Here is a 57,671-nt window from a genome sequence, read left to right as displayed (position 1 = left end):
GCCCGACTTTGGCAGTAAAACTGTTGTTGCTGATTTTTCATCCACCATTCTGTCACGCCCGATCGATGTGAGTCGTTACGGTGTGATCTATGCGGGTGCGCAGAAAAATGTGGGCCCGGCCGGATTAACGCTGGTTGTCGTTCGCGAAGATCTGCTGGGTCAGGCGCACGCCTCTGTGCCCTCAATCCTCGATTACAAAGTGCTGGCCGATAACGATTCGATGTTTAACACCCCGCCGACTTTTGCATGGTATCTCTCAGGTCTGGTGTTTAAATGGCTGAAAGAGAAGGGCGGTGTGGCTGAAATTGATCGTATCAATCAGGCAAAATCTGACCTGCTTTATGGCGTAATCGATCACAGTGGCTTCTATCGTAATGATGTGGCGACAGAAAACCGCTCACGCATGAACATCCCTTTCCAGTTGGCTGATGCTTCACTCGATGCGCTGTTCCTGGAAGAGTCGTTTAAGGCGGGATTACACGCGCTTAAAGGCCATCGTGTAGTAGGTGGTATGCGCGCCTCTATTTATAATGCGATGCCGCTGGAAGGTGTGAAGGCCCTGACCGATTTCATGGTCGATTTTGAACGCCGTCACGGCTGATTATTAAGATATCAGCATTGATGCTGATGCCAGACCTCGTCACACGGCGAGGTCTCTGTATTTTTTGAGGATTTCGTTTCACATGCAGGACTCCCTGACTCTCCAACCGATTGCGCGCGTCAACGGCACGGTAAATCTGCCCGGCTCAAAGAGCGTTTCCAATCGTGCATTGCTGCTGGCTGCTCTGGCTAAAGGTACAACCCGTCTCACCAACCTGCTCGACAGCGACGACGTTAAGCACATGCTGAATGCGCTGACCGCGCTTGGCGTAAACTATACGCTTTCCAGCGATCGCACCCTGTGTGAAGTGACGGGAAATGCCGGGCCACTGCACGCATCTCAACCGCTGTCACTGTTTCTGGGCAATGCCGGAACCGCAATGCGTCCGCTGGCCGCGGCGCTTTGTCTGGGCCAGCACGATATCGAACTGACCGGTGAACCCCGCATGAAAGAGCGTCCGATCGGGCATCTGGTTGACGCACTTCGTCAGGGCGGAGCAACCATTGAGTACCTGGAAAACGAAAACTATCCGCCGCTGCGTTTACGCGGTGGTTTTACCGGGGGGGAAGTCAGTGTGGATGGCAGCGTTTCCAGCCAGTTCCTGACAGCGCTGCTGATGACCGCGCCGCTTGCACAGCAGGATACCTGCATCACCATCAAAGGTGATTTGGTGTCGAAACCTTACATCGATATTACCCTCAATCTGATGCAGTGCTTTGGCGTCGAGGTTGAGAATCAGAACTATCAGCGCTTCCTGATCAAGGGACAGCAACAGTATCAGTCGCCGGGTGATTACCTGGTTGAAGGCGATGCCTCTTCCGCTTCCTATTTCCTGGCCGCTGCCGCCATTAAAGGCGGAACGGTTCGTGTCACCGGGATTGGACGCCAGAGTGTGCAGGGTGACATCCGGTTTGCTGACGTGCTGGAAAAGATGGGCGCGACGATTGAGTGGGGCGATGATTACATTGCCTGTACGGCCGGAAAACTGCAGGCCATCGATATGGACATGAACCATATTCCGGATGCTGCAATGACCATCGCGACTACGGCGCTATTTGCAGAGGGCACTACCCGGTTACGCAATATTTATAACTGGCGGGTAAAAGAGACCGATCGACTGAGCGCAATGGCCACAGAGCTGCGTAAAGTCGGGGCAGAAGTCGAAGAGGGTCATGACTACATCCGTATTACGCCGCCAGCGACGCTGATTCATGCGGATATTGGTACCTACAATGACCACCGCATGGCGATGTGTTTCTCTCTGGTTGCACTTTCTGATACCCCGGTGACCATTCTCGATCCTGGCTGTACTGCTAAAACCTTCCCGGACTATTTCGTTCAGCTGGCTAAAATAAGCCAGAGCGCCTGATATCTCCCTTTCCGGTGCGGTTCGCACCGGAACTCCCCTGATTTTATCTGGCTGTAACAGGCCAGAGATCCTCTGAATTGACTAAGATTACGAACCTGATCAGTGCGAAAGGGTAACCAAGCCGTGCTATGCAGCGTATAATGCTAGTCATTAATGGTGACCGAAAGGTCAGGAAGCACGCAGCAACAGGAGGGAATAATGACAGTAACTGCCCCGGTCATAACTATTGATGGGCCAAGTGGAGCGGGAAAGGGAACCCTGTGCAAAGCGATGGCGGAATCGCTGCAGTGGCATCTGCTGGACTCCGGTGCTATTTATCGCGTGCTGGCGTTAGCCGCATTGCATCATCAGGTGGATATTGAATCTGAAGAAGCGCTGGTGCCGATTGCCGCTCACCTGGATGTGCGCTTTTTGTCACAAAATGGTGAAATGCAGGTCATACTTGAAGGTGAAGATGTCACCGGAGAAATCCGTACTCAGGAGGTCAGCAACACCGCTTCTCGTGTTGCCGCTTTTCCCCGGGTACGCGAAGCGTTATTGCGCCGCCAGCGCGGTTTCCGCGAGATGCCGGGCCTGATTGCTGATGGCCGTGATATGGGCACCGTGGTTTTTCCGGATGCGCCAGTGAAAATTTTCCTTGATGCCAGCCCGGAAGAGCGTGCTCAGCGCCGTATGCTACAGTTGCAGGATAATGGCTTTAATGTTAACTTTGACCGCCTTTTAGCCGAGATAAAAGAACGCGACGACCGCGATCGTAATCGCGCAATTGCGCCTTTAGTATCCGCTGGCGATGCATTGGTTCTGGACTCTACCGAGATGTCTATCGATCAAGTCATTGAAAAAGCGCTACAATATGCCCGCGAGAAGCTGGGTATTACGGCTTAACTGAATCTACCACCCTGTACCATGGATCCGGTGCCGGGCATGTGAAACAACCCCATCCGACATGAAGTCAGATGGACGTTAAATTGAAGAATCCTGAAGATTATCAATATGACTGAATCTTTTGCTCAACTATTTGAAGAATCCTTAAAAACAATCGAAACCCGCCCGGGTTCTATCGTTCGTGGCATCGTCGTTTCTATCGACAAAGATGTCGTTCTGGTTGATGCGGGTCTGAAATCTGAATCTGCAATTCCTGCAGAGCAGTTCAAGAACGCAGCCGGCGAACTGGAAATCCAGGTAGGCGACGAAGTTGATGTTGCTCTGGATGCAGTGGAAGACGGCTTCGGTGAAACCCTGCTGTCCCGTGAGAAAGCTAAGCGCCATGAAGCATGGATCACGCTGGAGAAAGCTTACGAAGACGCTGAAACTGTTACCGGTGTTATCAACGGCAAAGTTAAAGGCGGCTTCACAGTTGAGCTCAACGGTATCCGTGCGTTCCTGCCAGGTTCACTGGTAGATGTGCGTCCGGTGCGCGATACGCTGCACCTGGAAGGCAAAGAGCTTGAATTCAAAGTGATCAAGCTGGATCAGAAACGCAACAACGTCGTGGTTTCACGTCGTGCGGTTATCGAATCCGAAAACAGCGCAGAGCGCGATCAGCTGCTGGAAAACCTGCAGGAAGGCATGGAAGTCAAAGGTATCGTTAAGAACCTGACTGACTACGGTGCATTCGTTGATCTGGGCGGCGTTGATGGCCTGCTGCACATCACTGACATGGCATGGAAACGCGTTAAGCATCCAAGCGAAATCGTCAACGTGGGCGACGAAATCACCGTTAAGGTGCTGAAGTTCGACCGCGAGCGTACCCGTGTTTCTCTGGGTCTGAAGCAGCTGGGCGAAGATCCATGGGTTGCTATCGCTAAACGCTATCCGGAAGGCACCCGCCTGACCGGTCGTGTTACCAACCTGACTGATTACGGCTGCTTCGTGGAAATCGAAGAAGGCGTTGAAGGTCTGGTACACGTGTCTGAAATGGACTGGACCAACAAAAACATCCATCCGTCTAAAGTTGTTAACGTAGGCGACGTGGTTGAAGTTATGGTTCTGGACATTGACGAAGAGCGCCGTCGTATCTCCCTGGGTCTGAAGCAGTGTAAATCTAACCCATGGCAGCTGTTCGCTGAGACGCACAACAAAGGCGATCGTGTTGAAGGTAAAATCAAGTCAATCACTGACTTCGGTATCTTCATCGGCCTGGATGGCGGCATCGACGGTCTGGTTCACCTGTCTGACATCTCCTGGAACGCGACTGGCGAAGAAGCCGTTCGTGAGTACAAAAAAGGCGACGAAATCGCTGCCGTTGTACTGCAGGTTGATGCAGAGCGCGAGCGTATCTCTCTGGGCGTTAAACAGCTGGCAGAAGATCCGTTCAACAACTACATCACTTTGAACAAGAAAGGTGCCATCGTCACCGGTAAAGTGACTGCAGTTGATGCTAAAGGTGCTACAGTTGAATTAGCAGACGGCGTTGAGGGTTACCTGCGCGCTTCTGAAGCTTCACTGGACCGCATTGAAGATGCAACTCTGGTTCTGAACGTTGGCGACGACGTTGAAGCTAAGTTCACCGGCGTTGATCGTAAAAACCGTGTCGTAAGCCTGTCTGTCCGTGCGAAAGACCAGGCTGATGAGAAAGAAGCTATTAATACTGTTAACACCAAACAGGAAGAAGGCAATTTCTCTAGCGCTATGGCTGAAGCGTTCAAAGCGGCTAAAGGCGAGTAATCGGCCTGAAGCACCGGGTGGGCAACCACCCGGTTTCGGTAAAAGCTGTCATACATTCCCACAGGGATAAACCGGAGGTTACATGACCAAGTCAGAACTGATCGAAAGACTGGCGGGACAGCATACTCATATACCGGCGAAAGTCGTTGAGGATGCAGTAAAAGAGATGCTTGAGCACATGGCCACTACGCTGGCACAGGGCGAACGCATTGAAATCCGGGGATTCGGCAGCTTTTCTTTGCACTATCGCGCTCCGCGTACTGGACGTAACCCGAAAACGGGTGACAAAGTGGATCTGGAAGGTAAATACGTTCCCCACTTTAAGCCAGGCAAAGAGCTGCGCGATCGCGCAAATATCTACGGCTAAGCCGATACCGAACCAGATAAACGACATCTCCGGATGTCGTTTTTTTTTGCCTGCGATTCAGGCTCAGACCTGACATCCGGATTGCTGTCATCAACACTGCAACGCCGCACTTTCTTTGCGAGACCGCTCCAGCCTGCCTGATCATCCGCTGTTACTTTCATCTCCTTTGCCCAGAATAATCGAACTGAATCAATGGATACGATTATGCTGACATGGACCGTTCTGGCGCGACTGGCGATCGTTGCGACGTTACCGCTACTGCTAATGGCCCGGCTGCCTTCCGGTGAGGTGATGGGGGGCTTCCTCCTCACAGGACTGGCTCTGCTGCATTGCCCTTACCAACCCGTCCGTCTGGCCGGTATTACTCTGCTGTTTCTGGCATGGGCCTGTAACGACGCCCGTCTCATGGTACGGGATATTGAAAAGTTCTCGGCGCGTCCTGCCACCTACACCCTTCAGATTAGTGAACTGCGGAAAGAGCGTAAACAAATCCGGGTTCGTCTGCTGAAAGAGGAGGGCAGGATGATTTTTCCGCCTCGCTTTGCCTGGCTCTGGTTTGATGCTGATCCGGAGGTCTACTGTCCAGGACAACGCTGGACGATGAAACTGCGCCTGCGACCGGTACATGCCCGCCTTAATGAGGGTGATTTCGATGCGCAGCGTTTTGCACTGGCTAATAATACGCCGCTTCAGGGACGAATCCTTAAACAGGTAGCGGTAAGCGATCGCTGTGATAGCCGCTGGCGATTTATTTTATGGCACCGTGACAGGACCCGTGCAATGCCTGCGCGTGCAACGCTGGAGGCACTGGCTTTTGGCATTCGGGATGAGATGAGCCAGCAGACGCGTCAGCTACTGCGGGATACCGGTACCGCGCATCTGATGGCGATATCGGGCATGCATATCGCCCTGGCCGCCAGCACCGGCTGGATGATTGCGCGTGGGGTGCAATTTATCTTGCCAGCCCGTTATATCAGCTATGTTTTTCCTCTCATCGTGAGCTGGCTGTTTGCTGCAATCTATACCTGGCTTTCCGGTGCACAGCCTCCCGCAGAGCGTTCACTGCTTGCCCTGACGCTATGGGCGATAACACGGTTTGCGGGTGTTCAGCTGAATAGCTGGCAGGTCTGGACGTTCTGTATTGCGTTGCTGCTGGTAACCGACCCGCTGACCGTGCTCTCTGACAGCTTCTGGCTCTCGGTACTGGCTGTCGGCATGCTGCTGGTCTGGTATCACTGGTTCCCGCTGCCTGCGGCGTTCCGTCGGCAACGGCGCTGGATTCCGGTACAGTTGCTGCATTTACAGGTGGGCATGATGATTTTAATGGTGCCGTTGCAGGTGGCGATTTTTAACGGCATCAGCCTGACTGCGCTGGTGGCAAATGTTGTCGCGATTCCGGTCGTCTCGTTTATTACCATGCCGCTGGTGACGCTCGCCCTGCTGCTGCCGGTAGCGCATTTATCCGGCTTCTTTTGGGGAGCGGCCGATCTCTCTTTACGTGCACTGTTTCATTGCCTGACGTTGCTGCCACCAGGCTGGTGGCCGCTGAGTGGTACAACCTGGTTTACGGTCATGGTATGGGGCGGTCTGATTCTCTGGCGTGCGCAACTCTTTTTCTCTCTGCCGTTAAGCAGCGGCGCCTTAGCGCTGGCAATGATACTGAGTCGCCAGCCAAATCAGGAGCAAGGCTGGCGAATCGATATGCTGGATATCGGGCACGGTCTGAGTCTGGTGATCAGCCAGGGCGATGAGGCAGTGATGTATGATACCGGCCCGCGCTGGCAGAACGATAATGCGGGGAGTCGGGTGATCATTCCGTGGCTGGAGCGCAGGCAGTTACGGTTAAAACAGGTCATCCTGAGTCATAAACATCTGGATCATACTGGCGGGCTGGAGGCGATTACTCAACGCTGGCCAGCGGTTGAAGTCAGAAGTGCGCTGGCTGATGAGGCACACTTACCCTGCGTACGGGGCACGCAGTGGCGCTGGCGGCAGCTCCACTTTCGGGTGGTCTGGCCGCTGACGGCACCCCTGCCGGGCGGGAATAATGACTCCTGTGTGGTGATCGTCGATGATGGTCAGGTTCGTCTGATGTTAACCGGTGACATTGAAGCGAAAGCGGAACGCCAGCTGGTGGCGCTGGAGAAGCAGGGGCTGAAGGTCGATATCCTGCAGGTCCCGCACCACGGAAGCCGAACGTCGTCGACCTCATTGCTGCTGCGTAAAGCCGCAGGCCACACCGCTATCGCCTCGCTGGCACGCTACAATGCATGGCGTATGCCCGCGAAAAATGTGCTGGAAAACTATCGAACGGCTGGTTTTCACTGGCTGGATACGGGTCAGTCAGGACAAATCAGTATCAGGATAGAGCAGGGCAGAGCGCAGGTTTCCACCTTGCGGGATCAATTAATGCCCCGTTGGTATCATCAGTGGTTTGGCGTCAAACGCGAATCCAGGTAGAATGGCCGGCTATTTCCAACAGCGTGAATAAATAATGCATCAAGATAAAGATCTCTCTACGTGGCAGACGTTTCGCCGACTCTGGCCGATGATCGCGCCTAACAAAGCGGGATTAATTGCGGCCTCAGTCGCCCTGATTATTAATGCTGCGGGCGACGCCTTAATGCTCTCACTGTTGAAACCGTTACTGGATGATGGTTTTGGTAAAGCTGACAGATCGGTGATGCTGTGGCTGCCGTTAGTGGTTATTGGCCTGATGCTGGTACGCGGAGTTACCAGTTATATCTCCAGCTACTGCATCTCCTGGGTCTCTGGCAACGTCGTGATGAACATCCGCCGCCGTCTGTTCAGCCATATGATGGGCATGCCGGTTTCGTTTTTCGACCAGCAGTCAACCGGCACCCTGTTGTCACGCATTACTTACGATTCTGAGCAGGTCGCCTCTTCTTCTTCGGGCGCGCTGGTCACCGTAGTGCGTGAAGGGGCTTCCATTATTGGCCTGTTTATCATGATGTTCTACTACAGCTGGCAGCTGTCGCTGATCCTGATTGTACTGGCACCTATCGTCTCCTTTGCTATCCGCACCGTCTCTAAGCGCTTCCGCACCATCAGTAAAAGTATGCAGAACACTATGGGGCAGGTGACAACCAGCGCCGAGCAGATGCTGAAAGGGCACAAAGAAGTGCTGATTTTTGGCGGACAGGACATTGAATCGGAGCGCTTTTCCCGCGTCAGTAACCGGATGCGTCAGCAGGGAATGAAACTCGTTTCAGCCTCCTCCATTTCCGATCCGATTATTCAGCTGATCGCGTCGCTGGCACTGGCTTTTGTGCTCTATGCCGCCAGCTTCCCCAGCGTCATGGATACCCTGACAGCCGGTACCATCACCGTGGTCTTCTCCTCAATGATTGCCCTGATGCGCCCGCTTAAGTCTCTGACCAACGTCAACGCCCAGTTCCAGCGTGGGATGGCGGCCTGTCAGACACTCTTCTCTATTCTGGATAGTGAGCAGGAAGTGGATAACGGTACGCGCGAAATCACCCGTGCTAAAGGGGATATTGAATTCCGTGATGTGACCTTTACCTACCCTGGTCGTGAAATTCCGGCACTGCGTAATATCAATCTGTCGCTGCCAGCAGGAAAAACGGTGGCGCTGGTGGGCCGTTCCGGTTCCGGTAAGTCTACGATGGCGAGCCTGCTGACCCGCTTTTATGACATCCAGCAGGGCGAAATCCTGCTGGACGGTCATGATCTGCGTGAGTACAGCCTGCGCTCATTGCGTAATCAGGTGGCGCTGGTGTCACAGAATGTGCACCTCTTCAACGACACCATTGCTAATAACATCGCGTATGCCCGCAGTGAGCAATACAGTCGTGAAGAGATCGAGCACGCGGCCACCATGGCGCATGCCATGGACTTTATCAATAAAATGGATAAAGGCCTGGATACGATGATCGGCGAGAATGGCGTGCTGTTATCTGGCGGTCAGCGTCAGCGTATTGCCATTGCCCGTGCACTGTTACGTGATTGCCCGATCCTGATCCTCGATGAAGCCACCTCGGCGCTGGATACCGAGTCTGAACGCGCGATTCAGTCTGCCCTGGATGAGTTGCAGAAGAACCGTACCTCGCTGGTAATTGCGCACCGACTCTCTACCATTGAGAAAGCGGATGAAATCGTGGTAATTGAAGATGGCCAGATTGTTGAACGCGGTACGCATCAGGTGCTGTTAGCAGAACGCGGCGCCTATGCACAACTGCACAAGATGCAATTCGGCCAATGATTGAACGTATCTGGAGTGGTCGCTCACCGCTATGGTTACTGCTATGGCCATTCAGCCTGCTGTATGGTGCGATCACGGCCCTGATACGCTTCAGTTACAGGCGCGGCTGGCGTAAAAGCTGGCGTGCGCCTCTGCCGGTCGTGGTGGTAGGTAACCTGACTGCTGGCGGGAATGGAAAGACGCCGGTGGTCATCTGGCTGGTCGAGGCATTACAGCAGCGCGGCCTGCGCGCTGGCGTGGTCTCCCGAGGATATGGCGGCAAGGCGGAGCACTATCCCTTGCTGGTCACGGCGCAGACCCCCACCGAACAGGCCGGGGATGAGCCGGTATTGATCGCCCAGCGCACCGGAGCACCGGTCGCGGTCGCGCCTCAACGGCGCCGGGCGATTGAGGCGTTACTGAAACAGGGTTCGCTGGATGTGATCATCACGGATGATGGCCTGCAACATTACGCCCTGCAGCGCGATCGCGAAATCGTGGTGGTTGATGGGGTCCGTCGTTTTGGTAATGGCTGGTGGTTGCCTGCCGGACCGATGCGTGAACGTGCCGATCGTCTGCAGCAGGTCGATGCCGTGATCATCAACGGCGGCGAAGCACAGCCCGACGAGATTGCCATGCAACTTCAGCCCGGGCTGGCCACCAATCTGCTCACCGGTGAAAGCTGCCCGACTGAGCAACTGGGTGCGGTAGTCGCGATGGCCGGTATTGGTCATCCCCCGCGTTTTTTCACCACGCTGAAACAGCAGGGTATAACGCCGGTCGCAGAGATCGCCTTTGCCGATCATCACGCCTACAGCAAAGATGAACTGACCCGATTACTCCAGGCGGGTCAGCAACTGCTGATGACCGAAAAGGACGCGGTGAAATGCCGTCACTTTGCCCAGCCTGACTGGTGGTATTTGCCGGTCGATGCCCGTTTGACCGGTAACGCCGTGACGCCGTTACTGGACGATATTGAACAACTCTGTCGCCATATTTCCTGATACCCGCCCCCGTTCAGGTGAAGCCTGATAAGGAAGAGGATGAACAGTACGCATTCACTTTCGCTACAGCAAGCACGCCACCTTCATCTCGCCGCGCAGGGCCTGCTGCGAGCTCCGGCAAAACGCGCTGTTTATCAGGATCTGATTGACTGCATTTCCCGCATGTCGCTGCTGCAAATCGATACCATTCATGTGGTGGCCCGTAGTCCGTATCTGGTGCTGTTCAGTCGCCTGGGGAACTATCCTCAGGCATGGCTGGAACAGGCTCTGGCACAGGGCGAACTCTTTGAGTACTGGGCGCACGAAGCCTGCTTTATTCCCCGTGCCGATTACAGACTTCTTCGTCATCGCATGCTGTCGCCGGAACGTCTGGGCTGGAAATACAATGCGCAATGGGTCGCTGAGCACCAGCAGGCCATTGCCGGATTACTGCAGCAGATCAGAGACAACGGCCCGGTACGCGCCGCCGATTTTACCCACGCCGATAACCCGAAGTCAGGCTGGTGGGCATGGAAACCGCACAAACGTCATCTGGAAAATCTGTTCAGTGCCGGTGAGCTGATGGTCACCGAACGCCGTAATTTTCAGCGTGTCTACGATCTGCGTAGCCGCGTAATGCCCGACTGGCAGGATGCGATACATGGCATCAGTGAAGCGGAGGCAACCCGTCAGATGCTGATGAACAGCGCCCGCAGCTTAGGGGTTTTCCGCGCGGCCTGGCTGGCGGATTACTATCGCCTGAAGCGGGCACCCGTGAATGACTTTATCGCTGACGCCCAGGCTGCGGGCGATCTGGTCGCCGTCAATACAGAGGGACTGGGCGCAATGTGGCTGCATCGCGACTCTTTGCCGTTGCTGGAGACGCCGCTGCAGGCGACGCACAGCGCGCTGCTGTCGCCGTTTGATCCGGTGGTCTGGGATCGCAAGCGCGCGCGGGAGCTGTTCAATTTTGACTATCGTATTGAGTGCTATACCCCGGAGGAAAAACGCAAATTTGGCTATTTTGTTTTGCCCATCCTCCATCGTGGTCAGATAAAAGGGCGACTGGATGCCCGCATGCTGCGTCAGGCAAAACAGCTGGAGATTAAAAATATCTGGCTGGAGGAGAAGACCCGCGTTACGGCGCGATTTTTAGTGGATATCCGGCGTGCTATCGAACGCTTTGCGACGTGGCAGGGTGCTGAAAGCGTCGTTATTTTGCAGGCACCCGACGCGCTTAACGATCAGTGGCCAGCCCTGTGGACGCTGGATTAATCAATTTTGCGGCAGCCGCTGCGGGATGGCGTTTTACCCCATCCCGCACGAGCCGCGCTATGGTATGCTTGAATCCTTAAGCATTCGGTCCCTGATGGAGGACATATGGATCATCGTTTACTCGAAATCGTTGCCTGCCCGGTTTGCAATGGCAAACTCTACTTCAACAATGCTCAACAGGAGCTGATCTGCAAACCCGACGGCCTGGCCTTCCCGGTCCGGGACGGCATTCCGGTGCTGCTGGAAACAGAAGCCCGCACGCTGTCAGTTGAAGAGATTCATCCATGAGTTTCACCGCTATCATTCCTGCGCGTTATGCGTCAACCCGCTTACCCGGCAAGCCGCTGCTCGATATCCACGGTAAACCGATGGTCGTGCATGTAATGGAGCGGGCCCGTGAATCGGGTGCCAGCCGGGTCATTGTTGCTACCGATCATCCCGACGTGGCGCAGGCAGTGGAAGCGGCAGGCGGCGAAGTCTGCATGACGCGCGCCGATCACCAGTCTGGCACTGAGCGGCTGGCGGAAGTGATCGAAAAATATCAGTTTGCCGATGATGAAATCATCGTAAACGTGCAGGGCGACGAGCCGATGATTCCGGCCGAGATTGTGCGTCAGGTGGCGACCAATCTGGCGGGGTCGGCGGCCGGGATGGCGACGCTGGCGGTGCCGATCACCGATGTGGAAGAAGCCTTTAATCCGAATGCGGTGAAAGTCGTCATGGATGTGAATGGCTACGCGCTCTATTTTTCACGGGCGACCATCCCCTGGGATCGTGAACGGTACGCCGCATCGCGCGAGCAGATCGGTGATACGCTGCTGCGCCACATTGGCATCTACGCCTACCGTGCTGGTTTTATTCGCCGCTATGTCGCCTGGGCGCCTTGTCCTCTGGAACAGATTGAGCTGCTCGAGCAACTGCGTGTTTTATGGTACGGCGAAAAAATTCATGTCGCCGTCGCGAAAACCATTCCCAGTGTGGGTGTGGATACGCCAGACGATTTGCAACGCGTTCGTGATGCCATGCAGGCCTGACAAACGGGGAGCCTGTCTCCCCGTTTCAGCGCAACGTTCTTGATCCGCCGCTAAACTTATCTCCAACACTTCCTTCAGGATATTGTGATACTCATCTGAGGAGGATGCCGCATGGAACAGCTTAAATCGGAACTCACGCTGGCGCTGGGTGAAACCATCAGCCGCCTCGAAATGATCAGTGAACATCCACCCACCCGGCTTTATGCGTTATACGATCGGGACGGGCGCCCCATGCCGGTGGTGGCGAAATATTTTCGTCATCAGGGCCGGGCGGCGATGGAAGCCAGAAAGCTGGCGCTGCTGGGCCAGGCCGGACTGATCGCCGTGCCGGCGGTCTATGGTCTGGTGATGAGCCAGCAGCCGCCGGTGCATGAAATGCTCCTGCTGGCGCGACTGAATGGCGTGACGGCGGAGGCACCTGCGCGGGATGCTCAGCGCTGGCAACAGTTTTGCGAACAGGTGGTCGAGGGAGTGCTGGCCTGGCACCGGCTCGACAGCCATGGCCTGGTCGGTACGGTGGACAGCACGCAGCAGAACAGCTGGCCCGCCTGGTATGCTCAACGGGTTGAAGTGCTATGGGCGACCCTGAGCTATCTGCGTCCGCCAGCCTTTACGCTGGAAGATCGCCAGATTCTGTTTCGCTGCCGGGCGCGACTGGCGCATCTGTTTCGCGGCTTCGACGATCCCTGTGTGATGGTTCACGGCAACGTGCAGTTGCAGAGCATGCTGAAAGATAGCCGCAGTGACCAGTTAATCGCGATGACACAGCCGGGCACCCTCCTCTGGGCACCCCGTGAATACGATCTTATCCATCTGGATACCTCGCCTGCCGAAACGGCGCTGTTGCACAGCTACCTGCAACGGGCGCCTGTTTCAGAAGGTTTTGTCTGGCGTCGGTGGGTTTATCAACTGTGGGACTGCATTGATCATCTGGTACAGACCGGCACGTTTAATCGTCCGCGTTTTGACCATGCACGCGCGCAATTACTTCCCTGGCTCGGCTGAGTCCGATTCCTCGCCTTTCAGCTGTTGCAATAGTGTGCCAAGCGTTTCGTAGACCGCACGTTCGCTGTGACTCAGCCAGATCGATGAGGGTATCGCCCGTTCCCATCCATTCAGCGGTGACGTAATCGCCAGCTGATTCGCGGGAGCGGCCATCGGTTTCAACCCGACAGCGTGGAAAAAGCGTATTGCCCGCGGCATATGATTCGCTGATGTGACCAGCAGAAACGGGCGATCGCCCACCACGGTTTTAACTGCCTGCGCTTCATCCGCGGTGTCACGGGGCTGGTCGAGAATCTGAATATGTTCGCGGGGTATGCCCAGACTTTCCGCCACCTGTGCCGCTACCCAGGCGCTACTCTTTGGATTGGTGCCGCCCGCTGCGCCGGTAAAAATCAGGGTCGACTGCGGATTCCGCTGCCACTGACGAACGCCTTCTGCCACGCGCGGCAGACTGTTATTCAGCAGGTTCGAGCTGGGTGCCCACGCCGGGTTAAAGGTGTAGCCTCCACCCAGCACCACAATGTAGTCCACCTTCTCTGATCCGTTCCAGGTCGGATAGCGGCTATCCAGCGGCAAAAGCAGACGATCGGCCAGCGGTTGCAGGCTCAGCAGTAGTAGTAACAGCCAACTGACGGTGATCACGGTTTTGCCGCTTTTCTGCCAGCCAGTAAACCAAAGCAGTAAAATGCCAAGCGCCATCAGCAAAAGCAGAAACGGCAGGGGTAAAAGCAGCCCGCCGATAACTTTTTTAAGGGTAAATAACATCAAAAAAGAGTCCTGTTGTCCGAAAATAGAGCACCCGGAAGGGAAGATGGGGATGAAAGGTTCATTCTTCTGGTGCCTGTGACAAAATAGCACAAGTCTCACCGCAGCATACCGGAGCGCATGCCATGCAGGATCGTAACTTTGACGATCTCGCGGATAAATTTTCGCAAAATATTTACGGCACCACTAAAGGGAAGATACGCCAGGCCATCCTCTGGGATGAGCTGGAGAAGATAGTGCCCGGTCTGTCACCGCACCCGCTGTCGGTGCTGGATGCTGGCGGCGGTGTCGGCCAGGTCTCCAGCGGGCTTGCTGCGCAGGGCCATCAGGTTCTGCTGTGCGACCTTTCCAGCGAGATGCTGCGCCGGGCCGCGGAAAATGCGGCGGCGCAGGGTGTGAGCCACAACATGCAATTCAGACAAATTAGCGCTCAGCAGGTGGGTGAACATTTGGATAAGCCGGTGGATCTGGTATTGTTCCACGCTGTGCTTGAGTGGGTCGCTGAACCGGAGAAGGTGCTGAAAGCGCTGTTCGAACTGCTGCGTCCGGGGGGCGTCATGTCGCTGATGTTTTACAATCTGCACGGCCTGACATTGCGCACCTTAACGCTGGGTAACTTCGGCTATCTGCGCACCAACCTGACCAAACGCAAAAAGCGAACGCTGTCGCCTGACTATCCGCGCGACCCCGAGCAGGTCTATCGCTGGCTGGAAGCGTGTGGCTTTGTGATTGAGCAGCGTGCCGGGATCCGGGTGTTCAGCGACTACATGAAGCCGCCGAAGGGCGAGCCAAAAAGCGACGACGAAATTATTGAGATGGAGCGGCGTTACTGCCGTCAGGAACCCTTTTTGAGCTTAGGGCGCTACATCCACGTGACCGCGCGTAAACCCGGGCAGAAGGACGAATTATGAGTGAATTTTCCCAGACGGTACCTGAACTGGTCTCCTGGGCGCGCAAAAATGACTTTTCCCTTGCGCTGCCAGTGGAACGTCTGGCCTTTTTGCTGGCTATCGCCACCCTCAACGGTGAGCGGATGGATGGCGAAATGAGCGAAGGCGATCTGATTGATGCTTTCCGTCACGTCAGTAAAGCTTTCGAACAAACCCATGAAACCGTGTTGGTTCGTGCCAACAACGCCATCAACGACATGGTGCGACAGCGCCTGCTCAACCGTTTTACCAGTGAACTCACGGAAGGCAATGCCATCTATCGCCTGACGCCGCTGGCGATCGGCATCACCGACTATTACATCCGTCAGCGTGAGTTCTCGACCCTGCGCCTGTCGATGCAGCTGTCGATTGTGGCCAATGAGCTTAAGCGGGCAGCCGATGCCGCGCAGGAAAACGGCGATGAGTTTCACTGGCACCGCAATGTTTTCGCGCCGCTGAAATATTCCGTGGCGGAGATCTTCGACAGCATCGATATGACCCAGCGTCTGATGGATGAACAGCAGCAGGCGGTTAAAAATGATATCGCCGAACTGCTGAATAAAGACTGGCGTGCGGCCATCTCCAGCTGTGAAATGCTGCTTTCTGAAACCTCAGGGACGCTTCGTGAACTGCAGGATACGCTGGAAGCCGCGGGCGACAAACTTCAGGAAAATCTGCTGCGCATTCAGGATGCCACGCTGGACAGTCCCGATCTGGGCTTCGTCGATAAGCTGGTGTTTGATCTGCAAAGCAAACTCGACCGTATTACCAGCTGGGGCCAGCAGGCGATTGACCTCTGGATCGGCTATGACCGCCACGTCCATAAATTTATTCGTACCGCCATCGACATGGATAAAAACCGCGTCTTTGCGCAGCGCCTGCGGGTATCGGTGCAGAATTACTTCGACGCGCCCTGGGCGCTGACCTATGCCAACGCCGACCGCCTGTATGACATGCGTGATGAGGCGCTGACGCTGCGTAACGATGAAGTGATGGGCGAACTGCCGCCGGAGATGGAGTACGAAGAGATCAACGAAATCCGCGAACAGCTGGCAGCGATGATTGAAGAAGCGCTGCAGGTCTACAAATCGCAACAAAAACCGCTCAACCTCGCGTCAGTGATGCGCGACTACCTTGCCCAGTATCCCCGAGCCCGCCATTTCGATCTGGCGCGTATTGTGGTGGATCAGGCGGTGCGCCTTGGCGTAGCGGAAGCTGATTTAGCCGGTTTGCCTGTGGAATGGCAAGCCATCAATGATTACGGAGCCAAGGTGCAGGCACATGTCATCGACAAATATTGAACAAGTGATGCCGGTTAAGCTGGCACAGGCACTGGCCAACCCGATTTTTCCCGCGCTGGACAGCCAGTTACGCGCCGGACGCCATATCGGTATCGAAGAGCTGGATAATCACGCTTTTCTGATGGACTACCAGTCGTTTCTCGAAGAGTTTTACAGCCGCTACAACGTTGAGTTAATTCGTGCGCCGGAAGGCTTTTTCTATCTGCGTCCGCGTTCAACCACGCTGATTCCGCGTTCCGTGCTCTCTGAACTGGACATGATGGTCGGGAAGATTCTCTGCTATCTCTATCTCAGCCCGGAAAGACTGGCCAATGAAGGTATCTTCACCCAGCAGGAGCTGTACGACGAACTGCTCTCTCTGGCCGATGAGAACCGCCTGCTGAAGCTGGTCAACCAGCGTTCAACCGGTTCGGATCTGGATCGCACCAAACTGCAGGAGAAAGTGCGCGCCTCTCTGAGCCGCCTGCGTCGCCTTGGCATGGTGTGGTTTTTCGGCAACGACAGCAGCAAGTTCCGCATCACGGAATCGGTGTTCCGCTTTGGTGCCGACGTGCGCGGCGGTGATGATGCCCGTGAAGCGCAGCTTCGTCTGATTCGTGATGGCGAAGCCATGCTACTGGAAAACGCGACAGCACCGGTCGACACCGATGAAGGTGAAGGGCAGGAAGGTGACGCGAGTGAGAACGCAGAGGAAGAACAGGCATGATTGAGCGCGGAAAGTTTCGTTCGCTTACGCTGATCAACTGGAACGGCTTTTTTGCCCGTACCTTTGATCTTGATGAATTAGTGACCACGCTGTCAGGCGGTAACGGTGCGGGTAAGTCCACCACGATGGCGGCATTTGTCACCGCGCTGATCCCCGATTTAACGCTGCTGCATTTCCGTAACACCACCGAAGCGGGCGCGACTTCAGGATCCCGTGACAAGGGTCTGCACGGTAAACTGCGGGCCGGCGTCTGCTACTCCATGCTCGATGTGGTGAACTCACGCCATCAGCGTGTCGTGGTCGGTGTCCGTCTGCAACAGGTCGCCGGACGTGATAAAAAGGTCGATATCAAGCCATTCAGTATCCATGGCCTGCCCACCGACACCAACCCAACCGATATGCTGACGGAAGTGCTCAACAGCCGTCAGGCACGCGTATTACCGCTGAACGAAGTCAAAGAGCGGGTTGAGGCGCAGGAAGGCGTGCAGTTCCGCGCCTATAACTCCGTCACCGATTATCACGCCATGCTGTTTGATCTTGGCGTGGTGCCGCGTCGTCTGCGCTCTGCCAGCGATCGCAGCAAGTTTTATCGTCTGATTGAAGCCTCGCTGTATGGCGGTATCTCCAGCGCCATCACCCGATCGCTGCGTGATTACCTGCTGCCAGAAAACAGTGGCGTGCGCAAAGCATTCCAGGATATGGAAGCCGCGCTGCGCGAGAACCGCATGACGCTGGAGGCGATCCGCGTTACCCAGTCTGACCGCGATCTCTTCAAGCATCTGATTTCCGAGGCGACCAGCTACGTTTCGGCTGACTATATGCGCCACGCCAACGAGCGTCGGGGACACCTCGACAGCGCGTTACAGCTGCGCAGCGAACTGTTCAGCAGCCGTAAGCAGCTCGCCACCGAGCAGTATCGTCATGTTGAGATGGCGCGCGAACTGGCTGAGCACAGTGGTGCAGAAAACGATCTTGAAGTCGATTATCAGGCTGCCAGCGATCACCTGAACCTGGTACAGACGGCGATGCGTCAGCAGGAGAAGATTGAGCGCTACGATGCGGATATCGAAGATCTGACGCTGCGGCTGGAAGAGCAGACTGAAGTGGTCGCAGAAGCGCGTGAAATTCAGGAAGAGAATGAAGCGCGTGCCGAAGCGGCTGAGCTGGAAGTGGATGAGCTGAAAAGTCAGCTGGCCGATTTCCAGCAGGCGCTCGACGTGCAGCAAACCCGCGCTATCCAGTATCAGCAGGCATTGCAGGCGCTGGAGCGCGCCCGCACGCTCTGCCAGCTGCCCGATCTGAGCATTGAAAATGCGGCTGAATGGCAGGAAAGCTTCCAGGCGAAAGAGGAAGAGGCGACAGAACGGTTGCTGCGCCTGGAGCAGAAGCTGAGCGTAGCGGAAGCGGCGCACAGTCAGTTTGAACAGGCGCTGGCGCTGGTGACCAGCATTGCCGGTGACGTGACCCGTCAGGATGCCTGGCAAACCGGCCGCGAACTGCTGCGTGATGCCAGCAACCAGCGTCATCACGCCGAGCAGCTCTCTTCGCTGCGTCTGCGTCTCAATGAGCTGGAACAGCGTCTGCGCGAACAGCATGAGGCGGAGCGTCTGCTGGCGGAATTCTGCAAGCGTCAGGGGCAGCATTATGAAGCGGATGCGCTGGCAGGCCTGCAGCAGGAGCTTGAAGCACAGATTGAACAGCTGAACAGCAGCGTCTCCGACGCCGGTGAGCAGCGCATGATGATGCGCCAGGAGCTGGAGCAGCTGCGTGAACGCATCACCAGCCTGACCGCTCGTGCGCCACACTGGCTGGCGGCGCAGGAGATCCTGACCCAGCTTAGCGAGCAGACCGGCCAGGCGCTGAACAGCAGCCAGGACGTGACCGAATATATGCAGCAGCTGCTGGAGCGTGAGCGTGAAACCACCGTCGAGCGCGACGAAGTGGCCGCTCAAAAACGCGATATCGAGCAGCAGATTGAACGTCTTAGCCAGCCGGGCGGTGCCGAAGATGCGCGCCTGACTCAGCTTGCCGAACGGTTTGGCGGCGTGTTGCTGTCAGAGATTTATGATGATGTGACGCTGGATGATGCGCCTTACTTCTCGGCGCTCTACGGTCCGTCGCGTCATGCGATTGTGGTGCCGGATCTCTCCCGCGTTCGTGAGTTGCTGGATGGTCTGGAAGAGTGTCCGGAAGATCTCTACCTGATCGAGGGTGATCCGCAGTCGTTCGATGACAGCGTCTTCAGCGTCGATGAACTGCAGAATGCGGTGGTGGTGAAGGTGGCAGAGCGTCAGTGGCGCTACTCCCGCTTCCCGAAAATACCGCTGTTTGGCCGCGCGGCGCGTGAGAATCAGCTGGAGCTGCTGCACCTTGAGCGCGATAAGCTGGCCGAACGCTACGCCACGCTGTCGTTCGACGTGCAGAAAACGCAGCGTCTGCATCAGTCATTCAGCCGCTTTATCGGCAGTCATCTGGCCGTCGCCTTTGACGCCGATCCGGAAGCGCAGATCCGTCAGCTCGGCGCACGCCGGGGTGAGCTGGAGCGCGCGCTGAATCAGCATGAGAGCAACAATCAGCAGCAGCGTCAGCAGTATGAGCTGGCCAAAGAGGGCGTATCACAGTTAAACCGGCTGCTGCCACGCGTCAATCTGCTGCTGGACGACACGCTGGGCGATCGCTGTGAAGAGATCCGCGAGCAGGTCGATGCCGCACAGGAAGCGGCGCGCTTCCTGCATCAGCATGGCGCTAAGCTGGCGAAACTGGAACCGATTATCGCCGTGTTGCAGAGCGATCCGGAACAGCATGAGCAGTTACAGGCGGATTATCAGCAGGCGCAGCAGCAGCAGCGCAACGCCCGTCAGCAGGCCTTTGCCCTGACAGAAGTGGTGCAGCGTCGCGCCCACTTCAGCTACGACGACTCGGCCAGCATGCTCAATGGCAAAAACGACCTCAGCGATAAGCTGCGCCAGCGTCTGGAACAGGCTGAGGGCGAACGCAGTCGCAGTCGTGATCGCCTGCGTGAACATCAGGCGCAGCTGACGCAATACTCCCAGGTGCTGGCCTCGCTGAAAAGCGCCTATGACGCCAAACGCGACATGCTCAAAGAGCTGCAGCAGGAGATGCAGGATATTGGCGTCCAGGCTGACAGCAGCGCGGAAGAGCGCGCGCGTGTTCGCCGTGACGAACTCTACACGGCACTGAGCCATAACCGCGCCCGCCGCAATCAGCTGGAGAAACAGCTCACCTTCTGCGAAGCGGAGATGGATAACCTGCAGAAGCGACTGCGTCAGCTGGAGCGTCAGTATCATCAGGTGCGCGAACAGGTGGTCAGCGCCAAAGCGGGCTGGTGTACCGTACTGCGTCTGGTGAAAGAGAATGGCGTTGAGCGTCGTCTGCATCGTCGTGAACTGGCCTACCTGAGCGGCGATGAGCTGCGCTCTATGTCGGATAAAGCGCTGGGTGCGCTGCGTCTGGCGGTAGCAGACAACGAACATCTGCGCGACGTGCTGCGACTGTCGGAAGATCCAAAACGTCCGGAACGTAAAATTCAGTTCTTTATTGCGGTTTATCAGCATCTGCGCGAGCGTATTCGTCAGGATATTATTCGTACAGACGATCCGGTCGAAGCAATTGAGCAGATGGAAATCGAACTGAACCGTCTGACGGAAGAGCTGACGGCGCGTGAGCAGATGCTGGCAATCAGTTCGCGCAGTGCGGCCAATATCATCCGTAAAACGATCCAGCGTGAACAGAACCGCATCCGCCAGCTAAACCAGGGTCTGCAGACCGTCAGCTTTGGTCAGGTACGCAGCGTGCGGCTCAACGTGAACGTGCGTGAAACCCACGCCATGCTGCTGGATACGCTGTCGGAAGAGCACGAGCAGCATCAGGATCTCTTTAACAGCAATCGGCTGACCTTCTCGGAGGCGCTGGCGAAGCTCTATCAGCGTCTTAATCCGCACATTGATATGGGGCAGCGTACGCCGCAGACCATCGGTGAGGAGCTGCTGGACTACCGCAACTATCTGGAGATGGAAGTGGAAGTCAACCGCGGTTCCGATGGCTGGCTGCGCGCAGAGAGCGGGGCGCTCTCAACCGGTGAAGCGATCGGTACCGGTATGTCCATTCTGGTGATGGTGGTGCAGAGCTGGGAAGAAGAGTCCCGTCGTCTGCGCGGCAAAGATATTTCGCCATGCCGACTGCTGTTCCTTGATGAAGCGGCCCGTCTGGATGCCCGCTCCATCGCCACGCTGTTTGAACTCTGTGAGCGACTGGAGATGCAGCTGGTGATTGCAGCGCCGGAGAATATCAGTCCGGAAAAAGGCACGACCTACAAACTGGTGCGTAAGGTGTTTAATAACACCGAGCATGTGCATGTGGTCGGTCTGCGTGGTTTTGCTGCCGATCCTTCGCCGGTGCGGGCGGGAAGCGACGCAGATGCGCTGCCCGATTTAACCGCTGAAAATTCGCAGGCTGAAACGTAGTCAAAAACTGAACCATTCGTTAATCTGGTTACGGCATTTGTCGCATGAGGCAAATGCCGTTTTTGTTTGTATACTCACATGATGAGTCACAGCGCGGTCGCAGTGGATACAGGGAACACTGCGAAGTTGAAAAACAAGGGGGCAGGGATGTTGCTGGTAAAAAAATTAAATCATCATCGCGTTCTATCATTGTTAGCGCTGGCGCTAACGGTTGTTCCATTTACGCTACCGCAGGCCGCTGTCATCGCCGCTTTGCCCGGGACAACGCAGGCGGCCACCTCCGTCTCCGAAAGTCAGCAACGCATCCGGCAGGCGTTTTCCAGCGCCGATCAGCCGTTTTATCTGGCACCGCTGGCGACGCTCTATGCATCCCGCCATATGCAACCGCTCTGGCAGGATCCCCAGGCGGTGCAAAAATTTCAGCAGCAGCTGGCTGAAGTGGCGCTTTCCGGCGTTCAGCCACAGTTCACGCGCTGGATTGAGCGTCTGACTAACCCGGCGATAACCGGCTTTGCCCGGGATGTCGCGCTGTCCGATGCGATGCTGGGCTATCTGCAATTTGTTTCGAATGTGCCGACGCAGGGTGAAACCTGGCTTTACAGCAATGTTCCCTACCGGCTGACGCAGCCGTCGGTGGCGGTCGTGAATCAGTGGCAGAACGCGGTCAATGCAGGATCGGGCAACACGTTTATTGCGTCACTGCAGCCGCAGCACCCGCAGTATCAGCCGATGCACGCCGCGCTGAAAACCCTGCTAGGCGATAAGCAGCCCTGGCCGCAGTTGAAAAGCAGTGAAACACTGCGTCCGGGACAGGTCAGTGACGATGTTCCGGCGCTGCGTGAAATCCTGCAGCGCAGCGGCATGTTAACGTCGCAGGTTAATGCGCCGGCACCGGATGACGATGCGGTGCCGGTGGCCGCCTCACCAGTGACCCACAGCGACCAGCCGGTTGCGGTCAGCCCTTCCGCCGCGCCAGTCACCGATCTGTCTGCGCCTTCACTGCAATCGCCGGGTAACGTTCAGAGTGAGACGCTGCAAGGGAATACCGCCAATGTCTATGACGAGACGCTGGTGGCGGGTGTGAAGCGTTTCCAGCAGTGGCAGGGACTGGATGGCGACGGTGCTATCGGTGCCAGAACGCGGCAGTGGCTTAACGTCTCTCCGCAGATGCGTGCTTCATTGCTGGCGCTGAACATTCAACGACTGCGCCTGCTGCCGGACGATATGCACAACGGCATTATGGTGAACATCGCCAACTACTCGCTGATTTATTACAACAACGGCAACAAGATCCTCTCATCCCGGGTCATCGTCGGGCGTCCCGATCGCAAAACGCCGTTGATGCGCAGCGCGCTCAATAATGTGGTGCTGAACCCGCCGTGGAATGTGCCAACCACGCTGGTGCGCAAAGATATCATTCCTAAAGTGAAGCAGGATCCGACCTATCTCTACAAGCACGGTTATACCCTGTTGTCGGGCTGGAGCGCTGATGCTGAAGTGATCGATCCCAGCATGATCGACTGGCGCATGGTTACCGCTTCATCGTTCCCCTATCGGTTGATTCAGGCACCGGGTGTGGCGAATGCGCTGGGCCGCTATAAATTTAATATGCCCAGCTCAGATGCGATTTATCTGCACGACACGCCGAACCACAACCTGTTCCAGCGTGATATCCGCGCGCTCAGCTCAGGCTGCGTCCGGGTAAATAAAGCGTCTGAACTGGCAGGTTTATTACTGCAGGATGCTGGCTGGAACGATGCCCGCATCACCAGCACGTTAAAAGAGGGTGACACCCGCTACGTGCCCATCCGCCATCGTATTCCGGTCAATCTCTATTATCTGACGGCGTGGGTCGCTGATGATGGCAAACCGCAGTTCCGCACAGATATTTACAATTATGATGACACCGCCCGTTCGGGCAGTCAGGCACTGAGTCGGGCTGAGCAACTGCTGCTCTAGTGATTGATTTTAAATCGTTAGCGGCGCGCAGGTTACTCACATAAATCTTATCAAATGACGATCCCTGGCGGGATCGTCACGCAAAGAGATTGCAGATGGGTTGACGCTCCACTGAGAGAAAGTTATGGTTCGGGCTGTGCGCTTTTTGCACATTTCTATGGCTTCACTCTCAGGTAAATCGTTACATGTCTACTATTGATTCTTTTCGTCGCAAACTACTGCTGTGCGGTAGCGCCGCCGCCGGTCTGGCATTATTACCCGCTTCTGCAAGGGCCTCGCTTTCTACCTCTCGCCCGCGTGTATTAATGCTTAATAATCTTCACACCGGTGAAACCCTTAAAACTGAGTTTTTTAATGGTAAGAGTTACGACAAGGATGAGTTGTCACGATTAAATCACTTTTTCCGGGACTATCGCGCCAATAAAGTGAAAAGCATCGATCCACACCTGTTTGATCAAATCTTCCGCCTGCAGGCGCTGCTGGGAATGCGTAAACCGATACAGCTGGTTTCGGGCTACCGTTCACTGGCAACCAACAACATGTTACGTGAGAGCGGTCCTGGGGTGGCAAAGCACAGCTATCACACCAAAGGCCAGGCAATGGATTTTCATATCGAAGGGGTTTCTCTGGCCAATGTACGCAAAGCGGCGTTATCTCTGCGTGCGGGTGGTGTAGGATATTATCCCCGCAGTAACTTTGTACATATTGATACCGGGCCGATCAGGCACTGGTGATGACACCGGCAACGCTGCGTGAGCCGGTCATGGAGCGTTATGAATTACCACATTATTCCTGTTACCGCGTTTGCCCAGAACTGTTCAGTTATCTGGTGCGAGTCTACTCGTGAAGCCGCGCTGGTCGATCCAGGCGGCGATGCCGATCTGATCAAAGAGACGCTGGAACAGCTCAGACTCAAACCTGCCCGGATTCTGCTGACCCATGGACACCTTGATCACGTCGGGGCCGCCGTTGAACTGGCTGCCTTCTGGCAGATCCCGATTGTCGGGCCGCAAAAACGTGATGCATTCTGGCTGGAAGCACTGCCTACCCAGAGCCGGATGTTCGGACTTGATGAGTGCGCGCCTTTTATCCCTGATCGCTGGCTGGAAGAGGGGGAGAGCGTACAGGTAGGGCTGACCACGCTGGAAGTCCTGCACTGTCCGGGCCATTCACCTGGACATGTGGTGTTCTTTGATCGTCCAGGACGGTTACTGATCTCAGGCGACGTGATTTTTAATGGCGGTGTGGGACGCACAGACTTCCCGCAGGGCGATCATCAGCAGTTAATCGATGCTATCCGCACGAAACTGCTGCCGCTGGGCGATGATGTCACTTTTCTGCCCGGTCACGGCCCGATTTCCACGCTGGGGCATGAACGCATCAGTAATCCTTTTCTGCAATAAAAAATGGGCCAGCAGGCCCATTTTTCTGTTCACTCTTCCTGCTTACAGTACGGCGACAATCGCTTCGCACAGCGCCGACATATTGTCTGGCGTCATGCCCGCCACATTCACCCGACCTGAGTTCACCGCGTAGACGCCAAACTCTTCACGCAGGCGAATGACCTGGTCTTTGGTTAAGCCACTAAACGAGAACATGCCGTTCTGCTTAATAATAAAGCTGAAGTCGCGCTGTGCGCCTTTTTCCGCCAGGGTATTTACGAAGAGCTGGCGCATGCGCTGGATGCGCTGACGCATATCCGACAGCTCCTGCTCCCAGATGGTACGCAGGGTATCGTTGCCCAGAATGGTGGCGACGATGGCGGCGCCATGTGCCGGCGGATTGGAGTAGTTGGCGCGAATGGTGTATTTCACCTGACTGAACGCGGTATCTGCCACGCTTGCTTCGGCGGCAACCAGCGTGATGGCACCGACACGCTCGTTATACAGGCCGAAATTCTTGGAGTAAGAGCTGGCGACGATCAGTTCCTGATGCGAGGCGGCAAAAATACGCAGGCCTTCTGCATCTTCCTCCAGACCACGGGCAAAACCCTGGTAAGCGAAATCGAACAACGGCAGCCAGCCGTTGGCCTGTGACAGCTCCGCCAGCTGTTGCCACTGCTCAGCGGTCGGGTCGATACCGGTCGGGTTATGGCAGCAGCCGTGGAACAGCACCACGTCGCCTGGCTGAACCTGTTTAAGTGACGCCACCATGCCATCGAAATCGAGCGTATGATTTGCCGCGTCATAATAGTGGTATTCACAGACTTCAAGACCGGCAGCGTTAAACACATTGTTGTGATTCGGCCAGCTCGGATTGCTGATCCAGACCCGCTTCACCGATGTTTGCGTGGCGAGGAAATCGGCTGCTACGCGAAGCGCACCGGTACCACCCGGTGTCTGAGCCGTGCGAGCGCGGCCAGCGGTGATTAGCGGACTCTGGTTGCCGAACAGCAGGGCCTGCGTGCAGCGGGCGAAATCAGCCAGACCATCAATGCTGAGATAGTTTTTGGTGGTTTCATTTTCCAGCAGATATTGCTCAGCTTTTTTAACACTGGTCAGCACCGGGGTCTTGCCGGTTTCGTCTTTATAGACGCCGATACCCAGATTGATTTTTTCCGGGCGGTCGTCAGCACGAAACAGATCGGCCAGCCCAAGAATAGGATCGGCGGGTGCAGCAGAGATCGATTCAAACATGTGTCAGGTCCATTAGCGTGAACTTTAGCGAAAAGAGCTCTCAGGTTAACGTCCGGCCAGGCAAATGCCAACCGTTTGCGAGACAAATTCATACATTTTGTAGTGTGGATTGCGCAACGGGGAAAGGTAGTGATTAAAGCGGGGTAACGGCGCAGGAAAAACGCACCTGTTGGGAATAGCAGCCATAAAAAAACGGGGCCGTAGCCCCGTTTTTCAACATGTTTAAAGCAGGATTAGAACTGGTAAACCAGGCCTACACCAACCACGTCGTCTGTGTTCAGATTCAGACGGTTATTGTCATCCAGCTGGTTGATTTTGTAATCAACATAGGTAGACATGTTTTTGTTGAAGTAGTAAGTCGCACCAACGTCGATGTATTTAACCAGGTCAGCATCGCCCACGCCTTCAATGTCCTTGCCTTTAGACTGTACATAGGCAACGGATGGACGCAGACCGAAGTCGAACTGATACTGTGCAACCAGTTCAATGTTCTGTGCTTTGTTCGCAAAGCCAGTGGTAGAGAATGCGTTACCGTTAGCCAGAGTACCGGTAGCAGTAACTGGTGTTGAGTTACGTGTCTCGCCATACATTGCAGCCAGGTAAACGTTGTTTGCATCGTACTTGATTGCCGTTGCCCAGTTTTCAGCACGTTTACCAGCACCCTGACCGGTGACATTGGTAACTGCAGCACCGCCGCCATTAGCCTGGCTAGGTGTAACAGTTGTCTGTGCGCCTGCTGCCTGAGCATCAGTACGGTCGCTGCTGCTATAGGCGCCTACGATACCCAGACCGATTGGTGAGGTATAAGAAGTTGAAACACCCCAGCCGTCGCCGTTAGAGCGACGCAGGCCATCTGTACCGGTGCGCTCGTTTTTACCCTGATACTGAGCTGCAAAGTCCCAGCCATCTACCAGACCAAAGAAGTTGGTGTTGCGATAGGTCAGCAAGCCGGTGCTACGGCCGTTCATGAAGTTATCTGAATATCCTGAATCGCCACCGAACTCTGGCAGCATATCGGTCCAGCCGATTGCATCGTAAACCACACCGTAGTTACGGCCGTAGTCGATTGAGCCTGCATCACCGAATTTCAGACCGGCAAAGCCCAGACGGGTTTTATTGCCGTTTTGAGCGTCAGAACCCTCAGAGTTGTTCGCCTGAACGTTATATTCCCACTGGCCGTAACCGGTCAGCTGGTCATTAATCTGGGTTTCGCCTTTGAAACCGAAGCGAACGTAGGACTGATCACCGTCGTTGTCTGAGTCGTCAGAGAAGTAATGCAGGCCAACAGCTTTACCGTACAGGTCCAGTTTGTTGCCGTCTTTGTTATAGATTTCTGCAGCGTTTGCTGCGCCGGCGGCTAACAGAGCAGGGATAACCACTGCAAGAATATTGCGCTTCATCATTATTCATTACCCTCATTGGAGTTATTTGTACACCTGCCACTGCCGTCAGGAAATCTTTACAGAACCCTGAACGAAGTTTGGTGTCTTCCTGTGTCTGCACGCATCTTTCCATCCCACCCGCCGTAATTCTAGCGCTTAAATGCTACTAAACTCGTAATCTTGTTTCAGTAAGAAAATATGTATTACAAAATGTAAAAAACACGGAACTTTGTGAGAGAACTCAAAATTTACAAAAATAAAAAAAGGCCGGCAGTGCCGACCTCGTTATATATATGAATTTCTTATATTTAATGCCGAATATCAGAAACTCGCGTTGCGTGGGGTGCGCGGGAAGGGGATTACGTCCCTGACATTTTGTACGCCGGTGACATAGGCGATTAAACGTTCAAAGCCTAATCCAAAGCCAGAATGTGGCACGGTACCGTAGCGACGCAGGTCACGATACCACCAGTAATCTTCTTTATTCAGACCCATCTCTTCCAGACGCGCGTCCAGGACATCCAGACGTTCTTCACGCTGTGAACCGCCAATGATCTCACCAATGCCTGGCGCCAGAACATCCATCGCCGCCACGGTTTTGCCATCGTCATTCAGGCGCATATAGAACGCTTTAATGTCTTTCGGATAGTTTTTCACCACCACCGGCGCTTTAAAGTGTTTCTCGGCCAGGTAACGCTCATGTTCAGAGGAGAGGTCAATACCCCATGAGACCGGGTTTTCGAAGGTCTGACCGCAGTTCATCAGGATCTCAACCGCATCGGTGTAATCCACCTGCGCGAAATCGGTGGTGATGAAACGCTGCAGACGCTCAACCGCCTCTTTATCTACCCGCTCAGCAAAGAAGGCCATGTCATCGGCACGCTCTTCCAGCACCGCGTTGAAGACATACTTCAGCATTGATTCGGCCAGTGCAGCGGCATCATCCAGTGAGGCAAAAGCGATTTCCGGCTCCAGCATCCAGAATTCCGCCAGATGGCGGCTGGTGTTGGAGTTCTCTGCGCGGAACGTCGGACCAAAGGTGTAGATCTTCGACAGGGCGCTGGCATAGGTTTCGCCATTCAGCTGACCTGAAACGGTCAGGAACGCCTCTTTACCAAAGAAATCTTCGCTGAAGTCAACTTTGCCCTGATCGTTACGCGGCAGGTTTTCCATATCCAGCGTAGAGACACGGAACATTTCGCCGGCACCTTCGGTATCGGAGGCGGTGATCAGCGGCGTCGAGACCCAGAAATAGCCATTTTCATGGAAGAAGCGATGCAGCGCCTGCGCCAGGGTGTGGCGAACGCGGGCGACCGCGCCAATCAGGTTGGTGCGCGGACGCAGGTGAGCCACTTCGCGCAGATACTCGATACTGTGGCGTTTTGCCGCCATCGGGTAGCTGTCGGGATCTTCCACCCAGCCCACGACTTCCAGGCTGGTCGCCTGAATCTCAAACGCCTGGCCCTGACCCGGCGAGGCCACCACTTTACCGGTGACGATAACGGAACAGCCCGTGGTCAGACGCAGCACTTCATCCTGATAATTATTCAGAGAATTATTGACGACAGCCTGAACGGGATTAAAGCAGGAGCCGTCATAGACAGCGATGAAGGAAAGACCGGCTTTGGAATCTCTTCGGGTACGCACCCAACCACGTACGGTGACTTCACTGTCAACCGCGACGCGACCGTGCAGTACGTCCGCTACAGGCACTACGCTCATAAATATCTCTCTATATAGAAGAAGTGAGTAAAAAGTTGCCCCATCCGGGGTTTTGCTATGTTACTTGCGAGTCTTCAGGAAACAAGCAAAATTCAGGGGGAAAGCAGATTTATTACAGCAGAGGCGGGGCGTAGCAACGCCCCGATAAGAAGAGGATTAACTCGCTTTTTTCACCAGCGGCAGATCAAAAGCTTTACGCAGGGCTCTGACAAAGGCTTTATCCTGGCAGATAGTTTTTCCCGGGCTGTCTGAGAGTTTCGCCACCGGCTTGCCATTGCACTGCACCAGTTTGATAACGATATTCAGTGGCGTCACGCCCGGAATATCGCAGGTGAGGCGGGTACCGATGCCGAACACGACGTTCGTCCGCTGGCCAAAGTGGCGGTAAAGCGCCAGCGCTTTGTCGAGATTCAGGTTGTCAGAAAAGACCAGGTGTTTGCTTTGCGGATCGATACCCAGCTTCTGGTAGTGGGCGAGCGCTTTCTCGCCCCATTCGACCGGATCGCCGGAGTCGTGGCGCAGTCCCTGGTAGCGGCGGGCAAACACCGGGCCGAAATCGCGCAGAAAGGCGTCCATGGCGATGCAATCGGTCAGGGCGATGCCCAGCTTATCGTCATACTCATCCAGCCACGCCTGCAGCGCCGCGCGCTGGCTGTTGGCCAGTACCGGACTGATCTGCTGGAAGGCCTGGAACCACTCGTGCGCCTGTGTTCCCACCGGCGTCAGTGACAGACGGCGCGCCAGATCATAATTACTGGTGCCAATCAGCCACGGAAAATCCTGTTTCAGCGTTGAGATGATCGACTGCTGCACATCCTGCGAATAGCGACGACGGGTGCCGAAATCCATCAGGCGGAAGCGTGACATATCAAGGTCAGCCACCTGGCCTTTAAAGTCGCCGAGTTTCTGATGTAAGTGGTCAAGTGCCTGCTGAGTAGTGACCTGCGGCGTGCGATGACGATGCACAATCTCACTGATCAGCGCCAGCAGCGGCACCTCCCACATGATCACTTCTCGCCACGGCCCCTGAATACGGAGTTCCAGCTTGCCATGATGATTGCGCACCTCAACCTGATCCGGGTTATAGCGGAACTGGCGTAACCAGCTGAGGTAATCCTGCCGGAAGAAGGGAAGGTGAGACAACCAGGTCGCTTCATCATCAGTCAGCGCCAGGTGTTGCATTGCGGTTATCGCGTCACGAATTTCGTCAGCGTAGAGACCCAGCAGTTCGTCGCCGCGGCAGCGAAACTCCGCCGCCACCGTTATGTCATGATAGCGGTGGAAAACGGCCTGCTGCATATGGAGCTTATAGGCGTCCGTATCCAGCAGCGAGGTCAGTATCGGGGAAGCATGTCCTGTCATGGCGCGTTTCAGCATCCTGTTCGGTGGCGCAGAGCCCGGTGTTGTACACAGTCATAAAGACGCAAAAGTATAATTCACTATCTGAAGCCGATCACAGCATATTTCAGTCGGGCGGGTCGAGGCCAATCTGTGCCATTGTTAACAAAGTGTAGCCATTTCACCCTTTAGGTGCATTGTGCGTGGCAAGCTTGTAGTAACAAGCTTAGACTTTGCCGGTAAACTTATAACAACGCGAGACGCAATATGACGCAACAGCCCCAAATCAAGTATCGCCACGACTACCGTGCGCCTGAGTACACCATCACCGATATCGATTTAACTTTTGAACTGGATGCGTCCACCACCCGCGTAACGGCCATCAGCCAGGTTAAACGACTGGGCGACAGCCAGGCTGAGCTGCGACTGGACGGCGAAGCGTTAACGCTGATTGCGCTGGAGGTCGACGGGCAAGCCTGGACGGCCTTCCGTGAAGAAGAGGGCGCACTGGTCATCAGCCAGCTGCCGGAAAGCTTCACCCTGAAAATTATTAATGATATTCATCCGGACCAGAACACCGCGCTGGAAGGGCTGTACAAATCGGGCGAGGCGCTCTGCACCCAATGTGAGGCTGAAGGCTTCCGTCATATTACCTGGTATCTCGATCGCCCCGACGTGCTGGCGCGCTTTACCACCACCATTTATGCCGATGGTGAACGCTATCCATTCCTGCTCTCCAACGGTAACCGCATTGACAGCGGCCGGGATGAGCAGGGTCGCAGCTGGGTGAAGTGGCAGGATCCGTTCCCGAAACCCTGCTACCTGTTTGCGCTGGTGGCGGGCGATTTCGACGTGCTGCGCGACAGCTTCACCACCCGTTCAGGACGTGATGTGGCGCTGGAGATCTTCGTCGATCGCGGTAACCTCGACCGTGCCGACTGGGCGATGACCTCGCTGAAAAACAGCATGAAGTGGGATGAAGAGCGTTTCGGTCTGGAGTATGACCTCGATATCTTTATGATCGTGGCGGTGGACTTCTTCAACATGGGTGCCATGGAGAACAAAGGCCTTAATGTCTTCAATGCCAAATATGTGCTGGCTAAAGCGGAAACGGCGACGGACAAAGATTACCTGGGCATTGAAGCGGTTATCGGTCACGAATATTTCCATAACTGGACCGGTAACCGCGTGACCTGCCGCGACTGGTTCCAGCTCAGCCTGAAAGAGGGACTGACGGTGTTCCGCGATCAGGAGTTCAGCTCTGATCTGGGTTCACGCGCGGTGAACCGCATTGATAACGTGCGTATCGTACGCGGTGCGCAGTTCGCCGAAGATGCCAGCCCGATGGCACACCCGATCCGTCCGGATCAGGTCATCGAGATGAACAACTTCTATACCCTGACGGTGTATGAAAAAGGGTCAGAAGTGATCCGTATGATGCACACCCTGCTGGGTGAAGAGAACTTCCAGAAGGGCATGAAGCTCTATTTTGATCGCCACGACGGCAGCGCCGCCACCTGTGATGATTTTGTTCAGGCGATGGAAGATGCCTCGAATGTTGACCTGTCGCAGTTCCGCCGCTGGTACAGCCAGTCCGGTACGCCAGTGCTGACGGTGCGTGACGATTACAACCCGGAGCTGGAGCAGTATACGCTGCACGTCACGCAGCACACGCCTGCGACTGCCGATCAGAAAGAGAAGCTGCCGCTGCATATCCCGCTGGATATTGAACTCTACGATGGCGAAGGCAAGGTGATCCCGCTGCAGAATAATGGTCATCCGGTACATCATGTGCTGAATGTCACCGAGGAGTTCCAGACCTTTATTTTCGATAATGTCTACTTCCAGCCAGTGCCGTCGCTGCTGCGCGAATTCTCTGCCCCGGTGAAGCTCGATTACAAATGGAGTGATGCTCAGCTCACCTTCCTGATGCGTCATGCGCGCAACGACTTCTCCCGCTGGGATGCGGCTCAGAGCCTGCTGGCGACCTATATCCGTCTGAATGTTGCCCGCTATCAGCAGGGTCAGCATCTGTCACTGCCGCTGCATGTGGCCGATGCCTTCCGCGCGGTGCTGCTGGATACCGACTGCGACCCGGCGCTGACCGCGCTGATCCTGACGCTGCCGTCGGAAAATGAGATTGCCGAGCTGTTTGATACTATCGATCCGCAGGCGATTGCGCTGGTGCGCGACGCGCTGCAACGCACGCTGGCACGCGAACTGGCCGATGAGTTTTTTGCGATCTACAACGCCAATCAGCAGCCTGAATACCGCGTGGAGCATGACGCGATTGGTCAGCGCAGCCTGAAAAATATCTGCCTGACCTATCTCGCCTTCAGTGATGCGCAGCTGGCGGATAAACTGGTGCAGACCCAGTATCACCAGGCGACCAACATGACCGATGCGCTGGCGGCGCTTTCTGCTGCTGTTGCGGCACAGTTACCGTGCCGTGATGCGCTGCTGGCAGCTTACGATGAGCGCTGGCATCAGGATGGTCTGGTGATGGACAAATGGTTTGTGCTGCAGGCGACCAGTCCGGCCGCTAACGTGATGCGCAACGTGCGTCAGCTTCTGAATCATCGCTCCTTCACCATGAGTAATCCGAACCGCGTTCGCTCGCTGGTGGGTGCCTTTGCCTCGGCTAACCCGGCCGCGTTCCATGCTAAAGATGGCAGCGGGTACAAGTTCCTGGTGGAGATGCTTACCGACCTCAATACCCGCAATCCGCAGGTTGCGGCACGGATGGTGGAGCCGCTGATTCGCCTGAAACGTTATGACGAAGACCGTCAGGCGATGATGCGCCAGGCACTGGAGCAGCTGCTGGAGCTGGATAAACTCTCTGGCGACCTCTACGAGAAAATTACCCGGGCACTGAACGCCTGATAATTAAAAAGGGGAGCGTCTGAGACACTCCCCTTTTTCAGCGCTGCTGCGCGTAACGAACCGGCTGCGGTCGCTCCGTACGCTGCATGACCCGATCCAGTACCTCCGCTTCCAGCTCGGCCAGCCGCGCCGATCCACGACGGCGGGGACGGGGCAGATCCACCAGCAGATCCAGCCCGATCTGACCCTCTTCGATCAACAGCACGCGATCTGCCATCACCACCGCTTCACTGACATCATGCGTAACCAGCAGCACGGTAAAGTGATGCTGCTGCCACAGTGACTCAATTAATCCCTGCATTTCAATGCGGGTCAGGGCATCCAGCGCCCCCAGCGGTTCATCCAGCAGCAGTAAACCGGGCCGGTGGATTAGCGCCCTGGCCAGTGCGACGCGCTGTTTCTGGCCGCCGGAGAGGGCGGCTGGCCACTCATCAGCCCGATCGGCGAGGCCTACCGCCGCCAGTGCATCCAGCGCCGCGCTGCGCCATTCGCGTCCGCGCAGACCCAGCCCGACGTTATCGATCACTTTTTTCCACGGCAGCAGTCGCGCATCCTGAAACATCAGGCGGGTATCTTCACGAGCCGACTGCAGCGGCGCATTGCCTGCCAGCAGTTCACCGCTGGAGCTCTGTTCGAGACCGGCCAGCAGGCGCAGCAGCGTGCTTTTACCACAGCCGCTGCGACCCACCACCGCCACAAACTGACCTGAGGGAATATGCAGGTCAATCTTATTGAGAATGGTGCGGCTGCCATACTGTTTGCTGACGCCGTTAACGCCAACCGGGGTGCCGGTGTTGAGGCGCGCCGGTGAGAGAGTCTGGCTCATGCGTTCTCCTCCTTCAGTTGATAAGCGGGATGCCAGCGCAGCCAGACACGTTCAAGTAACAACGCGGCGACATCCGCCAGTTTGCCGAGCAGGGCGTAAAGAATAATGGCGACCACCACCACGTCGGTCTGCAGGAATTCACGCGCGTTCATGGCCAGATAGCCGATACCCGCGTTGGCTGAGATGGTCTCTGCGACAATCAGCGTCAGCCACATCAGGCCCAGCGCGAAACGCACGCCGACCATGATATTGGGCAGCGCGCCTGGCAGGATCACCTGGATAAACAGGCTCCAGCCGGAAAGGCCATAGCTGCGCGCCATCTCAACCAGCCCGCGATCGATGTTGCGGATGCCGTGATAGGTATTCAGGTAGATCGGGAACAGCGTCCCCAGTGCCACCAGAAAGATCTTGGCGGACTCATCGATACCGAACCAGAGGATCACCAGCGGGATCAGCGCCAGATGCGGCACATTGCGCAGCATCTGTACCGAGGTATCCAGCAGTCGTTCACCGGTTCTGGAGGTGCCGGTAATCAGCCCGAGCAGCAGGCCGATAGAACCGCCGATACTGAAGCCGATCAGCGCCCGCCAGCTACTGATCGCCAGGTGCTGCCAGAGTTCACCACTGGCGGTCAGCTGCCAGAAGGTGGTTACAATTTTCTCCGGTGCGGGCAGAATACGGGTCGACAACCAGCCGGTTTGCGAGGCAATCTGCCACACCGCCACCAGCAGCGTCGGCAGCAGCCAGGGCACCAGCGTATCAGCAAGGCGTTTTCGGGTTCTGGTCATCATGCTCTCCTCAGCCCCGGGCGACTTTTTTCTCAGGGGTAAAATCGTTGGCTACCGCTTCACCGTGTGCCTGAACCACGCGCGGCTGGGGCACCAGTGGAACCTGCAGATCAAGATGCGGGAACAGCAGTTCACCGACGCGATAAGCCTCTTCCAGGTGCGGATAACCCGACAGGATGAAGGTCTCAATGCCCAGCGCTTCATACTCTTTGATGCGTGCGGCTACGGTCGGACCATCGCCGACCAGCGCGGTCCCGGCTCCGCTGCGCACCAGGCCGACGCCTGCCCACAGGTTAGGGCTTATTTCGAGCTTGTCGCGGCGACCGCCATGCAGTGCGGCCATCCGGCGCTGCCCCACAGAATCTGCCCGCTGGAACGCCGCCTGCGCTTTCGCGATGGTGGCGTCATCCACATTGGCAATCAGTTTGTCTGCGGCCTGCCAGGCCTCTTCATTGGTTTCACGCACGATCACATGCAGACGGATGCCGAACCGGACGGTGCGTCCCTGGGCTGCCGCTTTCGCGCGCACCTGCTCAATCTTCTCTTTAACCTGCGCAGGGGGTTCGCCCCAGGTGAGGTAAACATCGACCTGTTCGGCCGCCAGCTCCTGGGCGGGTTCAGAAGAGCCACCAAACCACAGCGGGGGACGAGGCTGCTGCACCGGTTTAAACATCAGACGCGCACCGCGAACCTTCACGTGCTTGCCTTCATAATCGACGGTTTCGCCTTCCAGCACCCGACGCCAGACGCGGGTAAACTCGGCGGATTCCGCGTAACGCTCGCGGTGATCGAGAAACACGCCGTCGCCCGCCAGCTCTTCCGGATCGCCGCCGGTCACCAGATTAAACAGCGCACGTCCGTTAGAAAGACGGTCCAGCGTGGCGGCCTGACGTGCTGCCTGGGTCGGTGAAATCACCCCAGGACGCAGCGCCACCAGGAATCGCAGGCGCTGCGTCACCGGAATCAGCAAGGCGGCAACCAGCCAGGCATCTTCGCAGGAGCGGCCGGTGGGGATCAGTACGCCGCCAAAGCCAAGGCGGTCAGCGGCCTGCGCCACCTGTTGCAGATAGGCGTGATCAACCGGTCGCGCCCCTTCGGCAGTACCAAGATAGTGGCCGTCGCCATGCGTCGGCAGGAACCAGAAAATGGATACGCTCATTGTTGCTCCTTATTGCGTCACGGTATGCGGATGCCAGATGCGATCCTGGATCGTCACTTTTACTGGCAAGAGATGATTGGCATAGAACAGGTCAGCAGTGCGCTGCTGAGCTGCGGCAGTTTCGGCACTGACCGGCGAAATCCGGGTGGGTGGCCGATGGCTGAGGTAGCTGGCGATAACCGGTTCGGGCAAGCCCATCGCCTGCGCCAGTAACGTGGTGCTCTGCTGACGCTGGCTGATTGTCAGCGCGTCAGCAGTGCTGAAGGTGTCGAGCACCTGCTGAATAAACGCGCCATGGGCTTCGGCGTAGCTGCGGGTCGCTAAATAAAAGGAGCCGGTCAGGTTAAGGGAGCTGCCATCAATCAGCAGGCGCGAATTCCCCTGCAGCAGCACTGATGAATAGTAGGGGTCCCAGATTGCCCAGGCATCAACGTCACCCTGCTGGAAGGCGGCGCGCGCATCGGCGGGGGTGAGATAGACCGGCGTGATGTCTTTAAAGGTCAGACCCGCCTGCTGCAAGGCACGCAGCAATAAATTATGTGAGCTGGAGCCTTTCTGGAAAGCCACTTTCTTGCCTTTCAGATCCGCAACCTGTTTCAGGGGGCTGCTTTTTGGCACCAGAATCACTTCCGCTTTGGGTTTTGGCGGTTCAGAGCCGACATAAAGCAGATCCGCGCCCGCGGCCTGGGCAAACAGCGGCGGAAGGTCACCGGTGCTGCCCAGGTCGATACTGTTGATATTCAACGCTTCCAGCATTTGCGGACCTGCAGGGAACTCGATCCACTTAATCCGGGTATGGGGAAATCGTTTTTCCAGTAACTGATGTGACTTCGCCAGCACCATGCTGACCGAACCTTTCTGATAGCCGATGCGAATCTCAGACGGATCGGATTCGGCGGCCTGTACCTGAAGGCCGGCCAGTAAAAGTCCGGCCACCAGCCACTTTCCTAATCTCAGCTTCATCGATCGTTTCCTTATACCGCTTGCGCAACAGGGTGATGGTGACGGGTCAGCGCCAGCCAGAAGGCGGAGACGGCTTCATCCAGGCGCAGTGACAGTGAATCCTGCAGTTCGGGCTGACGGTCGTAATGGCTGATCTGGCTATCTTCGGCATAAACACCATGCAGGATCTCCTGCGCCTTTAAGGCGTTGAGCACCGGCTTGAGGGCATAGTCCAGCGCCAGCATATGACCGGCGCTGCCGCCGCTGGCCAGCGGTAATACGACTTTGTGTTCCAGTGCGCGCTCAGGCAGCAGATCGAGCAGAGTCTTCAGCGCACCCGAAAACGACGCTTTATAGATAGGTGTCGCAACAATCAGTCCATCAGCCGAAGCCAGATCGTCACGCAGGGCCAGTAGCGCAGGCGCATCAAAACGCGCATTGATCAGATCGTCAGGCTGAAAGTTGTGAATATTCCAGGGGATGACTTCAATGCCACGCGCCTCCAGCTTGTGCTGACATAGCGTCAGCAGTGAGGTTGAGCGGGAGGGGAATCGTGGGCTGCCTGCCAGCGTAATAACTCGCATCATCACTCCTTATAACTAAAAGTTATTGATTATCAAATGTTGAGAACTTATGTCTTCATACTGTCAGAGCAGGGGAGTGGGCTTAAATGATTTATCCGGCAAAGTAAGGGTGAAATCTGCAAATAGAAGCGGTAGTGGCAGGTGTCAGCATCGCCGCTTCCGATAATTCTTAAATTATGTGTCGGCAGCAGAACAATTCATTAAGAGGGATGATACGAGATCGTCAAAATGAGCCGGTTAAGCAGAAAAAATAGCTTTCGTCTGATTGCTTAATCATTTTTCCTGAGAGTGGGACGGCGATAAAGCGAAACGGCTGACAAAACAGCGCTGCGAAGCAGCACAGAATCAGCTTATCTGCGGGAAGCATCTTTCAGGAATTAGGATTAGTTGCAGAAAGAAAACTGTAATGAAAATGAAGGAATGCTGAACTTATTCATCGTTTCAGATGTTCGCTTACAGATTCCTGAATCTGGTTACGTCTGATTCACAGGGCAATTTTAAATCGATCATCAACGGTTTTAACATTAACGCAGGCTATAGATGCACTTTCGTTAACAGTGATTCTCACGTGAAACGTTAAGATAATTTTTACGACTGGTCTTTTTTCGCCTTACCGGTTTAAGATAATCAGGCTAAATGAAAGCCATCATAATATTAGCGCATCACTCTTTTCGACGTTTTGCCTCTGGTCATGCCCTGCATCTGGCGGGTGAATCGTATTGTCTTTTTTCTAACAGCAGAGAATTGCCTATGTCTGACACTTTATTATCAGTGATTATTCCAACTTACAATGTTGAAAAATATATTGTGGAGTGCGTCGATTCATTATTACGTCAGGTTAAAGCGCCCAATGAAATACTCATTGTGAATGATGGCTCCACCGATGGAACATTAGCCTTACTTGAACAGAATTATGCGCATCTTTCTCAGGTGAAAATAATTACCACTGAAAATGGTGGTGCCGGTCATGCACGGGATGTGGGTATTGAGCAGGCGCAGGGCCAGTTTCTCTTTTTCTGTGACCCGGATGACGTCGTCGCGGATGGGCTGGTAGCTGAACTGGCCATGGTGGCGGAAAAGCACCCTGAAACCAACCTGTTCTGTTTTAACTCCTGCGTCTACCGCGATGGTCAGACAGAGATCACATCGCCAAAAGTCAGACACGAACACTTCGGCCAGCAGAAATCGCAGGAAGTCTTATTGGGCCTGCTGCGTAACGGCAGCTATACCTCTGCGGCCTGGAGCTATGTCATCAGCAAACGCGTTATTGAGCAGCATAAATTACGCTTTGTTAAGCGCGTTCATGAAGATCACAATTTTACGCTCTCCTGCTTTATGAAAAGTCAGCAGGCATGGGTCAGTCATCAGGTCTATTATAAACAGCGTATTCGCAACGGCTCACTGACTAACAGTACCAAAAGTAATGAGTTTTTCTATCAGCGCTATGATGCCTTTATGCACGCCTACAACACCTTAACCTGTTCTCAGGTTAAATCAGCGTGGCGCGATACGCTGGAAAAAGCTTATTTAGTGCACTCGTTTCGTCTGATGATCTATTTATCGCTCTATAATCGCACCCCTGTTCCGGAATATGTGCTTAACGCTATTCGCTTTATGGGCCGTAATGTGAAAACAGAGAGCTTTAAAGAGTGGTTATTGTTCAAACGTCCTGAACTGTTTATAGCGCTACAGCATTACAAGGTTAAAAAAGAGCTAAAAAACGCGGCCTGATTCTGAAAAACAGCCTGATTCTGAAAAATGTTTAGCGATATTGTTTATGCCTTTACGAAATGAGAAGGTGAGACATGCAATGTGTATAAGGTTGTTGCGTCATGGCAAAAGTTCTCGATAAAAGTCTGGTTATTAATATTTTTTCGCTGCTGGCTTACCGCGGCGCGTCGTTTTTGTTCCCGCTGGCCACGCTGCCCTATCTTGCCCGCGTTCTGGGCGTAGAGCAGATGGGTACGCTGGCGCTGGCGATCGCCTGCGTGCTCTATTGCAGCACCATCTCCGACTGGGGATTCAATGTCTTTACCACCAAAGATATTGCTCACCATCGTGATGACAAAGAACGCGTCAGTCAGCTCTTCTGGTCAACGTTTAACGCCAAGCTGATGCTGCTGGTGGTCACCAGCGGCACGCTGCTGACCGCGACCTGGTTCAATCCCTCCTGGCACCCTCTGTTCTTCATCATTCTGGCGAACTGCACCACGCTGGTCGGCTCGCTGTTTTCATTCGGCTGGCTGATGCAGGGCTTTGAGAAGCTGGGTAAGACGGCGATGATCGCCACCTTCGGTAACTTCTGTGCGATTCCGCTGACCTTTTTGCTGGTGAAATCCCCGCAGGACACCTGGCTGGCGGCCCTGATCCCTGGCGCGGTCTCCATTATCAGCGCGGCGATTACGCTGAAGTTTGTGCTGGAGATGAAAGTCATTGGCCGCTATCGCTTTGAACCACGCGAAATCAAACAGCGCATCACCGACAGCATGGATGTGTTTATCGCCATTGCCGGCGCTAACCTTTTCAACAGCGTCAACGTGGTGATTCTCGCCTCCTTTGCTTCTACTTACATGGTCGGGATCTACAACGGCGCCGATCGCCTGCGTAAAGCGGCTAACTCTGTCCCGGAGCAGATCGGCAGCGCCTTCTTCCCGCGCGTCAGTCACCTGTTCGGCCGGGATAAACGGGCCGCGATTGCGGCGACACGTAAAAGCCTGCTGCTGTCGTTCTCCCTGAGTCTGGCAATTGTGATCTTTACCTGGTTTTTTGCTGACCTGGTGGTCTCAATATTACTGGGTAAAGACTTTATCCCGTCGGCGGATGTGCTGCGCGTATTTGTGCTCTGCTTCCTGTTTGGCAACATTGCCTATCCGGCTGGATTGCAGATTCTGATCCCACATGGTCTGGCCCGCCAGCGTATGTGGGTGATGATGGCCGCTGGTGTGGTTAACGTGCCGCTGTGCTGTTTCCTGGCGTGGAAGTTTGGCGCAATCGGTGCCGCATGGTCGATGGTCGGGGCTGAAGCGTTTGTCTGTCTCGGTATTTTTGGCATCATGCAACGTCACGGCATCCTGCGGGAATATCTGTTTCCCTCTGAGGTGAAAAATCACCCCGTAAACGATTCCGCCGCGTAAGATCAAAGCATTTTCAGATAGTTTTATGCATCTCCGCTGTTCGATTTACTTTTGCGCCAGAGCACTTTACCATTCTGGCGCACATTTTCCCGTGCACCGACTTCCACGATCGCTTCCGTCCTTCAGGAGAGTGCATGTTTTATCCTATCGTCCGACCGGCGCTGTTTAAACTCGACCCCGAACGCGCACACGAACTCACCTTTCAGCAACTGCGTTTTATGAATGGCACCCCGCTGGAGATGTTTTATCGCCAGAATCTGCCGTCGCGTCCGGTCACCTGTATGGGACTGACCTTTAAGAATGCCCTAGGCCTGGCGGCGGGTCTGGATAAAAACGCAGAGTGTATTGATGCGTTTGCGGCGATGGGCTTTGGTTTTGTTGAAGTCGGCACCGTCACACCACGCGCTCAGGCAGGAAATGATAAGCCACGCATGTTTCGTCTGGTCGAAGCGGGCGGAATTATCAATCGGATGGGATTTAATAATCTCGGTGTTGATCACCTGGTTGAGAACGTGAAGAAAGCGCGTTTTAACGGCGTGCTGGGGATCAATATCGGTAAAAATAAAGATACGCCGGTCGAGCAGGGCAAAGATGATTATCTGATCTGCATGGAGAAGGTCTATGCCCACGCCGGTTATATCGCCATCAATATTTCTTCGCCTAACACGCCAGGTTTGCGTTCGCTGCAATATGGCGAGGCGCTGGATGATCTGCTGTCTTCCATCAAACAGAAACAAAAAGAGCTGGAACAGCGTCATCTTAAATATGTTCCGCTGGCCGTAAAAATAGCACCCGATCTCTCTGAAGAAGAGTTAATTCAGGTCGCGGACAGTTTAATACGTCATCAGATTGATGGCGTGATTGCCAGCAATACCACGCTCGATCGTTCGCTGGTGAGCGGTCTTAAGCATGCTGAGGAAGCGGGTGGGTTAAGTGGACGGCCAGTACAGTCGCGCAGTACGGCAGTGATCCAGCGCCTCTCTCAGGAACTGCAGGGACGGTTGCCGATTATTGGCGTAGGCGGGATCGATTCTCTGACGGCAGCGCGTGAAAAAATCGCCGCCGGGGCAACACTGGTTCAGATTTATTCAGGCTTTATTTATCAGGGGCCAGGATTAATTAAAGATATCGTCACCCATCTCTAAGACAATTCTCACAATGATTGGCCGGGGGGTTTATTTATCCCCTCGGCTCGTTTATATTTTGTCCTGTTGCACGCTTTTTCAGCTTTTCCTTATATTTCTTTTTTCGCTGAATTCTGCGTGATTTTTGGCGCAGCGGTAAATACAGGGCACACGATGAAAATTAAACCCGATGATAACTGGCGTTGGTATTTTGACAGCAGCCACGACCGAATGATGCTCGACCTGGCAGACGGTATGCTTTTCCGTTCCCGTTATTCCCGCAAAATGCTGACGCCGGATGCCTTCACTGAATCGGGTTTTTGTGTCGATGACGCTGCCCTTTATTACACCTTTGAAGAGACCTGCCGTCAGTGCAAACTCAGTGGCAGCCATCGCGCCGAACTGGTGTTAAATGCGCTGGTCGCTGCACGCTTCCTCAAGCCACTGATGCCGAAAAGCTGGCATTTCGCCTCTTATGCCCCGGCAATGCAGCCCCGTCCCGGTGAAATGGTGCAGGTTACGCTGGCAGAAGAGGGGACGCAGGCGCGTCTGCTGGTGGTTGAGAGTGGCGATAACGCGGCGCTCTGCCTGCTGGCGCAGCCGGGATTGACGCTGGCCGGAAAAAACATGGTGCTCGGCGATGCCATCAAGGTGATGAACGATCGCCTGCAGCCTCTGTATCAGGATGTCGCGCCGCGCTACGCCCGCGCAGTCTGATTACCTTAGTTCTACATCGCCAGCCGGAATACAGCTGCAGCTCAACAGCGTGCCGTCCTGACGCAGGGCGCTCTGTTTCAGCGCCTTAACCTCACCCGCGACCAGACTCAGCTTGCAACTGCCGCACAGTCCCGCCCGACAGGAGTAGGGGATCCGGAAGCCCTGCATCTCTAGCTGATCCAGTAATACCTGTTGATTATCTCCGGTGAACGTATGCCCCTGAAACGTGATGGTCACGGCATCTGGCGCCTGCTGCTTTGGTTTCAGTGTTTCGACCACTTCACCGGCACCATAGCTGCGCGGTGCATGACGTTTCAGGACAATCATCTCATCACCGGCGCGCACCACCCCACTGTTGCGCGCCACTAAGTTCAGACCGAAATCAATATCCCCGCTGCCATCCAGGGCGGTACGGAACGTCTGCAGCGTGGCCAGCGGATGACCGGCAGGATGCTTAACGGCGGTCTCGGTGCTGACAGTGGTGAGCACGCAGCGACTGCATGGCTTAGGCACCTCGAATATCACGTCGCCAATCTGAATCTCCGCCCAGCTGTCTTCATCCCATGCGGCAGCGCCGCTGACGACCAGATTCGGACGAAACTGTTCGGCACGGACGCTGGCCGGGCAGCGCTGTTGCAGATCATGCAGCGACGCGTTGTTGATCAGCAAAAACGGAAAGCCGTCAGCAAAACTCAGCGGAATATGATTAAACGCTTTAACCCGGCGGCTGGGTTGCGGCCCGACCCAACGTAACTGAACCTCGCGCGGGAAGAACTGGCTCAGCCATTGATTAATCGCACGCGGCGCTATGCGCGCGGTGAAATGGTTTCCCCAGACTTCGGTGGGGTGATCCTGCTCATCGAAATCGCTGAAGCGGATCAGGGAGTGACTGCCATCCGGGGCCGTCAGCAGCAGGCCATCCGGTAAAATAGCGGGTGTGAAGCGCACCATCTCCGGGTGCTGCCGGGCAGTAATAAAGGTGCCATCAGGTTCGGTCACCATAAACAGACGATCAAATGCCAGTCCGCTGTCAGTGACCAGCGCGTGTGACAGCGCTAATCCCCGCATCGACTTCACAGGATGAATAAATAAGCGGGAAAGCGTGATCATGGTGTTCTCCTTGAACCCGACGCGCGACACAAAAGAAGCTAACTTTATGACATAGGTCTCCGATTCGCTATAATGCGCGACAATTTTCTCAAGAGTTAAAAAGTGACGATATGAATTCTCTGTTTGCCAGCACGGCGCGTGGGCTCGAAGAGCTGTTAAAAAGTGAGCTGGACGCGCTGGGCGCGCAGGATTTGCAAGTGGTGCAGGGAGGCGTTCACTACGAAGCCGACGATCGCACCATGTACCAAAGCCTGATGTGGAGTCGTTTAGCATCACGCATCCTGTTGCCGCTGGGAGAGTTTGGCGTCTACAGCGATCTGGATCTCTATCTGGGTGTGCAGAGCGTGGACTGGCCGACGATGTTCGGCAGCGACAAAACCTTTGTCGTCCATTTCAGCGGCACCAACGATTCGATTCGTAACAGCCAGTTCGGCGCGCTGAAAGTTAAAGATGCCATCGTGGACAGCTTTACCCGTCAGAGCCTCGAACGACCCAACGTCGATCGTGAGCAGGCAGATATCCGTGTCAACGTCTGGCTGAATGACGATCGCGCCAGCATTGCGCTGGATCTCAGCGGCAGCTCGCTGCATCAGCGTGGTTATCGCCAGCAGACCGGTCAGGCACCGTTAAAAGAGACCCTTGCGGCGGCCATCGTGCTGCGTTCTGGCTGGGAGCCGACGACACCGCTGATCGATCCGATGTGTGGTTCCGGTACGCTGCTGATTGAAGCCGCGCTAATCGCCTGCGATCGTGCGCCTGGCCTGCTGCGCAAGCACTGGGGCTTCACCGCCTGGAGCCAGTTTAACGCTGCGTTGTGGCAGGACGTTAAAACCGAGGCGCAGAACCGTGCCCGCACTGGCACGGCTGCCACCCAGGCGCGCTTCTTTGGCTACGACAATAATGGTCGGGTGCTGGAGTGGGCGCAGGCGAATGCCCGCCGCGCTGGGGTCTTTGAACTTTTCACCTTCGGCCAGCAGGATCTGCTGAAGCTGACTAATCCGGTCGACCCGGCGGTTCACGGTACGGTGCTGAGTAATCCTCCTTACGGTGAACGTCTGGAGAGCGAGCCAGCCCTGATTGCGCTGCACAGCCAGCTCGGACGTCTGATGAAGCAGCATTTTGGCGGCTGGAACCTGTCGCTGTTCAGCGCCTCGCCTGAACTGCTGAGCTGCCTGCAGCTGCGTGCCGATCGCCAGTTTAAAGCGAAGAACGGTCCGCTGGATTGCGTGCAGAAAAACTATAAGCTGGCGGTTAACAGTCATGAAAGCGCCGGACAGATTGCGGAAGATTACGCTAACCGCCTGCGTAAAAACGTGAAGAAACTGGAGAAGTGGGCGCGTCAGGAAGGCATTGAATGCTACCGTATTTACGATGCCGATCTGCCAGACTACAACGTTGCTGTTGATCGCTATGGCGACTGGGTGATTATCCAGGAGTACGCGCCACCAAAAACCATCGATCCTGATAAAGCGCGTCAGCGTCTGTTCGATGTCATCAGCGCGACGCTGAGCGTGCTGCAACTGCCTGCTGACCGTCTGATTATGAAAACGCGTGAACGCCAGAAAGGCAAAGCGCAGTATCAGAAGCTCAGTGAGAAGGGCGACTATTTCGAAGTTAAAGAGTTTAATGCGCGTTTCTGGGTGAATCTGACCGACTATCTCGATACCGGCCTGTTCCTCGATCACCGCATTGCCCGTAAAATGCTGGGCCAGATGAGTCAGGGCAAAGATTTCCTGAACCTGTTTGCCTATACCGGTACCGCCAGTGTGCATGCCGGTCTGGGTGGCGCGCGTTCAACCACCACGGTAGATATGTCGCGTACCTATCTGGAGTGGGCGGAGCGCAACCTGCGTCTCAACGGACTGACCGGGCGTCAGCACCGTCTGATGCAGGCGGACTGCCTGAGCTGGCTGAATGAGAGTGATGAGAACTTTGACCTGATCTTTATCGATCCGCCAACTTTCTCCAACTCAAAACGTATGGAAGAGAGCTTCGACGTTCAGCGCGATCATATGATGCTGATGCGTAACCTGAAGCGCCTGCTGCGTCGCGGCGGCACCATCATGTTCTCCAATAACAAACGCGGTTTCAAAATGGACATGGATGGCCTGAAATCACTGGGCCTGCAGGCGCAGGATATTACCCAGAAAACGCAGTCGCAGGACTTCGCGCGTAACCGTCAAATTCACAACTGCTGGCTGATCACTCACGCCGGTAAGGAATAAGCTTACATGTCATTAATCAGTATCCACGGCGCTTATCTCTCCTTCAGCGATGCGCCGCTGTTAGACAACACCGAACTGCACATCGAAGAGAACGAACGCGTCTGTCTGGTGGGCCGTAACGGTGCGGGTAAATCCACGCTGATGAAAATCATCAATGGCGAACAGCCACTGGATGATGGCCGCATTATTTATGAAACCGATCTGGTCGTGGCGCGTCTGCAACAGGATCCGCCGCGCAATATTACCGGTTCGGTGTATGACTTCGTGGCCGAGGGCGTTGAAGAGCAGGCTGAGCATCTGAAAGCCTATCACGCCATTTCCCATGTGGTGATGGAAGATCCCAGCGATAAAAACCTCAACGAGATGGCGCGTCTGCAGAGCATTCTCGACCATCAGAATCTGTGGCAGCTGGAGAGCCGCATCCATGACGTGCTGGAGCAGATTGGACTGCAGCCCGATACCGAGCTGTCGTCGCTCTCGGGCGGCTGGCTGCGTAAAGCGGCACTGGGCCGGGCGCTGGTGAGTAACCCGCGCGTCCTGATGCTGGATGAGCCAACCAACCACCTCGATATCGAAACCATCGACTGGCTGGAAACGTTCCTGAAGAACTTTACCGGCAGTATCATCTTTATTTCCCATGACCGTTCGTTTATCCGCAACATGGCGACGCGCATTGTCGATCTGGACCGTGGCAAGCTGGTCTCCTGGCCGGGCAACTACGATCTCTATCTGGAAGGTAAAGAGGAAGCGCTGCGCGTTGAAGAGATGCAGAACGCCGAATTCGACCGCAAACTGGCGCAGGAAGAGGTGTGGATCCGTCAGGGCATCAAAGCTCGTCGTACCCGCAACGAAGGCCGTGTGCGTGCGCTGAAAGCGCTGCGTCGTGAACATTCAGAACGCCGCGAAGTGATGGGCAAAGCCAATATGCAGGTGGGCGAAGCGTCCCGTTCCGGCAAGATTGTGTTTGAGCTGGAAAATGTCGACTACGCGGTCGATGGCAAAGTGCTGGTAAAGGATTTCTCAACCCAGGTGCAGCGTGGCGACAAAATTGCGCTGATCGGACCGAACGGCTGCGGGAAAACCACCTTACTGCGCCTGATGCTGCAGCAGCTTAAAGCCGATCATGGCCGCGTGCATTCCGGCACCAAACTGGAAGTGGCCTACTTTGACCAGCATCGCGCTGAACTGGATCCGGACCGCACCGTGATGGACAACCTGGCCGAAGGCAAGCAGGAAGTGCTGGTCAACGGCAAACCGCGCCACGTGCTGGGCTATCTGCAGGACTTCCTGTTCCATCCAAAACGTGCCATGACGCCGGTGCGCGCCCTTTCGGGCGGTGAACGTAACCGTCTGCTGCTGGCACGCCTGTTCCTGCGTCCCAGTAACCTGATGATTCTGGATGAACCGACTAACGACCTCGACGTTGAAACGCTGGAACTACTGGAAGAGCTGATTGATGGCTATCAGGGCACCGTCTTACTGGTGAGCCACGATCGTCAGTTCGTCGATAATACCGTTACCGAGTGCTGGATTTTTGAAGGCAACGGTGAGATTGGTACCTTTGTTGGCGGTTATCACGATGCTCAGCAGCAGCGCGCCGCCTATCGGCAGCACAAGGCGGCAGCACCGGCGAAAGCGACGGGTAACGCCTCTAAGCCTGCAGCAGAAAAGGGTGATGCGAAGCGTAGCGTGAATAAACTCAGCTACAATCTGGCGCGTGAGCTGGAACAGCTGCCGCAAAAACTGGAGCAGCTGGAAGCGCGTATCGGAGAACTGCAGGCGAAGATGAGTCATCCCGACTTCTTCAGTCAGGCACACGATCAGACGCAACCGGTGCTGGATAATCTGGCTCAGACTGAGCAGGAGCTGGAAACCGCTTTTGCGCGCTGGGAAGAGCTAGAGTCACTGAAAAACGGCGCGTAGGGCAGGGCTAACGGATGTGTTCAGCAGTGAAAAGTAACGCGTGGATGCTCTGTCCACAATGCGATTTAATGATTAAGCTGCCGGACATTCCCGTTGGCAGCCGTGCGTCATGCCCGCGCTGCCACACCTCCCTGACGGCCAACTGGCACGAACCGCGTAAACGGCCAACGGGCTATGCGCTGGCAGCGCTGTTTATGCTGCTGCTGGCGAATCTGTTTCCTTTTGTCTCAATGAAGGTGGCCGGGCTGACCAGCCAGATCACCCTGGCGCAGATCCCTCAGGTGATGGTGACGGAAGATTACAGCAGTCTGGCGACGCTGTTCCTTCTCTTTGTGCAGGCGGTTCCGGCCTTCTGCATGATCACCATTATCCTGCTGGTCAATCCGGTCCCGTTGCCGACGCGCCTCAAAATCGGTCTGGCACGTATCCTGTTTCAGCTGCGTAACTGGGGCATGTCAGAAATCTTTATGGCGGGCGTGCTGGTCAGTTTCGTTAAGCTGATGGCCTATGGTGAGATCGGCCTGGAGACCAGTTTCTGGCCGTGGGTCCTGTTCTGTCTGCTGCAGTTGCGGGCCTTTCAGTGCGTTGATCGACGTGGCTTGTGGGACAGTCTGTCCCCCCGACCTGCGCTGCCCCATCCGCCCGAAGTGGGCATCAGTGGTTTAGAGCAGGGTCTGCGCTGCTGTCCCTGCTGTACGGCCATTCTGCCGGAAGCAGAGCATAAGTGTCCCCGCTGCGGCGTCACGGCCGAGGCACGGCGTAAGCACAGCCTGCAGTGGACGCTGGCGCTGTTGTTCACCTCAATACTGCTTTATATCCCGGCCAACCTGTTGCCGATCATGGTGACGGAAACCCTCGGCACAGCCTATCCCTCCAATATCATGGCGGGGGTGATTGTGCTGTGGGGCGATGGCTCCTATCCGGTGGCGCTGGTGATCTTTATCGCCAGTATCATGGTGCCTACGCTGAAAATGCTGGCGATTGGCTGGCTTTGCTGGGATGCCAGCGGACGCGGACAGCGTGACAGCCACAGGATGCACAAAATTTATGAAGTGGTCGAATTTGTTGGCCGCTGGTCAATGATCGACGTGTTTGTTATTGCCGTGCTCTCTGCGCTGGTGCGCATGGGGCAATTAATGAATGTTTATCCCGCGTGGGGGGCAGTATTGTTTGCAATGGTGGTGATTATCACCATGATTGCTGCCATGACCTTTGACCCGCGATTAACCTGGGATCGTGTACGCGAAAACAATATGAAGGAGTCGCGCCTTGACGGAAACTAATCACGGCCATGCAAAGGTGGAACAGATTAAGCGCTGGTCGCCGGTCTGGATTGTCCCCATCGTTACGCTGTTAATCGGCGGATGGATCCTCTTTTATCACTTCAGCCATCAGGGGCCGGAAGTCACCCTCATCACCGAAAACGCCGAAGGCATTGTTGCGGGTAAAACCACGATTAAAAGCCGTAGCGTGGATGTCGGTGTGGTGGAAAGCGCGGTGTTAAGCGACGATCTCCACCATGTGGAAATCAAAGCGCGCCTGAATGCCGGCATGGGAAAATTGCTGCATAGTGACAGCGTTTTCTGGGTGGTGAAACCGCAGGTGGGTCGCGAAGGGATCAGCGGTCTCGGTACTCTGTTATCCGGTGCCTATATCGAATTGCAGCCTGGCACTAAAAGCCAGGCACCCGAGCAGTTTAAGCTGCTGGATGCGCCGCCGTTAGCGCCACCGGATGCCAAAGGTATTCGCATCGTGCTGGACAGCAAGAAAGCGGGTCAGCTCAATCCGGGGGATCCGGTGCTGTTCCGTGGCTATCGCGTCGGTACGGTCGAGACCAGCGCTTTTGATACCGAAAAACGTATGATGACCTATCAGCTGTTCGTCGCTGCGCCTTACGATCGCCTGATTACAACCAACGTTCGCTTCTGGAAGGACAGCGGCATCGCCGTGGATATGTCCGCTTCAGGAATGCGAGTGGAAATGGGATCGCTGACCACGCTGTTCAGTGGCGGCGTCAGTTTTGACGTGCCGGATGGCTGGGAGTTGGGTCAGCCTGCGAAGAATCAGTCTGACTATCATCTGTTTGACGATCAGCGCAGCATTCAGGACTCGCTCTACACCAACCATATTGATTACCTGATGTTCTTCACCGACTCCATTCGTGGTCTGCAGGCGGGTGCGCCGGTTGAGTTCCGCGGCATTCGCCTGGGTACCGTATCGGAAGCGCCATTGATGAAAGCCGGTCTGGACCAGGCGCTGAATAATGATTACCGCGTGCCGGTGCTGATTCGCATCGAGCCGGATCGCTTTATCAGCCGACTGGGTGAGAACTTCGATCTGCAACAGCATCTGCAGGATGGTAAAAAACGTGGCCTGCGTGCGACGCTGAAAACCGGCAGTCTGTTGTCGGGTGCGCTCTATGTCGATCTCGACTTCTATGACAATGCGCCACCTTACAAAGGTCCGCAGAAAGTCTCTGGCTATGAAGTTATCCCAACGGTTAGCGGTGGCCTGAGCCAGATTCAGCAGAAGCTGATGGCGGCGCTGGATAAGATCAACAGTCTGCCACTGAACGGTATGGTCAATGAAGCGACAGGTACGCTGAAAGAGAGCCAGAAAACGATGCGTGATCTGCAGCGCACCATCGACAACATCAACAAAGTCACCGCCAGTCCGGCTATGAAAACCCTGCCGGAAGACCTGCAGCAGACATTGCGCGAGCTGAACCGCAGCATGAAAGGCCTGCAGCCAGGTTCACCAGCCTACAGCAAGCTGGTGGGGGATATGCAGCGCCTGGATAAGGTTCTGCGTGAACTCCAGCCGGTGTTAAGAACGCTTAACACCAAGAGCAATGCGCTGGTATTTGAGGCAAAACCGGGACAGGATCCCCAGCCGAAGAGGGCGAAACAGTGAATAAAGGATTAATACTTTGTGCCGCGCTGGTGTTGAGTGCGTGCAGTAGCAGCGTTGACAATACCTGGTATCAGCTGCCCTCCGGGGCGGCTTCCATGCAGGTCAGCAGCAGCCAGCTGAATGAAGCGCAACCGATGTTGTGGGTGCAGCAGGTGACGGTGCCGGACTATCTGGCAGGCAACGGACTGGTTTATCAGACCAGCGATGTCAAATACGTTATCGCCGCGAATAATCTCTGGGCCAGCCCGCTCGATCAGCAGTTGCAGCAGACATTGATTACTAACCTGAGCAAGGCGCTGCCAGGCCGGCTTGTAGCCGGTTCACCTTTGGGCGCGCAGCACGATACGCTGAATGTGACCGTGACAGGCTTCCAGGGACGCTATGATGGCAAAGCAATCGTCAGTGGCGAATGGACGCTGGAACATCAGGGCCGGCTGACTAAACAGGCGTTTAACCTGGTACTGCCGCAGACCGAAGATGGCTACGATGCGATGGTCAGAACGCTGGCGGCGGGCTGGCAACAGACGGCGCAGAAAATTGCCAATAGTGTGGTTGCGTTAAATTAAGATTGATGTGAATAAATAAGCTAAGCCCCTGACCGATTGTCGTGCTTTTTCGACAGGGGTCAGGGGCTTTTTTATTAGCTTAATCATAAAGATAGTGCTGTCGTATGCATCACAAAACGCCGTTATTTTACCGATTAAGGTCACATTTATGACACTGGCATGAAGATTGGGCATTGATCTTTGGGTGCGCAGGAGGTAGAACATAAGGGTGGTTGAACATTAATTCACCACTTTTCTTTCCACCAGATTCCACAGACCTTACATGAGGGACACGGAGTATGAAGAGACAGAAACGAGACCGCCTCGAACGCGCCCATTCACGTGGTTATCAGGCAGGCATTACTGGACGCTCAAAAGAGATGTGTCCGTATCAGTTGATTGACGCTAAGTCTCACTGGTTGGGAGGTTGGCGACAAGCCATGGAGGACAGGTCGGTAGCTGCATAACCGGATGTCACTGAAAAGGGAATATAACCTCCGCCATGCGCGGAGGTTTTTGTTTCCGGGGGAAACGCTTAGAAAGCGGCGGTATCTTTAAACAGGCCGACTTTAAGATCGCTGGCGTTATAGATCAGATTACCGTCAACCAGCACTTCACCATCTGCCACGCCCATAACCAGTTTGCGGTTAATAACGCGTTTGAAGTGAATGCGGTAAGTCACTTTCTTCGCATCTGGCAGGACCTGACCAGTGAATTTCACTTCACCCACGCCCAGCGCACGACCTTTACCTTCGCCGCCCAGCCAGCCCAGATAGAAACCAACCAGCTGCCACATGGCATCAAGGCCCAGACAACCCGGCATCACCGGATCGCCAATAAAGTGACAGCCGAAGAACCAGAGATCAGGATTGATATCCAGCTCCGCTTCAACAAAGCCTTTGTCATATTTGCCGCCGTCTTCGGTCATTTTGACCACGCGGTCCATCATCAGCATGTTGCCGGATGGAAGCGGCGGACCATTTTCGCCAAACAGTTCACCACGACCTGACAGAATCAGATCTTCTTTGGTATAGGATTCGCGTTTATCTACCATGTTTTCAATAAGCCTTGTTTTAGTGAATCACGAATATTAGCGAACAGTTGTACGCTGAGCAAATCGGATTAACGGTGGTTGAACCAGTTAAGCCAGCGCAGCGCCCAGGGACGTTGCGGACCGTCCGGCTGGTTGAACAGGCTAATGCGTTCCTGGATGGTATTCAGCAGGCAATCGCCCAGGCCATCCTCGGTACTCCAGATTTTACCGGTCAGCAGCGGTAGCGCTTCATCAGCACGGTCAATAGCCCAGATATGGAAATGACCCTGTTCAACTGCACTGACAACCGCCTGGCTGAGACTGAGATGACGGACATTGCTGGCGGGAATAATCACACCCTGCTGACCTGTCAGTTCTCGCTGATGGCAGATATCAAAGAAGCCTTCGATTTTCTCATTCAGTCCGCCCACCGGTTGTACGTTGCCGAACTGATCAACCGAGCCGGTCACCGCAATTTGCTGATTGATGGGCTGATTAGCCAGCGCGCTGATTAAGGCACAGAGTTCAGCCAGTGAAGCACTGTCACCATCCACCTCGGAGTAAGATTGCTCAAAGACCATTGAGGCCGAGAAGGGCAGTTGCTGATCGAGTTCCAGCTCGGCAATCAGGTAAGCCTGCATAATCATCATGCCTTTAGCATGAATATTACCGCCCAGCTCCGCTTTGCGCTCGATATCCATGAATTCACCATCGCCGGGATGTACCACGCAGGTAATACGCGAGGGATCGCCCCAGGCACGGGGATGGCCAGGATATTCAACGACCGACAGGCCATTAATCTGACCGACCACTTCGCCTTCGGTTTCAATCAGAATCTGTCGCAGCAGGATCTCGTCACGCATCCGCTCATTGAGATAATTCTCGCGCCACAAACGCGCTTCCAGGGCATCACGCAGCGCTTCAGCGTTCAGTTCATCGCCCATCAGGGCCGATTCGCGCATCTGGCGTTGTAGCCAGCGGGGGCAGAGTGGCAGCGTTTCCTGATCGCCGCTGTAGCGGACGCCTTCTTTAATCAGTTCTGGCCAGAAGTCCGCTTCCGGCTGGGGCAGACCCGCCTGTTGCGCCAGTTCGATGTTCCAGCGACACCAGGCAAGCATGTCATCTTCATCCAGAATCTGAATATTCTCTTCAAATTCAGTATAGATGGCCATTTCGTGAGCTTCGGGATCCAGCTCCTGAAATTCTGCCAGCGCTTCCCGATCGCCACACAGGACCAGTTTCAGATTGAGGGGCAAGGGAGGAATCGAGACTGGCAGCGGCCGGCGCTCATCCTGAGATGTCCACTCAACATAACCCTGCTCAATACACTTTTTCAGGCGCAACCAGAGAATCGGCTGCGTCATCAGGCTACGCAGGGAAAGCAGCAGCGTGCCGCCATTAGCTTGATGGATCAGGCCCGGTTCCAGCTGGATGCGATCTTTATACTGGCGCACGCAGCCAAACAACTGCTCCATCTCAATCCATTCAGCAAAGTGAATACCACCCTGACTGGTGAATGGGCGTTGAGGATCGGAGGGGGGCTGGAGCGTGACGTTGTCGGCCATGATATGGTAATCACCGCCGAATAGAGTGGTACTGTCGGCCATAACCCGCTCTGCGGCCTGGGCAATGAATGTCAGATAATCGCGGTTCTCCTGGCTACGAACCAGCAGTAACGGGAACCCCTGCGTCTGATGGTGTAAATGCGCCAGTGCATTCAGCAACCGGGGCTGTACCGTTGCCAGAGCATCAGTTTCTTCATCAGCAATTCGGGAGAAAACGGATTGGTATTGCGCGCTATCTGGCTGTAAGGTCTGCCACGTAAGTTGAGTGCTGGTCAAAATAATCGCATTTGTCTGTTTTAAGAAAAGCGAGATTATACAGGATTCACCCTTGTTAAGCACTGCAGACTTCCTGTTGAAGATGTGATGGTGACAGCATGTTTTTCGTTGCTGCATCCGGGAAAAAAGCTGTTATTCTTAGTTCGTTACGTGATCACGATGAGATTCCGATGAAATACCAGCAACTCGAAAATCTTGAATGTGGATGGAAGTGGAAATACCTGGTGAAAAAACATCGGGAAGGTGAACTGATCACGCGTCACCTTGAATTAAGCGCGGCGCAGGCAGCAGTGGATAAGCTGCTGGCAATGGAAAATAATCCGGTTACAGTGAATGAATGGATCGCAGAACATATTCACGCTGATCTGGATAACCGACTGAAGCAAACCATCCGTGCCCGACGGAAACGCCATTTCAACGCTGAGCATCAGCATACGCGAAAAAAATCGATAGACCTGGAGTATCTGGTCTGGCAGCGACTGGCAGGTCTGGCACAGCGGCGCGGCTGCACGCTCTCTGAAACGATTGTTCAGCTGATAGAAGATGCAGAACGTAAAGAGAAATATGCCACTCAGATGTCGAGTCTGAAGCAGGATTTGCAGGCGATTCTGGGTAACTCCGGTTCAGAGAGCGACTAATCAGGCAGGGTAATCAGAGCCTTTACTCTTCAGTCCGGTTTTATTACCGGCATAAAAAAACCCCGCCTTAGCGGGGTTTTTTATTACGTGTAAACTTAAGCCTGTGGCTGAGTTACAACGTCTTTGATACCCTTAACGTCGATTTCTACACGACGGTCCGGCGCCAGGCAGTCGATCAGGGCATTACGGCCTTTCACGCTGTCACAGGTGTTGCCGGTAACTGGGTTAGATTCACCCATGCCACGTGCAGAGATCTTGTTAGAAGGAATACCTTTAGATACCAGGTAATCTACGACTGACTGAGCACGTTTCTCAGACAGTTTCTGGTTGTACTGCTCTGAACCGATGCGATCGGTGAAGCCCAGTACGACAACGGAACCATCTTTAGGATCCATTGAGCTCAGCTGGCTGTACAGCTGATCCAGAGCCTGCTGGCCTTCTGGCTTCAGGGTAGATTTGTTGAAGGTGAACAGAACGTCAGACTTCAGAGTGAAACGCTTGGTTTCAACAACTGGAGCTGGTGCCGGAGCCGGAGCTGGCGCCGGAGCAGCGACGTCATCCTGACCGAAGCGGTATGAAACGCCTACGCTCAGCATGCCGTTGTCTGGACGAGTACCAACGGTCTGTGCATCACCGATGTTGTTAACCCACTGGTAATCCAGGCGGGTAGCCCAGTTTTTGGTCAGCGCATATTCAACACCAACAGCAGCCAGCGGAGATACGCCGGTGTCGTGGTCGCTGATGCGGCCAGTAGTTGGGTTAGTCTGCGTTGAGTCTGCACGCCATACCATGCCGCCCAGACGAGTATACACGTCCAGATCGTCATAGATTGGGTAGCTCAGTTTAGCAGCCAGCTGAACGCCCTGTGCTTTGAATGCGCCGTTAGTCACGTTGCCTTTGTTAGGCATGCGACCCAGCCAGTCATAGCCCAGCTCGAAGCCCAGGTATGGATTTGCCTGGTAACCAACGAATGCACCTGCACCCAGCTGGCTTTCATGAGTTGGACCGTCATTGTTTTCGTAACCGTTACCGTAGTAACCAGTGTCGTGATACTGAGACCAGCCCAGTTTAGCACCGGTGTACCAGGTGTCATCTTTCGGAGCGGCCTGCGCTACGGTAGCGAAGCCAGCCAGTGCCACTGCAATTGCGATAGCTGTCTTTTTCATTTTGCGCCTCGTTATCATCCAAATAGGCAATGAGCAAAAAGGTTGCTCTTGGTTTAAATCCTTCGCCGGGTCAAAACGCTCGCTTATGACTCTACCGCAAAAAACGGAGGTTATTGAGCACCCTGGCGAGCTAAAGTCTACAACGAGATTGGAAACTTACAAGTATGATGTGAGGCGCTTATGTAAAAAAACAGCGATTTATACACAATTTCTAACAATTAGGCTGGTCTTATTGCCGCGGCAAAAAGCCTTAAAAACTTGCTAAACCATTGTCAACGCTCGAACTAACAGAATCAGTGGTTTAGCTGCGACAGATAAGAAAAATAGCTTGGGAAACTTCTGATTTTTACTTAATGAAACAAATCCGACTGAATTTTTATCGCAGTTTGCGGTCTGAGAGGCGCTTCCGATGTCCCGCTTGCACGCAAAATCAATCCCAGCGCTTCACCCTCTGCCGCCGCATTTTCAAGTTGACGTCGTTCATCTTCGTCAAGATCGTAAGGAATCCATGCCAGAACGACACTGTAATTTCCTGTACGCAATGCTTTGACCATCGCTTCAACCGCATTCAGACGTTCAGAATCGGCGATATGCATACTTTTATCCAGTGGTAATCCTGATTCCTGCAGCCAGGTGCGATTCAGTTTATATGCCGGTGTTAACCACAACTGCCAGCGCGATTGCTGACTCAGCTGCTGCAATAATGGCAACAGCAACATCTGCATCATACCCGGCTGTTCGCTGTAGCGTAACTCAGTAATTCCACCGCCCTGAGAGGCCGGAACGGAAGAGGACGCATAATGATGAGCATAGCGTGAATTATCAGGATGTTGTGTTCGCATAAGTTAATCACCAGCAGTGGACTGTATGAATATACAGTACTGTCATCCTGGATAAAGATCAACCCAAATTTCGGAAAACGCCTCGCAAAATCGCGACAAGATTAGTTGAAACGCTATTTATTCATTGAACCCGCTGAAGCTTTTTTTTATCTTCTAATTACCTGATACCCAAGGTAATTTACGATATATTTCTTACATGGAGGTGGTGCAATGAAAAAGGTGAATCCGGTTGTAGAGCGCTCCAGAGCGCGCCTGGCCCCATTAGGAACAATAGAGTCGCGCACCCAGTTCGGAGGCTATGCCCTGGCTGTAGAAAGTGTGGTTTTTGCCTTAATTAATAAAGACGAACTCTATCTGCGCGCCAGTGAACCTCTGCGGGAATACCTTACAGATCGTCCGCTGCAACCCCTGATTTTTCGCAAGCGGGGCAAGCTGGTGAGTCTCAATTACTTTCGGGTCGATGAGGCGTTATGGCGCGACCCTGATCATCTGCTGGCGCTCTCCGCTGCCTCTTTAGAAACGGCGCAGCTGGA

General features: G+C 54.9%; 47 protein-coding genes (2 of these 47 cut by a window edge). 32 read left to right on the top strand and 15 right to left on the bottom strand.

The window, feature by feature from the left end; translation table 11 throughout:
* The 12 genes from serC to EPG66_RS05300 all read left to right on the top strand — a co-directional run.
* Positions 1-601: the 3' portion of a 3-phosphoserine/phosphohydroxythreonine transaminase gene (gene serC / locus EPG66_RS05355; protein ID WP_010669757.1), read on the top strand. It extends 485 nt beyond the left edge of the window; 601 of the gene's 1,086 nt are visible here — the last part of the coding sequence; its start codon lies off the left edge, out of view; it ends in the stop codon at positions 599-601.
* 82 nt (positions 602-683) lie between these two features.
* A complete protein-coding gene (aroA, locus tag EPG66_RS05350) occupies positions 684-1,970 on the top strand; it encodes a 3-phosphoshikimate 1-carboxyvinyltransferase (protein WP_031594113.1) in 1,287 nt (428 codons plus the stop codon).
* A gap of 198 nt (positions 1,971-2,168) precedes the next feature.
* Entirely contained in the window at positions 2,169-2,855 is a 687-nt protein-coding gene (gene cmk / locus EPG66_RS05345) for a (d)CMP kinase (RefSeq protein WP_182686154.1), read from the top strand.
* Positions 2,856-2,963: 108 nt separating this feature from the next.
* A complete protein-coding gene (gene rpsA, locus EPG66_RS05340) occupies positions 2,964-4,637 on the top strand; it encodes a 30S ribosomal protein S1 (RefSeq protein ID WP_003849352.1) in 1,674 nt (557 codons plus the stop codon).
* Between the two features lie 82 nt (positions 4,638-4,719).
* Positions 4,720-5,004, top strand: a complete 285-nt coding sequence (gene ihfB / locus EPG66_RS05335; RefSeq protein WP_003849360.1) for an integration host factor subunit beta — start codon at positions 4,720-4,722, stop codon at positions 5,002-5,004.
* 204 nt (positions 5,005-5,208) lie between these two features.
* Positions 5,209-7,464 carry a DNA internalization-related competence protein ComEC/Rec2 gene (locus EPG66_RS05330; protein WP_182686152.1) on the top strand — a complete coding sequence of 752 codons (2,256 nt, stop codon included), beginning with the start codon at positions 5,209-5,211 and terminating at the stop codon, positions 7,462-7,464.
* Between the two features lie 34 nt (positions 7,465-7,498).
* On the top strand, positions 7,499-9,247 hold the full coding sequence (gene msbA, locus EPG66_RS05325; RefSeq protein WP_031594110.1) for a lipid A ABC transporter ATP-binding protein/permease MsbA: 1,749 nt from the start codon (positions 7,499-7,501) through the stop codon (positions 9,245-9,247).
* Positions 9,244-10,230 (top strand): tetraacyldisaccharide 4'-kinase, encoded by a 987-nt coding sequence (gene lpxK / locus EPG66_RS05320; protein ID WP_182686150.1) that lies wholly within the window; start codon positions 9,244-9,246, stop codon positions 10,228-10,230. Before msbA ends, lpxK begins: the two co-directional genes overlap by 4 nt.
* Positions 10,231-10,269: 39 nt before the next feature.
* The gene (locus EPG66_RS05315) at positions 10,270-11,484 is read left to right on the top strand and encodes a winged helix-turn-helix domain-containing protein (protein ID WP_163792565.1); all 1,215 of its coding nucleotides are present in this window, start codon (positions 10,270-10,272) and stop codon (positions 11,482-11,484) included.
* A 105-nt stretch (positions 11,485-11,589) separates the two neighbouring features.
* Positions 11,590-11,772 carry a Trm112 family protein gene (locus EPG66_RS05310; RefSeq protein ID WP_003849374.1) on the top strand — a complete coding sequence of 61 codons (183 nt, stop codon included), beginning with the start codon at positions 11,590-11,592 and terminating at the stop codon, positions 11,770-11,772.
* A complete protein-coding gene (gene kdsB, locus EPG66_RS05305) occupies positions 11,769-12,518 on the top strand; it encodes a 3-deoxy-manno-octulosonate cytidylyltransferase (protein ID WP_010254955.1) in 750 nt (249 codons plus the stop codon). Before EPG66_RS05310 ends, kdsB begins: the two co-directional genes overlap by 4 nt.
* 111 nt (positions 12,519-12,629) lie before the next feature.
* The gene (locus EPG66_RS05300) at positions 12,630-13,523 is read left to right on the top strand and encodes a fructosamine kinase family protein (RefSeq protein ID WP_083068552.1); all 894 of its coding nucleotides are present in this window, start codon (positions 12,630-12,632) and stop codon (positions 13,521-13,523) included.
* Here the strand turns inward: EPG66_RS05300 and elyC are convergent.
* Complete coding sequence (gene elyC / locus EPG66_RS05295) at positions 13,503-14,288, bottom strand: envelope biogenesis factor ElyC (RefSeq protein ID WP_083068550.1); 786 nt, start codon at positions 14,286-14,288, stop codon at positions 13,503-13,505. The genes EPG66_RS05300 and elyC overlap by 21 nt on opposite strands.
* A 125-nt stretch (positions 14,289-14,413) precedes the next feature.
* Here elyC and cmoM point away from each other — a divergent pair, with 125 nt between their 5' ends.
* From cmoM to EPG66_RS05260, 7 genes are all read left to right on the top strand, one after another.
* Positions 14,414-15,199 carry a tRNA uridine 5-oxyacetic acid(34) methyltransferase CmoM gene (gene cmoM, locus EPG66_RS05290; RefSeq protein ID WP_115758708.1) on the top strand — a complete coding sequence of 262 codons (786 nt, stop codon included), beginning with the start codon at positions 14,414-14,416 and terminating at the stop codon, positions 15,197-15,199.
* On the top strand, positions 15,196-16,518 hold the full coding sequence (gene mukF / locus EPG66_RS05285) for a chromosome partition protein MukF (protein ID WP_003849384.1): 1,323 nt from the start codon (positions 15,196-15,198) through the stop codon (positions 16,516-16,518). The genes cmoM and mukF overlap by 4 nt, the downstream gene beginning before the upstream one ends.
* Positions 16,499-17,224: a chromosome partition protein MukE gene (gene mukE / locus EPG66_RS05280; RefSeq protein ID WP_022625940.1), complete on the top strand. Its 726-nt coding sequence runs from the start codon at positions 16,499-16,501 to the stop codon at positions 17,222-17,224. The genes mukF and mukE overlap by 20 nt, the downstream gene beginning before the upstream one ends.
* Entirely contained in the window at positions 17,221-21,708 is a 4,488-nt protein-coding gene (mukB, locus tag EPG66_RS05275; protein WP_115758709.1) for a chromosome partition protein MukB, read from the top strand. Before mukE ends, mukB begins: the two co-directional genes overlap by 4 nt.
* 147 nt (positions 21,709-21,855) lie before the next feature.
* Positions 21,856-23,667: a L,D-transpeptidase gene (ldtD, locus tag EPG66_RS05270; protein ID WP_182686148.1), complete on the top strand. Its 1,812-nt coding sequence runs from the start codon at positions 21,856-21,858 to the stop codon at positions 23,665-23,667.
* Positions 23,668-23,852: 185 nt separating this feature from the next.
* Positions 23,853-24,401 carry a peptidoglycan L,D-endopeptidase MepK gene (mepK, locus tag EPG66_RS05265; protein ID WP_010254972.1) on the top strand — a complete coding sequence of 183 codons (549 nt, stop codon included), beginning with the start codon at positions 23,853-23,855 and terminating at the stop codon, positions 24,399-24,401.
* A 39-nt stretch (positions 24,402-24,440) separates the two neighbouring features.
* Positions 24,441-25,070 carry an MBL fold metallo-hydrolase gene (locus EPG66_RS05260; protein WP_115758711.1) on the top strand — a complete coding sequence of 210 codons (630 nt, stop codon included), beginning with the start codon at positions 24,441-24,443 and terminating at the stop codon, positions 25,068-25,070.
* Between the two features lie 42 nt (positions 25,071-25,112).
* On the opposite strand, the gene EPG66_RS05255 is transcribed toward EPG66_RS05260, so the two are convergent.
* The 4 genes from EPG66_RS05255 to pncB form a co-directional block, all read right to left on the bottom strand.
* On the bottom strand, positions 25,113-26,303 hold the full coding sequence (locus EPG66_RS05255; RefSeq protein WP_182686146.1) for an amino acid aminotransferase: 1,191 nt from the start codon (positions 26,301-26,303) through the stop codon (positions 25,113-25,115).
* A 233-nt stretch (positions 26,304-26,536) separates the two neighbouring features.
* Entirely contained in the window at positions 26,537-27,706 is a 1,170-nt protein-coding gene (gene ompF, locus EPG66_RS05250; protein WP_277950534.1) for a porin OmpF, read from the bottom strand.
* A gap of 300 nt (positions 27,707-28,006) precedes the next feature.
* Positions 28,007-29,407, bottom strand: coding sequence for an asparagine--tRNA ligase (gene asnS / locus EPG66_RS05245; protein ID WP_010254981.1), 1,401 nt, complete (start codon positions 29,405-29,407; stop codon positions 28,007-28,009).
* 156 nt (positions 29,408-29,563) lie between these two features.
* A complete protein-coding gene (gene pncB, locus EPG66_RS05240) occupies positions 29,564-30,769 on the bottom strand; it encodes a nicotinate phosphoribosyltransferase (RefSeq protein WP_182686144.1) in 1,206 nt (401 codons plus the stop codon).
* A 243-nt stretch (positions 30,770-31,012) separates the two neighbouring features.
* Here pncB and pepN point away from each other — a divergent pair, with 243 nt between their 5' ends.
* Complete coding sequence (gene pepN / locus EPG66_RS05235; RefSeq protein ID WP_083068533.1) at positions 31,013-33,628, top strand: aminopeptidase N; 2,616 nt, start codon at positions 31,013-31,015, stop codon at positions 33,626-33,628.
* Between the two features lie 37 nt (positions 33,629-33,665).
* Here the strand turns inward: pepN and ssuB are convergent, their stop codons facing one another.
* Genes ssuB through ssuE form a run of 5 tightly spaced genes read right to left on the bottom strand, consistent with a single transcriptional unit; the run spans position 33,666 to position 37,927 of the window.
* On the bottom strand, positions 33,666-34,454 hold the full coding sequence (ssuB, locus tag EPG66_RS05230) for an aliphatic sulfonates ABC transporter ATP-binding protein (RefSeq protein WP_010254985.1): 789 nt from the start codon (positions 34,452-34,454) through the stop codon (positions 33,666-33,668).
* A complete protein-coding gene (gene ssuC / locus EPG66_RS05225) occupies positions 34,451-35,242 on the bottom strand; it encodes an aliphatic sulfonate ABC transporter permease SsuC (RefSeq protein WP_115758713.1) in 792 nt (263 codons plus the stop codon). The genes ssuB and ssuC overlap by 4 nt, the downstream gene beginning before the upstream one ends.
* 10 nt (positions 35,243-35,252) lie before the next feature.
* Positions 35,253-36,401: an FMNH2-dependent alkanesulfonate monooxygenase gene (gene ssuD, locus EPG66_RS05220; protein ID WP_182686142.1), complete on the bottom strand. Its 1,149-nt coding sequence runs from the start codon at positions 36,399-36,401 to the stop codon at positions 35,253-35,255.
* Between the two features lie 9 nt (positions 36,402-36,410).
* Positions 36,411-37,364 carry a sulfonate ABC transporter substrate-binding protein gene (locus EPG66_RS05215; RefSeq protein ID WP_033785542.1) on the bottom strand — a complete coding sequence of 318 codons (954 nt, stop codon included), beginning with the start codon at positions 37,362-37,364 and terminating at the stop codon, positions 36,411-36,413.
* Positions 37,365-37,375: 11 nt separating this feature from the next.
* Positions 37,376-37,927 (bottom strand): NADPH-dependent FMN reductase, encoded by a 552-nt coding sequence (gene ssuE / locus EPG66_RS05210; RefSeq protein WP_182686431.1) that lies wholly within the window; start codon positions 37,925-37,927, stop codon positions 37,376-37,378.
* Between the two features lie 750 nt (positions 37,928-38,677).
* Here ssuE and EPG66_RS05205 point away from each other — a divergent pair.
* The 4 genes from EPG66_RS05205 (at position 38,678) to EPG66_RS05190 (ending at position 42,902) form a co-directional block, all read left to right on the top strand.
* On the top strand, positions 38,678-39,658 hold the full coding sequence (locus tag EPG66_RS05205; protein ID WP_033757180.1) for a glycosyltransferase family 2 protein: 981 nt from the start codon (positions 38,678-38,680) through the stop codon (positions 39,656-39,658).
* A gap of 101 nt (positions 39,659-39,759) precedes the next feature.
* Positions 39,760-41,061 (top strand): flippase, encoded by a 1,302-nt coding sequence (locus EPG66_RS05200; RefSeq protein ID WP_031592844.1) that lies wholly within the window; start codon positions 39,760-39,762, stop codon positions 41,059-41,061.
* Between the two features lie 134 nt (positions 41,062-41,195).
* The gene (gene pyrD / locus EPG66_RS05195; RefSeq protein WP_010255000.1) at positions 41,196-42,206 is read left to right on the top strand and encodes a quinone-dependent dihydroorotate dehydrogenase; all 1,011 of its coding nucleotides are present in this window, start codon (positions 41,196-41,198) and stop codon (positions 42,204-42,206) included.
* Positions 42,207-42,359: 153 nt separating this feature from the next.
* Positions 42,360-42,902, top strand: a complete 543-nt coding sequence (locus tag EPG66_RS05190) for a cell division protein ZapC (protein WP_033757182.1) — start codon at positions 42,360-42,362, stop codon at positions 42,900-42,902.
* Here the strand turns inward: EPG66_RS05190 and EPG66_RS05185 are convergent, their stop codons facing one another.
* Positions 42,903-44,012 carry a YcbX family protein gene (locus tag EPG66_RS05185; RefSeq protein ID WP_182686140.1) on the bottom strand — a complete coding sequence of 370 codons (1,110 nt, stop codon included), beginning with the start codon at positions 44,010-44,012 and terminating at the stop codon, positions 42,903-42,905. It abuts the gene before it with no gap.
* A gap of 110 nt (positions 44,013-44,122) precedes the next feature.
* Here EPG66_RS05185 and rlmKL point away from each other — a divergent pair, with 110 nt between their 5' ends.
* From rlmKL to rmf, 6 genes are all read left to right on the top strand, one after another.
* The gene (rlmKL, locus tag EPG66_RS05180; RefSeq protein ID WP_182686139.1) at positions 44,123-46,237 is read left to right on the top strand and encodes a bifunctional 23S rRNA (guanine(2069)-N(7))-methyltransferase RlmK/23S rRNA (guanine(2445)-N(2))-methyltransferase RlmL; all 2,115 of its coding nucleotides are present in this window, start codon (positions 44,123-44,125) and stop codon (positions 46,235-46,237) included.
* Positions 46,238-46,243: 6 nt separating this feature from the next.
* Positions 46,244-48,160, top strand: a complete 1,917-nt coding sequence (locus EPG66_RS05175) for an ABC transporter ATP-binding protein (protein ID WP_031592840.1) — start codon at positions 46,244-46,246, stop codon at positions 48,158-48,160.
* Positions 48,161-48,174: 14 nt separating this feature from the next.
* Entirely contained in the window at positions 48,175-49,443 is a 1,269-nt protein-coding gene (gene pqiA, locus EPG66_RS05170) for a membrane integrity-associated transporter subunit PqiA (protein WP_182686136.1), read from the top strand.
* Positions 49,430-51,073, top strand: coding sequence for an intermembrane transport protein PqiB (gene pqiB, locus EPG66_RS05165; RefSeq protein WP_031592838.1), 1,644 nt, complete (start codon positions 49,430-49,432; stop codon positions 51,071-51,073). Before pqiA ends, pqiB begins: the two co-directional genes overlap by 14 nt.
* A complete protein-coding gene (pqiC, locus tag EPG66_RS05160; protein ID WP_033757190.1) occupies positions 51,070-51,639 on the top strand; it encodes a membrane integrity-associated transporter subunit PqiC in 570 nt (189 codons plus the stop codon). Before pqiB ends, pqiC begins: the two co-directional genes overlap by 4 nt.
* A gap of 278 nt (positions 51,640-51,917) precedes the next feature.
* Positions 51,918-52,085 carry a ribosome modulation factor gene (rmf, locus tag EPG66_RS05155; RefSeq protein ID WP_008925875.1) on the top strand — a complete coding sequence of 56 codons (168 nt, stop codon included), beginning with the start codon at positions 51,918-51,920 and terminating at the stop codon, positions 52,083-52,085.
* Between the two features lie 68 nt (positions 52,086-52,153).
* On the opposite strand, the gene fabA is transcribed toward rmf, so the two are convergent.
* Together fabA and EPG66_RS05145 are read right to left on the bottom strand one after the other, a co-directional pair.
* A complete protein-coding gene (gene fabA / locus EPG66_RS05150; RefSeq protein WP_031592836.1) occupies positions 52,154-52,672 on the bottom strand; it encodes a bifunctional 3-hydroxydecanoyl-ACP dehydratase/trans-2-decenoyl-ACP isomerase in 519 nt (172 codons plus the stop codon).
* Positions 52,673-52,740: 68 nt separating this feature from the next.
* Positions 52,741-54,609: an AAA family ATPase gene (locus EPG66_RS05145; RefSeq protein WP_050491346.1), complete on the bottom strand. Its 1,869-nt coding sequence runs from the start codon at positions 54,607-54,609 to the stop codon at positions 52,741-52,743.
* A gap of 53 nt (positions 54,610-54,662) precedes the next feature.
* Between EPG66_RS05145 and matP the strand changes: the two genes are divergently transcribed.
* Positions 54,663-55,130, top strand: coding sequence for a macrodomain Ter protein MatP (matP, locus tag EPG66_RS05140; protein ID WP_182686134.1), 468 nt, complete (start codon positions 54,663-54,665; stop codon positions 55,128-55,130).
* Between the two features lie 95 nt (positions 55,131-55,225).
* Here the strand turns inward: matP and ompA are convergent, their stop codons facing one another.
* Complete coding sequence (ompA, locus tag EPG66_RS05135; protein WP_010255028.1) at positions 55,226-56,296, bottom strand: porin OmpA; 1,071 nt, start codon at positions 56,294-56,296, stop codon at positions 55,226-55,228.
* 350 nt (positions 56,297-56,646) lie between these two features.
* Complete coding sequence (gene sulA, locus EPG66_RS05130; protein WP_031592832.1) at positions 56,647-57,138, bottom strand: SOS-induced cell division inhibitor SulA; 492 nt, start codon at positions 57,136-57,138, stop codon at positions 56,647-56,649.
* Positions 57,139-57,348: 210 nt separating this feature from the next.
* On the opposite strand from sulA, the gene EPG66_RS05125 reads away from it, so the two are divergent.
* A protein-coding gene (locus tag EPG66_RS05125; protein ID WP_182686133.1) for a TfoX/Sxy family DNA transformation protein crosses the window boundary here: on the top strand, positions 57,349-57,671 show its 5' portion. Its footprint extends 307 nt past the window's final position; 323 of the gene's 630 nt are visible here — the first part of the coding sequence; its start codon is at positions 57,349-57,351; its stop codon lies beyond the right edge, outside the window.

This window comes from Pantoea pleuroti, assembly GCF_014156615.1.
Lineage (GTDB): Bacteria > Pseudomonadota > Gammaproteobacteria > Enterobacterales > Enterobacteriaceae > Pantoea > Pantoea agglomerans.
This window is presented reverse-complemented; position numbering and strand designations above follow the sequence as displayed.

What these genes read in the sequence shown, in the direction of transcription:
- aroA (WP_031594113.1), top strand. Translation starts at nt 684, where the DNA reads ATGCAGGACTCCCTGACTCTCCAACCGATTGCGCGCGTCAACGGCACG.
- cmk (WP_182686154.1), top strand. Translation starts at nt 2,169, where the DNA reads ATGACAGTAACTGCCCCGGTCATAACTATTGATGGGCCAAGTGGAGCG.
- rpsA (WP_003849352.1), top strand. Translation starts at nt 2,964, where the DNA reads ATGACTGAATCTTTTGCTCAACTATTTGAAGAATCCTTAAAAACAATC.
- ihfB (WP_003849360.1), top strand. Translation starts at nt 4,720, where the DNA reads ATGACCAAGTCAGAACTGATCGAAAGACTGGCGGGACAGCATACTCAT.
- EPG66_RS05330 (WP_182686152.1), top strand. Translation starts at nt 5,209, where the DNA reads ATGCTGACATGGACCGTTCTGGCGCGACTGGCGATCGTTGCGACGTTA.
- msbA (WP_031594110.1), top strand. Translation starts at nt 7,499, where the DNA reads ATGCATCAAGATAAAGATCTCTCTACGTGGCAGACGTTTCGCCGACTC.
- lpxK (WP_182686150.1), top strand. Translation starts at nt 9,244, where the DNA reads ATGATTGAACGTATCTGGAGTGGTCGCTCACCGCTATGGTTACTGCTA.
- EPG66_RS05315 (WP_163792565.1), top strand. Translation starts at nt 10,270, where the DNA reads ATGAACAGTACGCATTCACTTTCGCTACAGCAAGCACGCCACCTTCAT.
- EPG66_RS05310 (WP_003849374.1), top strand. Translation starts at nt 11,590, where the DNA reads ATGGATCATCGTTTACTCGAAATCGTTGCCTGCCCGGTTTGCAATGGC.
- kdsB (WP_010254955.1), top strand. Translation starts at nt 11,769, where the DNA reads ATGAGTTTCACCGCTATCATTCCTGCGCGTTATGCGTCAACCCGCTTA.
- EPG66_RS05300 (WP_083068552.1), top strand. Translation starts at nt 12,630, where the DNA reads ATGGAACAGCTTAAATCGGAACTCACGCTGGCGCTGGGTGAAACCATC.
- elyC (WP_083068550.1), bottom strand. Translation starts at nt 14,288, where the DNA reads ATGTTATTTACCCTTAAAAAAGTTATCGGCGGGCTGCTTTTACCCCTG.
- cmoM (WP_115758708.1), top strand. Translation starts at nt 14,414, where the DNA reads ATGCAGGATCGTAACTTTGACGATCTCGCGGATAAATTTTCGCAAAAT.
- mukF (WP_003849384.1), top strand. Translation starts at nt 15,196, where the DNA reads ATGAGTGAATTTTCCCAGACGGTACCTGAACTGGTCTCCTGGGCGCGC.
- mukE (WP_022625940.1), top strand. Translation starts at nt 16,499, where the DNA reads ATGTCATCGACAAATATTGAACAAGTGATGCCGGTTAAGCTGGCACAG.
- mukB (WP_115758709.1), top strand. Translation starts at nt 17,221, where the DNA reads ATGATTGAGCGCGGAAAGTTTCGTTCGCTTACGCTGATCAACTGGAAC.
- ldtD (WP_182686148.1), top strand. Translation starts at nt 21,856, where the DNA reads ATGTTGCTGGTAAAAAAATTAAATCATCATCGCGTTCTATCATTGTTA.
- mepK (WP_010254972.1), top strand. Translation starts at nt 23,853, where the DNA reads ATGTCTACTATTGATTCTTTTCGTCGCAAACTACTGCTGTGCGGTAGC.
- EPG66_RS05260 (WP_115758711.1), top strand. Translation starts at nt 24,441, where the DNA reads ATGAATTACCACATTATTCCTGTTACCGCGTTTGCCCAGAACTGTTCA.
- EPG66_RS05255 (WP_182686146.1), bottom strand. Translation starts at nt 26,303, where the DNA reads ATGTTTGAATCGATCTCTGCTGCACCCGCCGATCCTATTCTTGGGCTG.
- ompF (WP_277950534.1), bottom strand. Translation starts at nt 27,706, where the DNA reads ATGATGAAGCGCAATATTCTTGCAGTGGTTATCCCTGCTCTGTTAGCC.
- asnS (WP_010254981.1), bottom strand. Translation starts at nt 29,407, where the DNA reads ATGAGCGTAGTGCCTGTAGCGGACGTACTGCACGGTCGCGTCGCGGTT.
- pncB (WP_182686144.1), bottom strand. Translation starts at nt 30,769, where the DNA reads ATGACAGGACATGCTTCCCCGATACTGACCTCGCTGCTGGATACGGAC.
- pepN (WP_083068533.1), top strand. Translation starts at nt 31,013, where the DNA reads ATGACGCAACAGCCCCAAATCAAGTATCGCCACGACTACCGTGCGCCT.
- ssuB (WP_010254985.1), bottom strand. Translation starts at nt 34,454, where the DNA reads ATGAGCCAGACTCTCTCACCGGCGCGCCTCAACACCGGCACCCCGGTT.
- ssuC (WP_115758713.1), bottom strand. Translation starts at nt 35,242, where the DNA reads ATGACCAGAACCCGAAAACGCCTTGCTGATACGCTGGTGCCCTGGCTG.
- ssuD (WP_182686142.1), bottom strand. Translation starts at nt 36,401, where the DNA reads ATGAGCGTATCCATTTTCTGGTTCCTGCCGACGCATGGCGACGGCCAC.
- EPG66_RS05215 (WP_033785542.1), bottom strand. Translation starts at nt 37,364, where the DNA reads ATGAAGCTGAGATTAGGAAAGTGGCTGGTGGCCGGACTTTTACTGGCC.
- ssuE (WP_182686431.1), bottom strand. Translation starts at nt 37,927, where the DNA reads ATGCGAGTTATTACGCTGGCAGGCAGCCCACGATTCCCCTCCCGCTCA.
- EPG66_RS05205 (WP_033757180.1), top strand. Translation starts at nt 38,678, where the DNA reads ATGTCTGACACTTTATTATCAGTGATTATTCCAACTTACAATGTTGAA.
- EPG66_RS05200 (WP_031592844.1), top strand. Translation starts at nt 39,760, where the DNA reads ATGGCAAAAGTTCTCGATAAAAGTCTGGTTATTAATATTTTTTCGCTG.
- pyrD (WP_010255000.1), top strand. Translation starts at nt 41,196, where the DNA reads ATGTTTTATCCTATCGTCCGACCGGCGCTGTTTAAACTCGACCCCGAA.
- EPG66_RS05190 (WP_033757182.1), top strand. Translation starts at nt 42,360, where the DNA reads ATGAAAATTAAACCCGATGATAACTGGCGTTGGTATTTTGACAGCAGC.
- EPG66_RS05185 (WP_182686140.1), bottom strand. Translation starts at nt 44,012, where the DNA reads ATGATCACGCTTTCCCGCTTATTTATTCATCCTGTGAAGTCGATGCGG.
- rlmKL (WP_182686139.1), top strand. Translation starts at nt 44,123, where the DNA reads ATGAATTCTCTGTTTGCCAGCACGGCGCGTGGGCTCGAAGAGCTGTTA.
- EPG66_RS05175 (WP_031592840.1), top strand. Translation starts at nt 46,244, where the DNA reads ATGTCATTAATCAGTATCCACGGCGCTTATCTCTCCTTCAGCGATGCG.
- pqiA (WP_182686136.1), top strand. Translation starts at nt 48,175, where the DNA reads ATGTGTTCAGCAGTGAAAAGTAACGCGTGGATGCTCTGTCCACAATGC.
- rmf (WP_008925875.1), top strand. Translation starts at nt 51,918, where the DNA reads ATGAAGAGACAGAAACGAGACCGCCTCGAACGCGCCCATTCACGTGGT.
- fabA (WP_031592836.1), bottom strand. Translation starts at nt 52,672, where the DNA reads ATGGTAGATAAACGCGAATCCTATACCAAAGAAGATCTGATTCTGTCA.
- EPG66_RS05145 (WP_050491346.1), bottom strand. Translation starts at nt 54,609, where the DNA reads ATGCAGCAACGAAAAACATGCTGTCACCATCACATCTTCAACAGGAAG.
- matP (WP_182686134.1), top strand. Translation starts at nt 54,663, where the DNA reads ATGAAATACCAGCAACTCGAAAATCTTGAATGTGGATGGAAGTGGAAA.
- ompA (WP_010255028.1), bottom strand. Translation starts at nt 56,296, where the DNA reads ATGAAAAAGACAGCTATCGCAATTGCAGTGGCACTGGCTGGCTTCGCT.
- sulA (WP_031592832.1), bottom strand. Translation starts at nt 57,138, where the DNA reads ATGCGAACACAACATCCTGATAATTCACGCTATGCTCATCATTATGCG.